Annotated in this window: 54 protein-coding genes, 1 tRNA gene and 1 pseudogene (1 of these 56 running past the window's edge); 23 read left to right on the top strand and 33 right to left on the bottom strand. The window is 72.7% G+C overall.

The genetic code is table 11. The features are described from left to right. The 3 genes from LX15_RS20125 to LX15_RS20115 all read right to left on the bottom strand — a co-directional run. On the bottom strand, positions 1–704 hold the 5' end (the start) of the coding sequence (locus LX15_RS20125) for an ethylmalonyl-CoA mutase (RefSeq protein ID WP_253671164.1). The gene continues 1,318 nt to the left of window position 1, outside the view; 704 of the gene's 2,022 nt are visible here — the first part of the coding sequence; its start codon is at positions 702–704; the stop codon falls past the left edge of the window. 212 nt (positions 705–916) lie between these two features. Next, positions 917–2,257, bottom strand: a complete 1,341-nt coding sequence (locus LX15_RS20120) for a UDP-N-acetylglucosamine 1-carboxyvinyltransferase (RefSeq protein ID WP_253671163.1) — start codon at positions 2,255–2,257, stop codon at positions 917–919. 43 nt (positions 2,258–2,300) lie between these two features. Then, a complete protein-coding gene (locus tag LX15_RS20115) occupies positions 2,301–2,507 on the bottom strand; it encodes a hypothetical protein (protein ID WP_253671162.1) in 207 nt (68 codons plus the stop codon). A gap of 83 nt (positions 2,508–2,590) precedes the next feature. On the opposite strand from LX15_RS20115, the gene LX15_RS20110 reads away from it, so the two are divergent. Further along, positions 2,591–3,163, top strand: coding sequence for a cob(I)yrinic acid a,c-diamide adenosyltransferase (locus LX15_RS20110; protein WP_253671161.1), 573 nt, complete (start codon positions 2,591–2,593; stop codon positions 3,161–3,163). Between the two features lie 150 nt (positions 3,164–3,313). On the opposite strand, the gene LX15_RS20105 is transcribed toward LX15_RS20110, so the two are convergent. Together LX15_RS20105 and LX15_RS20100 are read right to left on the bottom strand one after the other, a co-directional pair. Beyond that, positions 3,314–3,745: a DUF2550 domain-containing protein gene (locus tag LX15_RS20105; protein WP_253671160.1), complete on the bottom strand. Its 432-nt coding sequence runs from the start codon at positions 3,743–3,745 to the stop codon at positions 3,314–3,316. Positions 3,746–3,767: 22 nt separating this feature from the next. Further along, positions 3,768–4,133, bottom strand: a complete 366-nt coding sequence (locus LX15_RS20100; protein ID WP_253671159.1) for a F0F1 ATP synthase subunit epsilon — start codon at positions 4,131–4,133, stop codon at positions 3,768–3,770. 122 nt (positions 4,134–4,255) lie between these two features. On the opposite strand from LX15_RS20100, the gene LX15_RS20095 reads away from it, so the two are divergent. Together LX15_RS20095 and LX15_RS20090 are read left to right on the top strand one after the other, a co-directional pair. Next, positions 4,256–4,774, top strand: a complete 519-nt coding sequence (locus LX15_RS20095; protein ID WP_253671158.1) for a SigE family RNA polymerase sigma factor — start codon at positions 4,256–4,258, stop codon at positions 4,772–4,774. 3 nt (positions 4,775–4,777) lie between these two features. Further along, on the top strand, positions 4,778–6,115 hold the full coding sequence (locus tag LX15_RS20090) for a hypothetical protein (RefSeq protein WP_253671157.1): 1,338 nt from the start codon (positions 4,778–4,780) through the stop codon (positions 6,113–6,115). Between the two features lie 84 nt (positions 6,116–6,199). On the opposite strand, the gene atpD is transcribed toward LX15_RS20090, so the two are convergent. The 17 genes from atpD to rpmE all read right to left on the bottom strand — a co-directional run bounded on the left by atpD (position 6,200) and on the right by rpmE (position 20,005). Beyond that, positions 6,200–7,627, bottom strand: coding sequence for a F0F1 ATP synthase subunit beta (gene atpD / locus LX15_RS20085; protein ID WP_372502761.1), 1,428 nt, complete (start codon positions 7,625–7,627; stop codon positions 6,200–6,202). A gap of 1 nt (position 7,628) precedes the next feature. Beyond that, on the bottom strand, positions 7,629–8,561 hold the full coding sequence (locus LX15_RS20080; RefSeq protein ID WP_253671155.1) for a F0F1 ATP synthase subunit gamma: 933 nt from the start codon (positions 8,559–8,561) through the stop codon (positions 7,629–7,631). Between the two features lie 8 nt (positions 8,562–8,569). Further along, complete coding sequence (atpA, locus tag LX15_RS20075) at positions 8,570–10,216, bottom strand: F0F1 ATP synthase subunit alpha (RefSeq protein ID WP_253671154.1); 1,647 nt, start codon at positions 10,214–10,216, stop codon at positions 8,570–8,572. Positions 10,217–10,282: 66 nt separating this feature from the next. Further along, the gene (locus LX15_RS20070) at positions 10,283–11,110 is read right to left on the bottom strand and encodes a F0F1 ATP synthase subunit delta (RefSeq protein WP_253671153.1); all 828 of its coding nucleotides are present in this window, start codon (positions 11,108–11,110) and stop codon (positions 10,283–10,285) included. 22 nt (positions 11,111–11,132) lie between these two features. Next, a complete protein-coding gene (locus tag LX15_RS20065; RefSeq protein WP_253671152.1) occupies positions 11,133–11,675 on the bottom strand; it encodes a F0F1 ATP synthase subunit B in 543 nt (180 codons plus the stop codon). Positions 11,676–11,703: 28 nt separating this feature from the next. Then, positions 11,704–11,925, bottom strand: coding sequence for an ATP synthase F0 subunit C (locus tag LX15_RS20060; protein ID WP_073485103.1), 222 nt, complete (start codon positions 11,923–11,925; stop codon positions 11,704–11,706). Positions 11,926–12,011: 86 nt separating this feature from the next. Next, positions 12,012–12,806 (bottom strand): F0F1 ATP synthase subunit A, encoded by a 795-nt coding sequence (gene atpB / locus LX15_RS20055; protein WP_253671151.1) that lies wholly within the window; start codon positions 12,804–12,806, stop codon positions 12,012–12,014. A 46-nt stretch (positions 12,807–12,852) separates the two neighbouring features. Continuing rightward, entirely contained in the window at positions 12,853–13,062 is a 210-nt protein-coding gene (locus tag LX15_RS20050) for an AtpZ/AtpI family protein (RefSeq protein WP_073485101.1), read from the bottom strand. 62 nt (positions 13,063–13,124) lie between these two features. After that, a complete protein-coding gene (locus LX15_RS20045) occupies positions 13,125–13,583 on the bottom strand; it encodes a Cg1360 family ATP-synthase-associated protein (protein ID WP_253671150.1) in 459 nt (152 codons plus the stop codon). Between the two features lie 58 nt (positions 13,584–13,641). Then, entirely contained in the window at positions 13,642–14,808 is a 1,167-nt protein-coding gene (locus tag LX15_RS20040; protein WP_253671149.1) for a glycosyltransferase family 4 protein, read from the bottom strand. A gap of 16 nt (positions 14,809–14,824) precedes the next feature. After that, positions 14,825–16,108: a serine hydroxymethyltransferase gene (gene glyA / locus LX15_RS20035; RefSeq protein WP_253671148.1), complete on the bottom strand. Its 1,284-nt coding sequence runs from the start codon at positions 16,106–16,108 to the stop codon at positions 14,825–14,827. A gap of 110 nt (positions 16,109–16,218) precedes the next feature. Next, entirely contained in the window at positions 16,219–16,383 is a 165-nt protein-coding gene (locus LX15_RS20030; protein ID WP_253671147.1) for a hypothetical protein, read from the bottom strand. A 30-nt stretch (positions 16,384–16,413) separates the two neighbouring features. Continuing rightward, complete coding sequence (locus LX15_RS20025) at positions 16,414–16,815, bottom strand: Uma2 family endonuclease (protein WP_253671146.1); 402 nt, start codon at positions 16,813–16,815, stop codon at positions 16,414–16,416. Between the two features lie 82 nt (positions 16,816–16,897). Next, the gene (locus LX15_RS20020; protein ID WP_253671145.1) at positions 16,898–17,548 is read right to left on the bottom strand and encodes an L-threonylcarbamoyladenylate synthase; all 651 of its coding nucleotides are present in this window, start codon (positions 17,546–17,548) and stop codon (positions 16,898–16,900) included. 66 nt (positions 17,549–17,614) lie between these two features. Beyond that, positions 17,615–18,478 (bottom strand): peptide chain release factor N(5)-glutamine methyltransferase, encoded by an 864-nt coding sequence (prmC, locus tag LX15_RS20015; RefSeq protein WP_253671144.1) that lies wholly within the window; start codon positions 18,476–18,478, stop codon positions 17,615–17,617. A gap of 10 nt (positions 18,479–18,488) precedes the next feature. Next, on the bottom strand, positions 18,489–19,574 hold the full coding sequence (prfA, locus tag LX15_RS20010; RefSeq protein ID WP_253671204.1) for a peptide chain release factor 1: 1,086 nt from the start codon (positions 19,572–19,574) through the stop codon (positions 18,489–18,491). Between the two features lie 218 nt (positions 19,575–19,792). Continuing rightward, a complete protein-coding gene (gene rpmE / locus LX15_RS20005) occupies positions 19,793–20,005 on the bottom strand; it encodes a 50S ribosomal protein L31 (protein ID WP_253671143.1) in 213 nt (70 codons plus the stop codon). Positions 20,006–20,163: 158 nt separating this feature from the next. Here rpmE and LX15_RS20000 point away from each other — a divergent pair, with 158 nt between their 5' ends. Both LX15_RS20000 and LX15_RS19995 read left to right on the top strand, forming a co-directional pair. Further along, complete coding sequence (locus LX15_RS20000; protein WP_191892502.1) at positions 20,164–20,586, top strand: hypothetical protein; 423 nt, start codon at positions 20,164–20,166, stop codon at positions 20,584–20,586. Between the two features lie 117 nt (positions 20,587–20,703). Continuing rightward, on the top strand, positions 20,704–21,084 hold the full coding sequence (locus LX15_RS19995; protein WP_253671142.1) for a hypothetical protein: 381 nt from the start codon (positions 20,704–20,706) through the stop codon (positions 21,082–21,084). Positions 21,085–21,281: 197 nt separating this feature from the next. Here LX15_RS19995 and rho read toward each other — a convergent pair whose 3' ends face one another. The 6 genes from rho to argS all read right to left on the bottom strand — a co-directional run bounded on the left by rho (position 21,282) and on the right by argS (position 30,894). Further along, positions 21,282–23,246, bottom strand: coding sequence for a transcription termination factor Rho (rho, locus tag LX15_RS19990; protein WP_253671141.1), 1,965 nt, complete (start codon positions 23,244–23,246; stop codon positions 21,282–21,284). Positions 23,247–24,430: 1,184 nt separating this feature from the next. Then, positions 24,431–25,357, bottom strand: a complete 927-nt coding sequence (gene thrB / locus LX15_RS19985; RefSeq protein WP_253671140.1) for a homoserine kinase — start codon at positions 25,355–25,357, stop codon at positions 24,431–24,433. After that, positions 25,354–26,388: a threonine synthase gene (gene thrC / locus LX15_RS19980; RefSeq protein ID WP_253671203.1), complete on the bottom strand. Its 1,035-nt coding sequence runs from the start codon at positions 26,386–26,388 to the stop codon at positions 25,354–25,356. The genes thrB and thrC overlap by 4 nt, the downstream gene beginning before the upstream one ends. Before the next feature lie 89 nt (positions 26,389–26,477). Further along, the gene (locus tag LX15_RS19975) at positions 26,478–27,791 is read right to left on the bottom strand and encodes a homoserine dehydrogenase (RefSeq protein WP_253671139.1); all 1,314 of its coding nucleotides are present in this window, start codon (positions 27,789–27,791) and stop codon (positions 26,478–26,480) included. Further along, a complete protein-coding gene (gene lysA / locus LX15_RS19970; RefSeq protein ID WP_253671138.1) occupies positions 27,788–29,221 on the bottom strand; it encodes a diaminopimelate decarboxylase in 1,434 nt (477 codons plus the stop codon). Before lysA ends, LX15_RS19975 begins: the two co-directional genes overlap by 4 nt. 8 nt (positions 29,222–29,229) lie before the next feature. Continuing rightward, complete coding sequence (gene argS, locus LX15_RS19965) at positions 29,230–30,894, bottom strand: arginine--tRNA ligase (RefSeq protein ID WP_253671137.1); 1,665 nt, start codon at positions 30,892–30,894, stop codon at positions 29,230–29,232. Positions 30,895–31,314: 420 nt separating this feature from the next. Here argS and LX15_RS19960 point away from each other — a divergent pair, with 420 nt between their 5' ends. From LX15_RS19960 to LX15_RS19950, 3 genes are all read left to right on the top strand, one after another. Beyond that, complete coding sequence (locus tag LX15_RS19960) at positions 31,315–32,103, top strand: thioredoxin-like domain-containing protein (RefSeq protein ID WP_253671136.1); 789 nt, start codon at positions 31,315–31,317, stop codon at positions 32,101–32,103. Beyond that, positions 32,100–32,915: a DUF305 domain-containing protein gene (locus tag LX15_RS19955; RefSeq protein ID WP_253671135.1), complete on the top strand. Its 816-nt coding sequence runs from the start codon at positions 32,100–32,102 to the stop codon at positions 32,913–32,915. The genes LX15_RS19960 and LX15_RS19955 overlap by 4 nt, the downstream gene beginning before the upstream one ends. Positions 32,916–33,072: 157 nt before the next feature. Next, positions 33,073–35,037, top strand: a complete 1,965-nt coding sequence (locus LX15_RS19950) for an acyl-CoA dehydrogenase family protein (RefSeq protein ID WP_253671134.1) — start codon at positions 33,073–33,075, stop codon at positions 35,035–35,037. 348 nt (positions 35,038–35,385) lie between these two features. On the opposite strand, the gene LX15_RS19945 is transcribed toward LX15_RS19950, so the two are convergent. Continuing rightward, positions 35,386–36,558: an ROK family transcriptional regulator gene (locus LX15_RS19945; protein ID WP_253671202.1), complete on the bottom strand. Its 1,173-nt coding sequence runs from the start codon at positions 36,556–36,558 to the stop codon at positions 35,386–35,388. Positions 36,559–36,702: 144 nt separating this feature from the next. Between LX15_RS19945 and LX15_RS19940 the strand changes: the two genes are divergently transcribed. Further along, complete coding sequence (locus tag LX15_RS19940) at positions 36,703–38,061, top strand: APC family permease (RefSeq protein WP_308213492.1); 1,359 nt, start codon at positions 36,703–36,705, stop codon at positions 38,059–38,061. 1 nt (position 38,062) lies between these two features. Here the strand turns inward: LX15_RS19940 and LX15_RS19935 are convergent, their stop codons facing one another. Next, positions 38,063–38,986: a cation diffusion facilitator family transporter gene (locus LX15_RS19935; protein ID WP_253671200.1), complete on the bottom strand. Its 924-nt coding sequence runs from the start codon at positions 38,984–38,986 to the stop codon at positions 38,063–38,065. Between the two features lie 56 nt (positions 38,987–39,042). Further along, positions 39,043–40,854 carry an SDR family oxidoreductase gene (locus LX15_RS19930; protein WP_253671133.1) on the bottom strand — a complete coding sequence of 604 codons (1,812 nt, stop codon included), beginning with the start codon at positions 40,852–40,854 and terminating at the stop codon, positions 39,043–39,045. Between the two features lie 107 nt (positions 40,855–40,961). On the opposite strand from LX15_RS19930, the gene LX15_RS19925 reads away from it, so the two are divergent. Continuing rightward, positions 40,962–41,036, top strand: a tRNA-Arg gene (locus LX15_RS19925). A 1,467-nt stretch (positions 41,037–42,503) separates the two neighbouring features. Here the strand turns inward: LX15_RS19925 and LX15_RS19920 are convergent. Next, entirely contained in the window at positions 42,504–43,187 is a 684-nt protein-coding gene (locus tag LX15_RS19920) for a TetR/AcrR family transcriptional regulator (RefSeq protein WP_253671132.1), read from the bottom strand. Between the two features lie 114 nt (positions 43,188–43,301). Here LX15_RS19920 and LX15_RS19915 point away from each other — a divergent pair, with 114 nt between their 5' ends. The 13 genes from LX15_RS19915 to LX15_RS19855 all read left to right on the top strand — a co-directional run bounded on the left by LX15_RS19915 (position 43,302) and on the right by LX15_RS19855 (position 56,909). After that, complete coding sequence (locus LX15_RS19915; RefSeq protein ID WP_253671131.1) at positions 43,302–44,270, top strand: zinc-binding dehydrogenase; 969 nt, start codon at positions 43,302–43,304, stop codon at positions 44,268–44,270. Positions 44,271–44,299: 29 nt separating this feature from the next. Then, positions 44,300–45,211 (top strand): LLM class flavin-dependent oxidoreductase, encoded by a 912-nt coding sequence (locus tag LX15_RS19910; protein ID WP_253671130.1) that lies wholly within the window; start codon positions 44,300–44,302, stop codon positions 45,209–45,211. A gap of 210 nt (positions 45,212–45,421) precedes the next feature. Beyond that, positions 45,422–45,871 (top strand): redox-sensitive transcriptional activator SoxR, encoded by a 450-nt coding sequence (gene soxR, locus LX15_RS19905; RefSeq protein WP_253671129.1) that lies wholly within the window; start codon positions 45,422–45,424, stop codon positions 45,869–45,871. Between the two features lie 186 nt (positions 45,872–46,057). Beyond that, positions 46,058–47,020, top strand: a complete 963-nt coding sequence (locus tag LX15_RS19900; protein ID WP_253671128.1) for an aromatase/cyclase — start codon at positions 46,058–46,060, stop codon at positions 47,018–47,020. After that, positions 47,017–47,541: a nuclear transport factor 2 family protein gene (locus LX15_RS19895; RefSeq protein WP_253671127.1), complete on the top strand. Its 525-nt coding sequence runs from the start codon at positions 47,017–47,019 to the stop codon at positions 47,539–47,541. Before LX15_RS19900 ends, LX15_RS19895 begins: the two co-directional genes overlap by 4 nt. 155 nt (positions 47,542–47,696) lie before the next feature. After that, positions 47,697–48,209 (top strand): flavin reductase family protein, encoded by a 513-nt coding sequence (locus LX15_RS19890; protein WP_253671126.1) that lies wholly within the window; start codon positions 47,697–47,699, stop codon positions 48,207–48,209. A gap of 22 nt (positions 48,210–48,231) precedes the next feature. Then, positions 48,232–49,287, top strand: coding sequence for an LLM class flavin-dependent oxidoreductase (locus tag LX15_RS19885; protein WP_253671125.1), 1,056 nt, complete (start codon positions 48,232–48,234; stop codon positions 49,285–49,287). Between the two features lie 264 nt (positions 49,288–49,551). Further along, positions 49,552–51,180 (top strand): FAD-dependent monooxygenase, encoded by a 1,629-nt coding sequence (locus tag LX15_RS19880; RefSeq protein WP_253671124.1) that lies wholly within the window; start codon positions 49,552–49,554, stop codon positions 51,178–51,180. Beyond that, the gene (locus LX15_RS19875; protein WP_253671123.1) at positions 51,180–52,040 is read left to right on the top strand and encodes an NAD(P)H-binding protein; all 861 of its coding nucleotides are present in this window, start codon (positions 51,180–51,182) and stop codon (positions 52,038–52,040) included. Before LX15_RS19880 ends, LX15_RS19875 begins: the two co-directional genes overlap by 1 nt. 129 nt (positions 52,041–52,169) lie before the next feature. After that, positions 52,170–53,744 carry a carboxylesterase/lipase family protein gene (locus tag LX15_RS19870; protein ID WP_253671122.1) on the top strand — a complete coding sequence of 525 codons (1,575 nt, stop codon included), beginning with the start codon at positions 52,170–52,172 and terminating at the stop codon, positions 53,742–53,744. Between the two features lie 380 nt (positions 53,745–54,124). Beyond that, positions 54,125–55,390, top strand: coding sequence for a beta-ketoacyl-[acyl-carrier-protein] synthase family protein (locus LX15_RS19865; RefSeq protein ID WP_253671121.1), 1,266 nt, complete (start codon positions 54,125–54,127; stop codon positions 55,388–55,390). Continuing rightward, the gene (locus tag LX15_RS19860; RefSeq protein WP_253671120.1) at positions 55,387–56,604 is read left to right on the top strand and encodes a ketosynthase chain-length factor; all 1,218 of its coding nucleotides are present in this window, start codon (positions 55,387–55,389) and stop codon (positions 56,602–56,604) included. The genes LX15_RS19865 and LX15_RS19860 overlap by 4 nt, the downstream gene beginning before the upstream one ends. Positions 56,605–56,651: 47 nt before the next feature. Further along, the gene (locus LX15_RS19855; RefSeq protein WP_253671119.1) at positions 56,652–56,909 is read left to right on the top strand and encodes an acyl carrier protein; all 258 of its coding nucleotides are present in this window, start codon (positions 56,652–56,654) and stop codon (positions 56,907–56,909) included. A gap of 499 nt (positions 56,910–57,408) precedes the next feature. On the opposite strand, the pseudogene LX15_RS19850 reads toward LX15_RS19855, so the two are convergent. Then, positions 57,409–57,671: pseudogene (locus LX15_RS19850) on the bottom strand (hypothetical protein); the annotation flags it as partial.

Raw genomic sequence — 57,671 nt, 5'->3', positions numbered from 1 at the left:
AACCGCACGCCGGCGTTGACGAAGAAGGAGATGCGGGCGACCACCTCGCCCCGGCGCTCCTCGGGCACCTGGCCGGAGCCGAACACCGCGTCGAGCACGGCGATCGCGGTGCACAGGGCGTAGGCGACCTCCTGCGTCGGGGTCGCCCCGGCCTCCTGGAGGTGGTAGGAGCAGATGTTGATCGGGTTCCACCTCGGGGCGTGCCGCACCGTCCACGCCACCATGTCGGTGATCAGCCGCAGGCTCGGCCCCGGCGGGAACACGTAGGTCCCCCGGGACAGGTACTCCTTGATGATGTCGTTCTGGGTGGTGCCGGCCAGGCCGGCGAGGACCTCGTTCCGGTCCGCCCCGCGCTCGGCGGCCTGCTCCTCGGCAACGGTCACGTAGAGCGCCAGCAGCCACATGGCCGTGGCGTTGATCGTCATCGAGGTGTTGGCCTCGTGCAGCGGAATGCCCTCGAAGAGCTGGCGCATGTCGCCGAGGTGGCCGACGGGCACCCCGACCTTGCCCACCTCGCCGCGAGCCAGCTCGTGGTCGGAGTCGTAGCCGGTCTGGGTGGGCAGGTCGAAGGCCACGGAGAGGCCGGTCTGCCCCTTCGCCAGGTTCCGGCGGTACAACGCGTTGGACGCGGCCGCCGAGGAGTGGCCGGCGTAGGTCCGCATCACCCACGGGCGATCGCGCTCGCGGTCGGTCGGGTACGGCATGGCAACCTCCCGCTCACACTCCGGATGTGTGCGGCCAGCGTACTGACCAGTAACCTGGGCGGCGGATGTCGTTGCTCACACTCGACGGGCTGCCGGCCAGGGGTGTGAACAGCGGTCAGCCGGCCCACCGACGGCGGCGGACCGGCTGCTCGTCCTTCTCGTTCCGGACAGCGTCCTCCCAGGTCACCGGCACTGCGACCGGCGGAGCGGGCTCACCTGCTCGGCGCCTCCGCCACCCGCTCGACGTCCGCGCCCAACCGGCGCAGGTTCTCCACGAAGCACGGGTAGCCGCGGTCGATGTGGAAGACGTCCCAGACCTCGGTCACGCCCTCGGCGCACAGGCCGGCCAGCACCAGGCCGGCGCCCGCGCGGATGTCCGAGGCCCACACCGGCGCGCTGGACAGGCGCTCGACGCCCCTGATCACCGCGTGGTGTCCGTCGGTGCGGGCGTCCGCGCCCAGCCGGACCATCTCCTCGATGAACCGGAACCGCGCCTCGAACACGTTCTCGGTGATCATCGAGACGCCGTCGGAGACCGCGGCCAGCGCCACGGCGAACGGCTGGAGGTCGGTGGCGAAGCCCGGGTAGGGCAGCGTCACGAAGTCGACCGACCTCGGCCGGCCGTTCATCTGCACCCGGAAGCCCTGCCCCGACGTCGCGGAGAACAGCGGCGAGGTCCCGGGGGGCGCCGACGGGACGGCGTCGGCGGGCGACGGCGCGTCGAGCAGGCTGACGTCGGCGCCGGCCAGCCGCAGCTTCTCCAGCACGAGGTCCAGGTGGTGCGGGTCGACGCCGCGCACCGTGATGTCGCCCCTGGTCATGGCGGCGGCCATCGCCCAGGTCGCCCCGACGATCCGGTCGCCGATCACCCGGTGCCGGGTGGGCCGCAACGAGGTGACGCCGTGCACCGTGAGCGTCGACGTGCCAGCGCCCTCGATCTTCGCGCCCATCTGCTGGAGCATCGTGCACAGGTCGACGATCTCCGGCTCGCGCGCCGCGTTGTCGATCACCGTCGTCCCGTCGGCCAGCACCGCGGCCATCAGGATGTTCTCGGTGGCCCCCACGCTCGGGAAGTCCAGCCAGATCTGCGCGCCGTGCAGCCCCTCGGCCTCGGCCACCACGCAGCCGTGCTCGATCTCGCTGCGCGCCCCGAGCTGCCGCAGGCCGTTCTGGTGCATGTCCAGCGGGCGGGAGCCGATGGCGTCGCCGCCCGGCAGCGCGACCACCGCGCGCCGCAGGCGTCCCACCAGCGGGCCCAGCACGCACACCGAGGCCCGCAGCTTGCTCATCGACGCGAAGTCCGCGCGGTGGCTCAGCTCGGCCGGCGTCGTGATGGAGACCACGTCGTGCTCGACCGTCACCGCGCAGCCCAGGCCGCGCAGGACGTCGGCCATCAGCGGGACGTCCAGGATCTCCGGGCAGTTGGTGAGTGTGGTCGTGCCCTCGGCCAGCAACGCCGCGGCCATCAGTTTCAGCACACTGTTCTTGGCGCCGACGACCTCGACCTCACCGACGAGGCGCGCGCCGCCCTGTACCCGGAAGTGCTCGCTCACGACGAGCCATCGTATGCGCGGGGCGGAATCGGTTCCGCACCGGCTAGACCGGCGGCACGAAACCGGTCAGCCGACCGTCCCCGCCGCACTGCGGGCACTCCAACGAGCCGGTCAGGCTCACGCCCGCGTCGTCGGTCACGGACAGTTTCGCGACGGTGATCTCGTGGTTGCCCTGACAGGTGGGGCAGACGGTGTCCAGGCTGTGCACCGGGGCCGGACGTGCGGCGCCGCTGTCGGGAAGCTCGCTCATCACTCCCCAGCATGACACGGGTAGTCCAGTGCCCCGCCGCGCGCGGCGACCGCGGTCACAGCGCGCGGGACTACCCTGCGCCCATGGCCGTGCATCTGACCAAGATTTACACGCGCGTCGGCGACAACGGCACCACCGCCCTGGGCGACGGCAGCCGCGTCCGCAAGACCGATCCCCGGCTGGTCGCCTACGCCGACGTCGACGAGGCGAACTCGGCCATCGGCGTCGCCGTGGCGCTGGGCGCGCTGCCCGACGACGTCGCCGCCGTGCTCCGCCGCGTGCAGAACGACCTCTTCGACGTGGGCGCGGACCTGTGCACCCCGATCGCGCCGGACCCGAAGTACCCGCCGCTGCGCGTCACGCAGGCCTACGTCGACCGGCTGGAGGGCTGGTGCGACGAGTACAACGCCCGCCTGACCAAGCTGAACTCGTTCATCCTGCCCGGCGGCACCCCCGGCGCGGCCCTGCTGCACCAGGCGCGCACCGTGACCCGGCGCGCGGAGCGCAACACGTGGGCGCTGCTGGAGGCGGACGAGGAGCGGACGAACGTCCTCGCCGCGAAGTACCTCAACCGGTTGTCCGACCTGCTCTTCATCCTGGCCAGGACCGCCAACCCCGACGGCGACGTGCTCTGGCAGCCCGGCGCCAACGGCTGAGCCCGCCGACGGCTGAGCCCGCCAACGGCTGAGCCGCGACCGACCGGGCCAGGAACGGCTCCGACCCGCCCCGCGCACCTCGTTGTCGGGTGCCGCGCGGGCGGGTCGGCCGGGTTGGGATGAGGTCGGGATGAGCGGGAGGTCGGCCCCTCAGGAGGCCCAGGGGACCTGGCGGCCCGGCGGGGCCGACTCCAGCCACGACAGGAAGCCGGTGAGCGCGTCCGGGCCCATCGCCAGCTCCACGTCCCCGTCGGTGGCCCGACAGGTCAGCACGGTGGAGCTGAGCGGCATCGCGTAGGTCTCCGTGCCGGTGGGCTCGCGACGCGTGGAGATCTCCAGTCCGTCCCGCCGGATGATCCGGTCCGGCCCCGACCGCACGCTCAGGATCCGGTACCAGGCGAACTCGTCGCCCCGGTACCGCCCGATCCCGAGGTGCCAGCCCCTGCCGGACTCGTCGAGCCGGGACCGCAGCGCCACGTCGACGCCCCCCTGGCGGAGCAGGCGCAGTCGACGCCAGGCGAGCAGGGCGAGCGCGACCGCCACCGCGAAGAGGACCACCCCGACGATCTCGGCGATCCACACGGCCCGGCCCGCCCGCGCCGTCTCAGGCTGCGTGTCCGGCCGCCCGCAGACGTGCGATGGCTCGTGCTCGCGCCTCGTCGTCGCCCTGGCGCAGGTCCTCCCTGGCCCGCTCGACGTCGATCTCGTGGGCGAGTTCGGCGGCCTCGGCGAGCACGCTCACGCCCTCGCCGGTCACCGAGAGGAAGCCGCCGTGGACCGCGGCCGTGGTCACGTCGCCGTCGGCGGTGGTGATCCGCACGACGCCGCCCTCCACGAGCTGGCCGAGCAGCGGCTCGTGCCCGGGGAGGATGCCGATCTCGCCCTCGGTGGTCTGGGCGACCACGGCCGTCGCCCTGCCGGACCACAGGCGGCGCTCGACGGCGACAAGCTGGACGGACATCTCGGCCACGCGCATCTCCTTCGTCGGTCCTCCTCGCGCAGTCTAGACGGTGCCGTGGCAACCCCGGCGCGGCGTCCCGGTGTCCGAGGGGACGACGGGTCGCCGGCCGGTGGCCCACGACCGTGACGGGGGTGGTGGTGGCCGACACGGACGCCGACTTCGGCGACTTCGTCCGACACAGATCCCAGGCCCTGCTCCGCACCGCGTACCTGCTCTGCGGCGGCGACCAGCACGCGGCCGAGGACCTGCTCCAGGAGGTGTTGGAACGCGTCTACGCGCGCTGGCGACGCATCAGGGGCGACGCCGAGCCCTACGTCAGGGCCGCGCTGGCCAACGCGGCGGCCAACCGGTGGCGCCGCCGGGCGCGCCGGGTCCGCGAGGCGCCGCTGGAGAGCGCTCCCGACCCCGCGACGCGCGGCCACGAGGACGCGGTCGCCGACCGGGACCGCGTGGTCTCCGCGCTCTCCCAGCTCCCGCCCCGCATGCGCGCGGTGCTGGTGCTGCGGTTCTTCGACGACCTGTCGGAGGCGCAGACCGCCGCCGCGCTCGGCTGCGGTCTCGGCACCGTCAAGAGCCAGACCTCCCGCGGTCTGGCCCGGCTCCGGGACCTGCTCGGAGAACCCCAGCTCATCGCGCAAGGAAGGCACTGAACGTTGGACACCGAGCTGCTGAGCCGGTCCCTGAGGGACGCCGCGTCCACAGTGGACGTCCGATCCGGATTCCCCGAGCGCGTGCTCCTCGGCGCGCGGCGCCGCAGGGCGCGCCGACGCGCGCTCGTCGTGGGCGCCACCGCCGTGCTGACCATGGTGGTCGGCGTCGGCTCCGCCGCCCTCTGGCGGCACCCCTCGCCCGCCGCCGTCGCGACGGACCTCCGCCTCGACCAGCCCACCCGCGGCGACCTCGCCGGCGACCAGGAGTTCCTCGCCACCGCCGTCCGGGCGTGGGAGGAGGGCCTGCCCCGGTCGTGGAACCGCGCCAGGGGCGTCTTCGACGACCGCAGGGGGAAGCCCCACGTGTACTGGGCGGGGACCACCCCCGCCGGGCGCGCCGCTGTCGTCCTCCAACGGGCGTTCCTCCACCCCCACGGCGACCTGCCCCCCGCCGACACCGACAGGGAGGTCACCCTGACCGGGCTGGTCGGGGTCGACCCGGCCGACGGCGCGGTCAAGCTCCTCGGCGACGGCTTCCCGTCCCACGGCGACACCCTGACCGGCTTCCAGTTCGGACCCAACGACCGCACGGTCCTCGTCCCCGACCCCGGCACGCCCCTGTCGGTCTCGGCGAACCCCAGGTTCGAGGGCGACAGCTCGGTGCGGGACTGGCACCCGATGCGGGCGCTGGACGGCGTCCAGGTCGCCGAACTCCCCGGGGAGAGCCGAGCCGACACGATCGCCGTCGAGAGCAGCCCGGCGGGCGGCGGCAGGGACCACCGCACGCGCGTGCCCCTCGTCCGCGCCAGGCAGTACCTCGGCCTCGCCCCGTCGGGCGTGCGGCTCGACCCCGGGCTCGGCTGGCGCACGGGCGTGACCTGGGTCGGCGGTGACCCTCGGCCCCGGCCGGAGGACCTGCTGAACCACTTCCAGGAGGCGCTGTGGCGGGCACGCGCGTACGACCCGTACGCCCGTGAGCACGGGGTCCCCCGGTGGCTCGTCGCCACCAGGGTCGACGGCCGACCGGTGCTCGTCGGCGAACTCGTGTCGGACTCGCAGCCGGCCCAGGTGTACGTGGTCAGCGGTGAGGGCGCCGCCGAACGCACCACGCGCGTCGGCCCGGCGGACCCGGCCGCCGAACTCCCGGTCCAGGTCCCCCTGCCGGACGGGCAGGGCTGGATCGTGGCCAGGCCCGGCGCCCGGATCAGCTACTTCACCGAGGAGCGCCGGTGGGTCCTGCTCGGCCGGGACGCCGCCCTGGTGCCCGACGGCCGGCCCAGGGTCGACGTCGAGATCGTCCCTCCCGACGGGGGCAGCCGGATCATCCCGCTCCAGCGGTGACGACCCGCCGCCGAAACGCCGAGGGCCGGGCTCCCCGAGGGGAGCCCGGCCCTTCCGCACACGCGGACGTCCGGCGCGCTCAGCTCACTTGCCGGTGAGCTTCTTGTAGTTGGCCTCCAGGTCGTCGAGGCCACCGCACATGTAGAACGCCTGCTCGGGCATGTGGTCGAACTCGCCCTTGCACAGCTTGTCGAACGCCTCGATCGTCTCCTTGATCGGCACGTTCGAGCCCGGCTGGCCGGTGAACTGCTCGGCGGCGTACATGTTCTGCGACAGGAACCGCTCGATCCGGCGGGCCCGCTGCACCAGGACCTTGTCCTCCTCGGACAGCTCGTCCATGCCGAGGATGGCGATGATGTCCTGGAGGTCCTTGTACCGCTGGAGGATCCGGACGACCTCGCGGGCGACGCGGTAGTGCTCGTCGCCGATGATCGCCGGGTCCAGGATCCGGGACGACGACGCCAGCGGGTCCACCGCCGGGAAGATGCCCTTGGAGAACACCGCGCGGGACAGCTCGGTGGTGGCGTCCAGGTGGGCGAAGGTCGTCGCCGGGGCCGGGTCGGTGTAGTCGTCCGCCGGCACGTAGATCGCCTGCATCGAGGTGATCGAGCGGCCCCTGGTCGAGGTGATCCGCTCCTGGAGTTCACCCATCTCGTCGGCCAGCGTCGGCTGGTAGCCCACGGCCGACGGCATCCGGCCCAGCAGGGTGGACACCTCGGAGCCGGCCTGGGTGAACCGGAAGATGTTGTCGATGAACAGCAGCACGTCCTGGTTCTGGACGTCGCGGAAGTACTCCGCCATGGTCAGCGCCGACAGCGCGACCCGCATCCGGGTGCCCGGCGGCTCGTCCATCTGGCCGAAGACCAGCGCGGTGTCCTTGAGGACGTTGGCCTCGCCCAGCTCCAGGATGAGGTCGTTGCCCTCACGGGTCCGCTCGCCCACGCCGGCGAACACCGAGGTGCCGCCGAAGTTCTTGGCGATACGGTTGATCATCTCCTGGATGAGCACCGTCTTGCCGACGCCCGCACCGCCGAACAGGCCGATCTTGCCGCCGCGCACGTACGGCGTCAGCAGGTCGATGACCTTCAGACCGGTCTCCAGGACCTCGGTCCTGGGCTCCAGGTCGGCGAAGGACGGCGCCTTGCGGTGGATGCCCCAGCGCTCGGCGTCCGCGGCGTAGCCCGGCTCGTCCAGGCAGTCGCCCAGGGCGTTGAACACGTGGCCCTTGACGACGTCGCCCACCGGCACCGAGATCGGGTCGCCGGTGTCGCGCACCTCGGCGCCCCGCACCAGGCCGTCGGTCGGCTGCATGGAGATCGCGCGGACCAGGTTGTCGCCCAGGTGCTGGGCGACCTCCAGGGTCAGGGTGCGCTCGACGCCGGCGACCGACACGTTGACCTTGAGGGCGTTGAACAGCTCCGGCACCGCGTTGCGGGGGAACTCGACGTCCACGACCGGACCGATGACGCGCGCGACGCGCCCCGTGCCGGTCGCAGTGGCAGTTGCAGTCATGTCACTCATCACTTCCTGCGGCGGCCAGCGCGTCGGCGCCACCGACGATCTCGCTGATCTCCTGGGTGATCTGGGCCTGACGGGCCTGGTTGGCCTCGCGGGTGAGCGTGCGGATCAGCTCGTTGGCGTTGTCCGTCGCCGCCTTCATCGCCCGCTGCCGGTTGGCCAGCTCGGAGGCCGCCGACTCCAGCAGCGCGGCGAACAGCCGGGTCTTGACGTACTTCGGCAGCAACGCGCCGAGCAGCGTGTCCGGGTCCGGCTCGAACTCGTACCCCGGCGGGGGCGTCGCGGGCTTCTCCTCGGAGTACTCGACCTCCAGGGGAGCGACCCGCTTGGCCACCGGCGTCTGGGTGAGCATCGAGCGGAACTCGGTGTACACCACGTGCAGCTCGTCCACGCCGAGCACGCCGTCGGCTCCGGGAGCGGAGCCCTCGTCGTCCGCGCCGGCCAGGAACGCCTGGACCAGCGTGTCGCCGACCTCCGAGGCGTTCGTGTAGTGCGGGATCTCGGAGAAGCCCGTCCACGACGCGGCGATGGTCCGCCGGCGGAACCGGTAGTACGTCAGGCCCTTGCGGCCCACCACGTACAACACCGGCTCCTTGCCCTGCTCGCGGAGCAGGGCCTGGAGCTCCTCGGCGGCCCGGATGACGTTGGCGTTGTAGCCACCGCACATGCCCTTGTCACTGGTGATCACCAGGACGCCGGCCCGCTTCGGCCGCTCCCGCTCCACCAGGAACGGGTGGTCGAGGCGCGCCGACCCGGCCAGGGCGGAGAGCACCCGGACGATCTCGTCGGCGTACGGCTTCGACGCCTGCGTCCGGGCCTGCGCCTTCGCCATGCGCGAGGTGGCGATCAGCTCGTAGGCACGAGTGATCTTCTTGGTCGACTGGACGGACTTGATCCGTCCACGAAGGGCCCGAAGTTCAGCAGCCATGGCTCACGTCACTTCTTGGCCGGGGCCGGCTTGTGCACCTTCACCGACTCCTGGCCGACCTTGCCGGCCTCCATCGCCTCGGCCGCGGCCTCGTTGACCACCGAGGACCCGTCCGAGGCGGTGAACTGCCGCTTGAACGCGGTGATCGCGTCAGCCAGCCGCTGCTCGTTCTCGTCGGAGAGGTCCTTGGTCTCCCGGATCTCCTCCAGGATGCCCTTGTGGTTGCGCCGCAGGAAGTCCAGCAGCTCGGCCTCGAACCGCCGCACGTCCTCCACCGGCACCGAGTCCAGGTGGCCCTTGGTGCCCGCGTAGATCGAGGCGACCTGCTCCTGCGCCGCCAGCGGGCTGTACTGCGGCTGCTTGAGCAGCTCGACCAGCCGCGCGCCCCGTTCGAGCTGGGCCTTGGACGCCGCGTCGAGGTCCGACGCGAACGCGGCGAACGCCTCCAGCTCGCGGTACTGCGACAGGTCGAGGCGCAGCGAGCCCGCGACCTTCCGCATGGCCTTGATCTGGGCGGAGCCACCGACGCGGGAGACCGAGATACCCACGTTCACCGCGGGCCGCACGCCCTGGTTGAACAGGTCGGACTCCAGGAAGCACTGGCCGTCGGTGATGGAGATGACGTTGGTCGGGATGTAGGCCGACACGTCGTTGGCCTTGGTCTCGATGATGGGCAGACCGGTCATCGAGCCGCCGCCAAGCTCCTTGGACAGCTTCGCGCAGCGCTCCAGCAGACGGGAGTGCAGGTAGAAGACGTCACCCGGGTACGCCTCGCGGCCCGGCGGACGGCGCAGCAGCAGCGAGATGGCCCGGTAGGCCTCGGCCTGCTTGGTCAGGTCGTCGAAGATGATCAGGACGTGCTTGCCCTGGTACATCCAGTGCTGGCCGATGGCCGACCCGGTGTACGGGGCCAGCCACTTGAAGCCGGCCGGGTCGGACGCCGGGGCGGCCACGATGGTGGTGTACTCCAGCGCGCCCGCGTCCTCCAGCGTCTTGCGCACGGCCGCGATGGTGGAGCCCTTCTGGCCCACCGCCACGTAGATGCAGCGCACCTGCTGGTTCGGGTCGCCGGTCTCCCAGGCGGCCTTCTGGTTCAGGATGGTGTCCACGCAGACCGTGGTCTTGCCGGTCTTGCGGTCACCGATGATGAGCTGCCGCTGGCCCCTGCCGATCGGCGTCATCGAGTCGATGGCCTTGATGCCGGTCTGGAGCGGCTCCTTCACCGGCTGCCGCTCCATCACGGTCGCGGCCTGGAGCTCCAGCACGCGGCGGTCGTCGGCGACGATCTCGCCGAGGCCGTCGATGGGCTGGCCGAGGGGGTTGACCACGCGGCCGAGGAAGCCGTCGCCCACCGGCACGGACAGCACCTGGCCGGTGCGCTTGACCTCCTGGCCCTCCTCGATGGTCTCGTAGTTGCCGAGGATGACCGCGCCGATCTCGCGCACGTCGAGGTTCAGCGCGACGCCGAGGACGCCGCCGGGGAACTCGAGCAGCTCGTTGGTCATCGCCGAGGGCAGGCCCTCGACATAGGCGATGCCGTCACCGGAGTAGGTGACAACGCCGACCTCTTCCCGGCTGACCTCCGGGGAGTAGCTGGAGACGTAGTTCTCGATCGCACTGCGGATCTCGTCCGACGAGATCGTCAGCTCCGCCATGTCGTTCCTGCTCTCGGTTCGTACTTGGGAAAGGGGCTCGGAGTGGGCTGCGCCGGGCCGTCTCGCCTACCGGGCCAGCTCGCGGCCCAGGGCCTGCAACCTGCCGACGACGCTGCCGTCGATGACCTCGTCGCCGACACGGACCACCAGACCGCCGACCAGCGACGGGTCCAGCTCGACGTGCAGGGCGACCGGTCGGTTGTAGATCCGCCGCAGGATGGCGACCAGCCGCTCCTGCTGGGCCTCGCTCAACGGCACGGCGGACCGGACGTGGGCCACCGAACGCTCCCGACGTCGCGCCGCCATCGCGGCCAGCTCGTCGAGCCCGTCGACCACGTCGACCCCGTGCGGCCGGCTCACCAACTGCTCGACCAGGGTCATCGTGACCGGCTCGACCCGGTCGGCGAGCAGTCGCCGAACCAGGTCGACCTTGCCCTCGGCCGGCGAGACCGGGTCGGACAGCAACCTGTCCAGCTCCGGCTGCCCCGACACGATCCGGCCGAGCCGGAACAGCTCGTCCTCGACCGCGTCCAGCCGCTCGTCCCGCTCGGCCCGCGTCAGCAGGGCCGTGCGGGCCAGCGTCTCCACCCCGGCCACCAGCTCACGCGGGCTGGACCAGCGGGCGGTGACCACCGAGGTGAGCACGTCCAGGGTGGCCGCGCCGACCTTGCCCTCCAGCAGGCCCCGGACCAGCCGCTCGCGGCGGCCCGGATCGGTGGAGGCGTCGGCCACGGCGCGGCGCAGCGAGGGCTGCTGGGTGAGCAGCCCGGCGACGGCGAACAACTCGTCGCCGAGCTGGCCCAGGCCCGCGCTGTCGAGCCCCGCGCTGACGACCTCCTGCAACCGCTGCTCAGCGGCGGCGAGGGCGTCCCGGCTCGCGGCGTGCAGTGTCATCGACTGTCATCCCCCGCCCGTGTCACTTCGCCGCCGGAGCGGAGACCGCGTCCAGCTCGTCGAGGAACCGGTCCACGGTGCCGCGACGCCGAGCCTCGTCCTCCAGGGACTCGCCGACCACCCGGCCGGCGAGGTCCACCGCGACCCGACCGAGGTCGGCCCGCAGCTCGGCCACGATCTGCGCCTTCTGAGCAGCCAGTTGCGCCTGGCCCTGGGCCACGATCCGGTTGGCCTCGGCCTGGGCCTGCTCCCGCATCTCGTCGACGATGCGCTGGCCCTCGGCCCGCGCGTCGTCCCTGATCCGGGCCGCCTCGGCCCGCGCCTCCGCGAGCTGGGCCCGGTACTGCTCCAGCGTCCGCTGGGCCTCGGCCTGGGCCGCCTCGGCCTTGGCGATCCCGCCCTCGATCTTCTCGGTGCGCTCGGCCAGCACCTTCTGGAAGAGCGGGAGCACCTTCTTCCAGAAGACGAGGCCGATGATCACCAAGCAGACCGTGGACCAGACGATGTCGTAGGTCGCGGGCAGGAGCACGTTGTGCTCCGCCGCGATCACGGTCTGGCTGTTCACGGTGGTCACCGCCTAGTGTCGAGTGAGGTCAGTAGATGTAACCGGCGATGAGGCCGATCAGGGCCAGGGCCTCGGTGAACGCGATACCGAGGAACATGGTGGTGCGGAGCTGGCCGGACAGCTCGGGCTGGCGGGCCATCGACTCGGCGGTCTTGCCCACCAGGATGCCGACGCCGATGCCCGGTCCGATGGCGGCGAGGCCGTACCCGATGTTGGTGATGTTGCCGGCCAGCTCAGCGGCGATGTTCATCTGTCCTGTTTCCCTTTCCGGTAGGCCCCGCCCGGTGTGCGCCCGGGCGGGGTCATCCCAAACCTGTGAGGTCGGCGGACGCCGACTCAGTGCTCGTGCATCGCGAGGTCGATGTACACGGCGGTGAGCATGGTGAAGATGTAGGCCTGAAGGAACTGCACCAGGAGCTCGAACAGGGTGAACACGAAGCCCATGGCGAAGCTCAGGACGCCGACCGGCTTGAACAGGGCGCTCGCCTCGAACAGCAGGAAGCTGGTGGCGCTGAAGAACAGCACCAGCATGAGGTGGCCGGCCATCATGTTGGCCAGCAGACGCACCGTCAGCGTGAACGGCCGCAGGATGAACGTGGAGACCAGCTCGATCGGCATGACCAGCGGCAGCATGTAGACGGGCACGCCGGTCGGGATGAGCTGGTTCTTGAGGTAGCGGCCGAAGCCCTGCGACTTGATGCCGGCGTAGTTGAAGACCACGTAGGTCACGACCGACAGCACGAGCGGCAGGCCGACCACCGCGCTGCCCGCGATGTTGAACAGCGGGATGACACCGGCGAGGTTGCAGGCCCAGACCAGGAAGAAGAACGTGGTCAGCAGCGGCAGGAACCGGCGACCGTTGTCCCGGCCCATGACCTCCTCGGCGATGTGGATGCGCACGAAGTCCAGCGCGTACTCGCCGAGGTTCTGCACGCCCCTGGGCACCAGCTTCGGCCGCCGCATCGCGATCAGGAAGAACCCGGCGACGACCACGGTCATCACCAGCCGGATGAGCATGATCCGGTTGATCTCGAACGGCGTGCCCGCGAAGAGCAGGGCGCCCGGGAAGAACTCTTCGATGGACGGCTTGTGGAAGCCGCCCTCGCTCGCGGCCAGCACACTCGAGGCCACCCACTGCGCGTTCAGTGTGGTCTCCCTGCACTCGCGGCCGGACTGGTCAGCCCCGGCCGTGACGGACGTACACGATGTAGAACCCCAGGACGAAGCCGAACCCCAGCCCGATCGGGAGGAAGATCCGGCTGTCGTTCGCCCAGTCCACGAGGTACCCGATGCCACCCCACACGACGGGGCCGGCAACGAGGGTGCTGATGAGCCTCCAGACGTCGCCGTCACCCGTTGAGGTGGTTTTGTCCGTCTCGTCACTCATCCCAGCGCGCACCTTACCAACCAGTTGACCGAACCTCGAACGGCAGGGGTGGACTCTTTCACCTAGGGCTGTTCGGGCCGCTCCACTGAGCCACCCTGACCGCCCCCCGCTCCGGGGTCCACGTACGGCACCTTGGCCTTCAGCACCGCGCGGGTCTCGACGGCGAGCACCCCGACCAGGGCCACCGCGGCGACGATCCCGAACACCGCCTTGCTCATGAACTGCTGGTCCCGCAGCGCCATCAGCAGCACGAACAACAGGACCATCTTGAACAGCCACGACCCGAGCACCGCCGCCGCCGTGGTGCTGGGCGGCGCGTTCACCGTCGCCAGCATGACCACCGCCGTCACCAGCAGGAACCCGCCGGCGGTCGCGGCGCCCACGAGCGCGCCCCACAGGCCGGGCATGCCCTGGACCAGCCACCCGACGAGCGCCGCCACGGCCGTGCCGAGCACCAGGACGATCCCGGCCTGGCGGAGGGCGGACCGCAGCGCGTCGGAGACGTTCGTCGTCGTAGCCACGTGACCGATTGTCACCCACGTGGCCGGCAGTGCCCGATTCGGGTACAGGTCGGGCCGCTCACCCGCGTCGCGCCTCGCGCAACCGGGGGACGGCGGAGGCCAGGAGGGCGACCAGCAGACCCAGGCCGACCCCCCAGCCGACGACGAAGGCGTCGAACAGGGTCAGGGCGACCGCGCCGAAGGCGAGCACCGCGGCCCACAGGTAGATGAGCAGGACGGCGCGACGCTGCGAGTGCCCGATCTCCAGCAGCCGGTGGTGCAGGTGCATCTTGTCGGGGGCGAACGGGCTGCGCCCCGCCCTCGTGCGCCGCACGACGGCCATCAGCAGGTCGAGCAGCGGCACGAACAGCACCGCGGCGACCACCAGCAGCGGCGACAGCAGGGCGATGGCGTCCTTGGCCCCGACGCCGGCGTTGACGTAGTCCAGCCGCCCCGAGGCGGTCGTGGAGGCCGCGGCCAGCATGAGCCCGATCAGCATCGAGCCGGAGTCGCCCATGAAGATCTTGGCGGGCTGGAAGTTGTGCGGCAGGAAGCCCAGGCAGGCGCCGGCCAGCGTGGCCGCGAGCAGCGCGGGGGGGTAGGTGCCCACGTCGCCGTTGCGCTCCGTGAGCAGCCCGAGGGAGAACGCGCAGGTCGCGGCGGCGGCGATCATGCCGATGCCGGCGGCGAGCCCGTCGAGGCCGTCGACAAAGTTCATCGCGTTGACCATGGTCAGCACGAGCAGCACGGTGAGCAGCCCACCCTGGTTGCCGGACAGCAGCAGCACCGAGCCCAGGCTGGTGTCGTTGCCGCCCCACGGCAGCCAGAAGGCGAACCACTGCACGCCGAGGAGCACCAGCACGCCCGCCGAGGTGGTCTGCCCGGCCAGCTTGGTCAGCGAGTCCAGCTCGAACCGGTCGTCCAGCGCGCCGACCAGCACGATCACCGCGCCGGCGATCAGCACGGCCTGGATGTCGAAGGTGTAGTCGAAGGCCCTGCGCAGCACCGGGAGCTGGTGGGCCAGCCACAGGCCGGCCACGATGCCGCCGAACATGGCCACGCCGCCCATGCGGGGCATGGGCTTGACGTGGACGTCCCGCTTCCTCGGGTAGGCGACGGCGCCCACGCGGATGGCGAGTAGCCGCACCAGTCCGGTGAGCAGGAACGTCACCGCCGCGGTGACGAGGCAGACGAGGGCGTACTCCCGAATCGGCAGACCGGGGACATTGGTAGGCAACGGGCCCACGGGATCAGCCTAAGCCCTACGACTGCCGGGGGTATGCCGGGTGCTCGGCCACGAGTTCGGCCACCTCGGCGGCCACCGCGGCCAGCTCCCGCTCCCCCTCCTGGGTCGTCTGGTCGGCCCGCACCGCCCGCGCGACCAGGTCGGCGACCACCGCCATGTCCGGCTCGGTCATGCCCTGGGTCGTCACGCACGGCGAGCCCACCCGGATGCCCGACGCGGTCGCCGGGGTCCGCGGGTCGTACGGGACGAGGTTCTTGTTCAGGGTGATGCGAGCGAGTTCACACCGGGTCTCGGCCTGCGCGCCGGTCACGTCCAGCTCGCGCAGGTCGAGCAGCGCCAGGTGCGTGTCGGTGCCCCCGGAGACCGGGCGCAGCCCCCGCTCGGCCAGCCCGGCGGCCAGGGCGCGCGCGTTCGCCACGACCTGGCGGGCGTAGGCGGCGTACTCCGGTCGCGCCGCCTCCCGCAGCGCCACGGCCTTGGCCGCGACCGCGTGCATCAACGGCCCGCCCTGGGTGAACGGGAACACCGCCTTGTCGATCGCCCTGGCGTGCTCGGCGCGGCAGAGGATCATGCCGCCCCTGGGGCCGCGCAGGACCTTGTGCGTCGTGAACGTGACGACGTCGGCGTGCGGCACGGGCGAGGGGACGGCGCCGCCGGCGACCAGGCCGACGAAGTGCGCGGCGTCGACCATGAGGACCGCCCCGACCTCGTCGGCGATCTCCCGGAACGCGGCGAAGTCGATGAGCCGGGGGTAGGCGGTCGCCCCCGCGATGATCATCCTGGGCTCGTAGGCCAGCGCCAGGTCGCGCACCTGGTCGTAGTCGATCAGCTCGGTGTCCGCGCGCACGGTGTAGGAGACGGACTGGAACCACTTGCCGGAGAAGTTCACCCTGGACCCGTGGGTCAGGTGCCCGCCCTGCCGCAGGTCCATGGCCAGCACCCGGTCGCCCGGCTGGAGGAAGGCGGCGTAGGCCGCGAGGTTCGCCGACGCGCCGGAGTGCGGCTGCACGTTGGCGTGCTCCGCGCCGAACAGCTCCCTGGCGCGCTCCACCGCCAGCTCCTCCGCGCGGTCGACCTGCGCGCACCCGCCGTAGTAGCGGTGGCCCGGGTAGCCCTCGGCGTACTTGTTGGACAACGTCGAGCCGAGGGCGGCCAGCACGGCCGGACTGGTCAGGTTCTCGCTCGCGATGAGCTGCAACCCGCCGCGTTGCCGGTCCAGCTCGCCCAACACCACCTCGGCGATCTCGGGATCGGTGGCCTGGAGGGCGGCGAAGTCCGGCCCCCAGAACGGCGTGCTCACCACTGGTCGGCTTCCTCTCGGCTGGCGGTGATCAACACGCTACCGGCCGGGACCGGGGCCGGCACGAGCAGCCGGCGCGCGCCCGCCCGGCCAACGGCTCCGCCGCCGGGTCAGGGCTCCAGCAGGTCCGCCGGGTCGAACCGGATCGGGAACGGCGGCTCGGTCTCGAACACCTCGCCGTTGCTGGCCGACGCCAGCGGAACGTGACGACCATCCTCCAGCCGGAGCTGGGTCACGGTGACCTTCTCCTCCGCACGCTTGACCTCGACCCGCATGAAATACGGAACGCCGGCATCCGCTCAGATTCACGACCGGTCAATCCAGTCGCAATACCGACCCGCCGACGAAACGCATTCCACCGGCATCACGAACTTCTCCGCCGGCACCCCCACGACACCTGCCGCTGATTCCCTGAGCACGCTGACGTCCGGCTCGATCCAACTGTCAGGAGAGAAGAGCAGGTTGAGTGGCCCGCCGTACACCACGTGTCCGCTTTCCCGTGCAGGTGAGTACAGCAGCATGCCCAGAATGAACGCGGCGTGCACGTTGGCCGCGGACTCATGGGGACTCAACACCAGCCTCCCGTTCACGCACTCGTGCCTGGCTTCCTCCAGGCCCTCCACGGGGAGGTAGCGCTCGGCGAGGCGGGTGTTCCACGCGCCGGCGAACTCGGCGAGCGGATCGAACGGCAGGTCCTGGTCGCGCACGGCCCCCGTGATCACCCCCCTCGGCGAGGCCGAGTGTGATCACGGGGGCCGGTCGCGGCAACTCCGTGAGCGTCCCTCGCGTTCAGGCGAGCTGGTCGACGTCGATCTCCAGCGCCTCGGCCACGTCGGCGCGGCTGATCGCGCCCTCGCGGAGGATGCGGGCCTGGGAGCCGGTGAGGTCGACGATGGTCGAGGCGACCGGGTCGCCCGACGGGCCGCCGTCCAGGTAGACCGGCACCGACTCGCCGAGCTGGGCGCGGGCCTCGTCGGCCGTGGAGGCCGGCGGCTGGCCCGAGCGGTTGGCGCTGGAGACCGCCATCGGGCCGACCTCGCGCAGCAGCTCCAGCGCGACCGGGTGCAGCGGCATCCGCAGCATCACCGTGCCCCGCGTGTCCCCGAGGTCCCAGGCGAGCGAGGGCGCGTGCTGGAGCACCAGCGACAGCCCGCCAGGCCAGAACGCCTCGATGAGCCGCCTGGCCTGCGCCGGCACGGACATCACGAGGCCGTCGATGGTGGTCCAGGAGCCGACGAGCACCGGGACGGGCATGTCCCTGCCCCGGCCCTTGGCGGCGAGGAGGGAGTCGACGGCGGCGGAGTCGAAGGCGTCGCAGCCGATGCCGTAGACGGTGTCGGTCGGCAACACGACGAGCTGACCGGCCCGCACCGCGCCGGCCGCGGCGGCCAGCCCGGCCTGACGGGTCTCCGGCTGACGACAGTCGTAGACGGTGCTCACGGTCCCGATCCTGGCACGCCGGGGCGAGCGGGGGAGCACGACCCCCTCACCGCCGGCGCGGCGGGGTCAGCTCCGGCGCGCGGTGACGAAGCGCGGCCGTCCGGCGAGGTCGGGGTGGTCCACGACGTCGGTGAGCGCGCGCCGGGCGGCGAGCAGGGCCGGCGCCGACTCGCCGTGCGTGTCGTCGTGCTCGATCGCGACGGCCCCGCCCCTACGCAGCAGCCGGACCGCGCGGTCCACGACGTGCCGGATCACCTCCAGCCCCTCGTCCGGTGCGAACACCGCGTGGTGCGGGTCGTGCTCGGCCACCTCGGGCGGGACCGGAGTGCCCTCCGGCACGTAGGGCGGGTTGCAGACGACGAGGTCGACGCCGCCGTCGAGGTCGGCGAGCAGCTCGGGGTCGGCGACGTCGCCGGCGTGCAGGCGGATCGGGGTGTCGCCGCGGGCGGCCTGGTCGTCCGCGTTGCGGCGGGCCCAGGCCAGCGCGGCCGGGTCCCGTTCGACGGCGTGCACGACGGCGTCCGGCCGCTCGTGGGCGAACGCCAGCGCGAGCGCCCCCGACCCGGTGCACAGGTCGACCACGACCGGCGCGGTCACGCCGTCCAGCGCCCGCAGCCCCCATTCGAGGAGCAGCTCGGTCTCGGGGCGGGGCGTGAACACGCCGGGGCCCACGGCCAGGGTGACCCGGCCGAGGACGGCGGTGCCCAGCAGGTGCTGGAGCGGGACCCGGCGGGCGCGCTGCTCCACGAGCCGGCGCAGGGCCTCCACGACCTCGGTGTCGACCAGCGGCACCAGGGGCAGCCGGGTCCGCTCGACGCCCAGCACGTGCGCGGCCAGCAGCTCGGCGTCCACCCTGGGGCTGGCCACCCCGGCGGCGGCCAGGGCGCGCTCGGCCTCCAGCACGGCCACCCGCAACGGCTGTCGGCTCATGGGCCCCAACCTAGGCCCCGGCCCCGGCCGTGGCCGCCAGCCGCTCCGCGCGGTCGGCCGCCACGAGGGCGTCCAACACCCCGTCGAGGTCGCCGTCGAGCACCTGGTCGAGGTTGTACGCCTTGTAGTTCACCCGGTGGTCGGAGATCCGGTTCTCCGGGAAGTTGTAGGTGCGCACGCGCTCGGACCGGTCGACCGTGCGCACCTGGCTGCGCCGGTCCTCCGAGGCCCTGCGCTGCGCCTCCTCCTCGGCGGCGGCGAGCAGCCTGGCCCGCAGGACCTCCATGGCCCTGGCCTTGTTCTGGAGCTGGCTGCGCTCGTTCTGGCAGCTCACGACGATGCCGGTCGGCAGGTGGGTGATGCGCACCGCGGAGTCGGTGGTGTTCACGCTCTGGCCGCCGTGGCCCGAGGAGCGGAACACGTCGATCCGCAGGTCCTTCTCGTCGATGTCGACCTCGACGTCCTCCGGCTCGGGGTAGACCAGCACGCCGGCGGCCGAGGTGTGGATGCGGCCCTGCGACTCGGTGACCGGCACCCGCTGCACGCGGTGCACCCCGCCCTCGAACTTCAGCCGCGCCCAGACGCCCTCCGGGCCCGCGTCGCCGGGCCGGCTCTTCACCGCGACGGTGACGTCCTTGTAGCCGCCCAGCTCGGAGTCGGTGGCGTCGAGGATCTCGGTGCGCCAGCCCCGCCGCTCGGCGTAGCGCAGGTACATCCGGAGCAGGTCGCCGGCGAACAGCGCGGACTCCTCGCCGCCCTCGCCGGACTTGATCTCCACGATGACGTCGGAGCCGTCGTGCGGGTCCCTCGGCAGCAGCAGCTCGGCCAGCCGCTCCTCCAACCGGGGGATCTGGTCGGCGAGCTGGGCGGCCTCGCCGGCGAAGGCGGGGTCCTCCTCGGCCAGCTCGCGCGCGGCCTCCAGGTCGGCGCGGGCCTGCTCCAGCTCCCTGGCGGCGCGCACGACCGGGGTCAGCTCGGCGTAGCGACGGCCGAGCCGGCGGGCCGTGCCCGCCTCGGCGTGCACGGACGGGTCCGCGAGCCGCCGCTCCAGCTCGGTGTGCTCGGCGAGCAGCTCACGCAGGGCCGCCGCGTCCATCGCCACCGCCACGCTCCTCCTCTTCGGGACCCCTCCGGCCGCGGGTCGCGGCCGTACCGGGTGTCGTCACCACGCCGGCCGCACCGGCCGCGCCCCGGGTTCGCGGGACACCCGCGTCCGGCGCCGCCCTGGGCGCCCGGCCGGGTGACATCACGTGCTTCCTGACACGACGACGGCGCCCGCCCGGGAGATCCCCAGGGCGGGCGCCGTTGCCGAAGCTACTTCTTCCGCTTGCCGTAGCGGGCCTCGAAGCGGGCCACCCGGCCGCCGGTGTCCAGGATCTTCTGCTTGCCCGTGTAGAACGGGTGGCAGTTGGAGCAGACCTCGACGTGGATGGAACCGCTCTTCTTGGCGCTGCGGGTCGTGAAGGTGTTGCCGCAGCCGCAGGTCACCTCGGTGACCACGTAGTCAGGGTGGATACCCGTCTTCACCGTGTCCTGTCCTCTCCTCGTGGCCGCCGGGTCCCCGTGCTACTACCACACGTAGGGGTGAACCGGTGCCGGACTCGGCTGTCCAGTGTGCCAGACGCCCTGGCCAGAGCTACAACGCGCCCGGTGCGCCCGATGTTCCCCCGGCTACCCTCCCGACCATGTCCGACCGGATCGGCGCCCCCGGCGCGCCCCTGATCCCGCCGCTGCCGTGGGCCCTGAGCGCGTTGTTCCTGGTCGACGTGCCCCTGTTCCTGAGGGCGCTGTGCACGGCGGCGGCCGGGTGGCGGCCGGCCACCCTGGGGTCCCTGCTGTGGGTCAGCGGGTTCCTGGCGCTGGTCGCGTTGCGCGCCCCCGCCCTGCCCCGGCGGCTGCACCGGATGCTCGCGCGCTGGGGCCTGCCGGTGGCGTTGATCGTGGGCGGGTCCGCCGTCGCGACGCTCTGGCCGGTCCCCGTCGAGGGGACCGGGGTCGTCGTGGTCAGCGGGGCGCTGGCGCTGGGGCTCGGCGTGGCCGTCGTCGCGCTCCGCCGCCGGTCGCCGTGGCGACCGCCCGAGCCGATCGGTCCCGACGCCACGCGCTGAATCCCGCCACCGCGACCGCCGACCGTTCGGCGCACCGGGCGACCCACTCGCCGCGGACCCCCGACCGATCACCGCGACGGGGGTTTCGGCCGGCCGGCGAGGACCCATCCTGACGCCGTGCTGTGCGCTCTCGGCCGGCAGCTTCCCGTGCGGACGTGGTTGGCGCTGCCCCTGTTGTTCGTCGCGGCGGTCCTCGGGCTGACCGCCGTCCCGCTGCTGGTGGTCGGTCGTCCGATCGAGGTCTACGGCCCGTTGTTCGGGGCGGCGGTGGCGATCGGGTTCGCCACCGGCGGGGACGCGGCGTGGCGGGCCGGGTGGCAGCGGAACTGGTTGCGCTGGTCCTACCTCGCCGGGCTCGGCGTGGTCGGGGTGAGCCTGGACGGCGTCCTCCTGCCGGCCCTGGTCGCCGCCGCCGTCGGGCTGCCCTCGACCGCGGTGCTCGCCGTGCTCGTCCGCCGGCTCCGACGGGCCCCCTGCGTCCGCCCGTACCGGCTGTGAGCACCCCAGGTCCTGGCGCGGGGGCCGCCGTCGACGAGGACCCGGCGCGGAGCCGCGGGCGCCGGCCGCGTCCGTCCCCGCCGTGCGGCGCCGACCGGTGCCGTCCCGTGCCGCCCCACGCGAACCGGGGGTGGTTCCCGTGCTGGGAACCACCCCCGGTCGCGGTCGGCAGGCGCCGACGACAGCCCGTCGCCGGGTCAGTCGTTGTCGGCGCCCGGCGCCGTCTTGGCCACCTGCATGAGGAACTCGATGTTGGTGCGCGTCTTGCGCAGCCGGTCGAGCAGCAGGTCGATGGCCTGCTGGCTGTCCAGGGCCTGGAGCACCCTGCGCAGCTTGTGCGTGACGGCCAGCTCGTCCGGCGAGAGCAGCAGCTCCTCCTTGCGGGTGCCGGACGGGTTGACGTCCACCGCGGGGAAGACCCGCCGGTCGGCGATCTTGCGGTCCAGCTTGAGCTCGGCGTTGCCGGTGCCCTTGAACTCCTCGAAGATCACCGTGTCCATGGTGGAGCCGGTCTCGACGAGCGCGGTCGCGAAGATGGTCAGCGAGCCGCCACCCTCGATGTTGCGCGCCGCGCCCAGGAACCGCTTCGGCGGGTACAGGGCGGTCGAGTCGACACCACCGGACAGGATCCGGCCGGAGGCCGGGGCCGCCAGGTTGTAGGCCCTGCCCAGACGGGTGATCGAGTCGAGCAGCACGACGACGTCGTGGCCCATCTCGACCAGCCGCTTGGCCCGCTCGATCGACAGCTCGGCGACCGTGGTGTGGTCCGACGGCGGGCGGTCGAAGGTCGAGGCGATGACCTCGCCCTTCACCGACCGCTGCATGTCGGTGACCTCCTCGGGCCGCTCGTCGACCAGCACGACCATCAGCCAGCACTCGGGGTTGTTCTTGGTGATCGCGTTGGCGATCGCCTGCAACACCGAGGTCTTGCCGGCCTTGGGCGGCGAGACGATCAACGCGCGCTGGCCCTTGCCGATCGGCATGACCAGGTCGATCACCCGGGTGGTGAGGACGTGCGGCTCGGTCTCCAGGCGCAGCCGCTCGTTCGGGTAGAGCGGGGTCAGCTTGTGGAACTCCGGCCGGTTGCGGGCCTGGTCCGGGTCGAGGCCGTTGATCGAGTCCACGCGCACCAGCGGGTTGAACTTCTGTCGCTGCTGCTCGCCCTCGCGCGGCTGGCGCACGGCGCCGGTGATCGCGTCACCCCGGCGCAGCCCGTACTTGCGGACCAGGGACAGCGAGACGTAGACGTCGTTCGGGCCGGCCAGGTAGCCCGAGGTGCGGACGAACGCGTAGTTCTCCAGCACGTCGAGGACACCGGCCACCGGCAGCAGGACGTCGTCCTCGCGGACCTCCGGCTCGTTGCCGCCGCCCTCGCCCCGGCCCCGGTTGCGGCGGCGGTCGCGGAACCGCCGGCCGCGCCGACGGCCGCCGGCCTCGTCGTCCTCCTCGTCCCTGGCGCTGTCCCTGGCATTGTCCCTGGCACTGTCACGGGCGCTGTCGCGACCGCCGTCCCGGGCGCCGCCCCTGGCCTGCTCGCCGCGCTCGGAGCGGTCGCCCCGCTCCGCGCGGTCCGACCGCTCACCGCGCTCGGACCGGTCGCCGCGCTCCCGGCGCTCACCGCGCTCGGTCCGCTCGCGCCGCTCCTGGCGCTCGGTCTCGACCTTCTCCGCCTTCTCGACGGTCTCGGCCGGCTGCTCGACCCGCTCGGGGGCGGCCGGCTGCTCGGCCGGCTGCTCGCCGGCCTCCGGGCTGCCGGCGGGGCGGGTGGCCGCGCGGCGGCGGCGGCCACGACGGGCCGGCTCCTCCTCGGCCGGCCGCTCGGCGGCCGGCTGGGCCTTCTCACCGGCGCCCTCCACGCCGGTCAGCGGCAGTTGCGCGGCGTCACCGGTGGCGCTGGCACGCCCGCCACGGCTCGGCGACCCACCGCCCTGCCGCTCCTTGATGGCAGCGATCAGGTCGCCCTTGCGCATGCCCGTGGTGTTGGTGATGCCCAACTCCTTGGCCAGCTCGCGCAGCTCGGCGAGAACCATGCCGGACAGACCGCGGCGACGCGCCGCGGTGCCGTTCTTGGCCGGGCTCGACGAGCCCTGCTGGTCGGTCCCGCGCTCGGCGCGGGCTGTGGCGCTCGGCGCCTCGCTGCTCAACAGATTGGTGTCGCTCACGAATGTCCTTCCTGACCGGTCCGCGCCTCCTACGCGAACCAGCGGACCTGCCGCCCGGCGGGACGCGGGGCGGCAAAAGTCGTCCGGTGGGGGCGGACCTGGCGCGTAGGGCGAAGAGTGCGCTACGAGGGCAGGACCGCCGGCACGGGACTTCTCGTCGGTCACCACGTCGGTGGGTGTCCGCCGACGACAACCCCGCGCAGTGGCGCGGGATCGACTCGCAACAGGGGATGCGACCCGGGACGATCGCCCGGAGACGGCACCGGCGCCCGTGCGCGCGGTGACTGATCGCCCCCGAGGGTAGACGTCGCGCCGCACCCGTGCAACAACCGGGTACCCGACGCGCCGAACGGCTCAACAACCTCCGCCACCTCGGCATTCCCCCGACGTCGGGCGTGTCGCCGCCGCCACCCCCGCGGCCCGCCGAGGCGCCACACGCGTACCTTCCGTCCCGTTCGTCCCATCTCCTCCGGACAGTTCGGGCACGAGCCCTCGACGAGTGCGCGGAGGCAACGACGCACCCAACCCGTTCGGCGGTACGTGTCGCTCGCGCCGGAGCGCGTGGAGCCCCGCGCGTCGCGTGCCTCCGCGCCGCGCGTCGACCCGCCGTACGACGCGCCGCGCCGGCGACACAGCAAGGGAGAAGAAGCAAGGTTCAGGACAGGACCGGCGCGTTCGGTGCGGGGGACATCGCCCCTCCCCCGGCCGACGCACACCGAATCTTCGCCCGAACGTCAGCGTCCTGTGATCATTTCGCGGGCTTCGCCCGGTCAGCACCCCTCGTCCCGGTGATCCCCAGGTCCCCTCCCCGGCCCGGGACGCTCCTCCCCCACCGACCCCACGAGCCACGAGCCACGAGCCACGAGCCACGAGCCACGAGCCACGAGCCACGAGCCACGAGCCACGAGCCACGATGCTCTGTGGGGCACCACCTGTCCGAACCCCACCATCCTGTTCATGACCAGAGCATGGTTTTTGGGGGACCCCCCACTTTCACAGTCGCACGGGGGACTGACAGAACCGGCGCCGGAGAGATCGCCCACTTGAGCGGAACAGCCGGAAAACCGCCGGGCGGGTGATCACCCGCCCGGCGGAGAACCCGGTCGTGGAGGCGCCAGCGGCCCCGAGCCACCCCGAGGTTCACCGCGGGTTCACCGTGGCGGAGGCCACCGCCAGGGTGAACCTCAGCCGAGGTCCTCGACCCGCACGCCCCGGAGGTCGACCGGCAGCGCGCGCGGCGTGAAGCCGGTGGTGTCGACGGTCGGCGGCAGCGCTCCCCCTGTCGGGAACGCGAGCACCGTCGGGCCGGCGCCCGAGACCGCCGCCGGCACCCCGGCCGCGCGCAGCGCGCGCACCAGCCGGGCCGTCGCCGGCCACGCCGGCTCCCGGTAGTCCTGGTGCAGTCGGTCCGCCGTCGCCGGGAGCAGCAGGTCGGGCCGGCTGGTCAGCGCGTGCACGGCCAACGCGGCCCTGCCGGCGGCGAACGCCGCGTCGCCGTGCGGCACCTGGTCGGGCAGAAGACCCCGCGTGGTGGCCGTCGAGGACTCCTCCTCGGGCACCAACACCACCGGAGCCAACTCGGGGTGTGACTCCAGCCGCACCGCGCGGTACGCGGGCCGGTACTCCGCGCCCTCGGCCCAGGCCACCACGACCCCGCCGAGGAGGCTGGCCGCCGCGTTGTCGGCGTGCCCCTCCAGCTCGGCCGCCACCTGCAACGCCCGCTCGGCGTGCACGGGGTCGGCCAGGTCCGCGCCGGCGAGCGCGAACCCGGCGGCCACGCCGGCGACGGCCGCCGCGGCGGACGAGCCGAGGCCCCGGGAGTGCGGGATCGCGTTCTCGCAGCGCAGGGCCAGGCCGGTCGGCCGGACGCCCAGCGCCTCCCACGCCGCGTGGACCGCCCGGACGACGAGGTGGCGCGCGTCGCGCGGCACCCGGCCGGCGCCCTGCCCGACGACCTCGACGGCGACGTCCTTCCTGGTCGTCTCGACCTGGACCACGTCGTGCAGCCCCAGGGCCATGCCGAGGGCGTCGAAGCCGGAGCCGAGGTTCGCCGTGGACGCGGGCACGGTCACCCGGACGGCCCTGCCGACCGGGACGGCCGCCGCGCTCACACCAGCTCCAACGCGCCGGCCACCGCGCCGGGGTCGACCGGCAACGGCTCCACCTCGGGCATCCCCAGCAACGCGGTGTCCGGGTCCTTCAGGCCGTGGCCGGTCACGGTGCAGACCACGAGCGAGCCGGCCGGGAGCCGGCCGTCGGCCGCGGTGGCCAGCAGGCCGGCGACGCTGGCGGCCGACGCGGGCTCGACGAAGACGCCCTCCCTGCCGGCGAGCAGGCGGTACGCGGCCAGGATGTCCTCGTCGGACACGGCGTGGAACAGCCCGTCGGACTCGTCCCGCGCGGTCACCGCCCCCGCCCACGAGGCCGGGCTGCCGATGCGGATCGCGGTGGCGATCGTCTCGGGGTCCGCCACCGGCTGGCCGTGCACCAGCGGGGCGGCTCCCTCGGCCTGGAAGCCGAACATGCGCGGGGCGCCGTCGACGACGCCGTCGGCGGCGTACTCCCGGTACCCGCGCCAGTAGGCGGTGATGTTGCCGGCGTTGCCGACCGGCAGGCAGTGCACGTCCGGGGCGCGGCCGAGCACGTCGCAGATCTCGAAGGCCGCGGTCTTCTGGCCCTCGATGCGCACCGGGTTGACCGAGTTCACCAGGGTGACCGGGTGCTCGGCCGCGGTCTTGCGGGCCAGTTCGAGGCAGTCGTCGAAGTTGCCGTCCACCTGGAGGATGCGCGCGCCGTGCGCGACCGCCTGGGCGAGCTTGCCCAGCGCGATCTTGCCGCGCGGGACGAGCACCGCGCTGGTCAGCCCGGCCCTGGCCGCGTAGGCGGCGGCCGAGGCCGAGGTGTTGCCGGTGGAGGCGCAGATGACCGCCCTGCTGCCCTCGGCGACGGCGGCGGTGATGGCCGCGGTCATGCCCCGGTCCTTGAAGGAACCGGTGGGGTTGGCGCCCTCCACCTTCAGGTACACCTGGCAGCCGGTCAGGTCGGAGAGGTGGCGGGCCGGCACGAGCGGCGTGTTGCCCTCGTGCAGGGTGACCACGACGTCCCCCGGCACGGCGACGCGGTCCCGGTAGGCCAGGACCACGCCCGGCCAGCCCGTCCCCGTGCCGGTCCTCGTCGCGGTCGCCCTCGCCGCGCGGGCGCCGGCCGGGTCGGCTGTCGTCCGGTGGGGGCTCACGGTTCCTCTCCCTCGACCCGCATCACGCTGACCACCTCGCGGACGACGGGCAGCCCGGCGATCTTGTCCACAGTGGACCGCAGCGCGGCGTCCTGGGCGGAGTGGGTCACCACGACCAGGCTCGCGTCCTCGCCCCTGCCCTGCTGGCGCACCACGGCGATGCTGACGTCGTGCTCGGCGAACACGGCCGCGACCTGCGACAGCACACCGGAGCGGTCGGCGACGTCCAGGCTCACGTGGTAGCGGGTGGGCGTCTGCCCCATCGGCCGCACCGGCAGGTCGGCGTAGGCCGACTCGCGGGGACCCCTGCCGCCGACCACCCGGTTGCGGGCCACGGCGACGAGGTCGCCGAGCACCGCGCTCGCGGTCGGGGCTCCGCCGGCGCCCTGGCCGTAGAACATGAGCTGACCGGCGGCCTCCGCCTCGACGAACACCGCGTTGAAGGCGCCGTTGACGCCGGCGAGCGGGTGGCTGCGCGGGATCATCGCCGGGTGGACGCGCACCGAGACGGACTCGGAGCCGTCCTCGCCCACCACCCGCTCGCAGATGGCCAGCAGCTTCACGGCGCGGCCCAGCTCACGGGCGGCGGCCACGTCGGAGGCGGTGACCGAGGCGATGCCCTCGCGGTGGACGTCGGCGGCGGTGACGCGGGTGTGGAACGCCAGCGAGGCCAGGATCGCGGCCTTGGCCGCGGCGTCGAACCCGTCGACGTCGGCGGTGGGGTCGGCCTCGGCGTAGCCGAGCTGGGTGGCCTCCTCCAGCGTCTCGGCGTAGCTGGCTCCGGTGCCGTCCATCGCGGAGAGGATGAAGTTGGTGGTGCCGTTGACGATCCCCATCACCCGGGTGATCCGGTCGCCGGCCAGCGACTCGCGCAGCGGGCGCAGCAACGGGATCGCCCCGGCGACCGCGGCCTCGAAGTACAGGTCGGCCCCTGAGGCGTCGGCCGCCTCGAACAGCTCGGCCCCGTGCTCGGCCAGCAGCGCCTTGTTCGCCGTGACCACGGACTTGCCGGAGCGCAGCGCCGCGAGCAGGAGGGTCCTGGCCGGCTCGATGCCGCCGATCACCTCGACCACGACGTCGACGTCGGAGTCGACCAGCCCCGCGGCGTCGGTCGTCAGCAGCTCGGCGGGCACGTCCCTGTGCTTGTTGGGCCGCCGCACGGCGACGCCGGCCACCTCGACCGGTGCGCCGACCCTGGCCGTCAGGTCGTCGGCCTGCTCGTGCAGCAGTCGGACCACCTCGGTGCCGACGGTGCCGCAGCCGAGCAACGCGACGCGCACGGGCGCCGCGTCCGGTTTCCGCTCACTCACGGTTCCAGCACCTCCAGGCGCAGCAGGTCCTCGACGGTCTCGCGGCGCACCAGCAGCCGGGACTTCCCGTCCGCGACGGCCACCACCGCCGGGCGGGGCAGCAGGTTGTACCGGCTCGACATCGAGTAGCAGTAGGCCCCGGTGGCGGCGACCGCGAGCAGGTCGCCGGGGGCGATGTCGGCCGGCAGCCAGGTGTCGCGGACGACGACGTCGCCGGACTCGCAGTGCTTGCCCACCACGCGGCTGAGCGAGGGCTCCACCCCGTCGGCGACCGCCCTGGACACCAGGCGGCAGTCGTAGACGGCGTCGTAGAGGGCCGTGCGGACGTTGTCGCTCATGCCGCCGTCGACCGAGACGTACCGGCGGCGGGCGCCGCCGCCCACCGTGACCTCCTTGACGGTGCCGACCTCGTAGAGGGTCACCGTGCCGGGGCCGACGATGGCGCGGCCCGGCTCGACCGCCACCCTCGGCACGGGCAGCCCGACGCGCTCGCACTCCCTGCGCACGATCGTCCTGAGCTGCTCGGCCAGCGCGGCGGGCGGCGGCGGGTCGTCGTCGGGCGTGTAGGCGATGCCCAGGCCGCCACCGAGGTCCACAGTGGACAACTGCTCGACGGCGTCGGCCCCGTGCTCGTCCCTGATGTCGGCCAGCAGCGAGACCACGCGGCGGGCCGCCACCTCGAAGCCGTCGGCGTCGAAGATCTGCGAGCCGATGTGGCTGTGCAGGCCGACCAGGTTCAGGCCGGGCGCGCGCAGCACCCTGCGCACCGCCTCGGCGGCGTCGCCGGAGGCCAACGAGAAGCCGAACTTCTGGTCCTCGTGCGCGGTGGCGATGAACTCGTGGGTGTGCGCCTCGACGCCCACGGTCACCCGGATCAGCACCGCCTGGCGGACGTCGCGCTCACGCGCGACCTGGTCGAGGCGGGCGATCTCGAAGAACGAGTCGAGGACGATCGTGCCGACACCGGCGTCCACGGCGGCGGCCAGTTCCTCGACGGACTTGTTGTTGCCGTGGAAGGTGATCCGCTCGGGTGGGAACTCGGCGCGCAGCGCCACCGCCAGCTCGCCGCCGCTGCACACGTCCAGCGACAGGCCCTCCTCCGCGACCCACCGGGCGATCGCGGTGGAGAGGAACGCCTTGGACGCGTAGTGCACCAGCGCCGGGTCGCCGAACGCCTCGGCGTGCTCGGCGCACCGGGAGCGGAAGTCCGCCTCGTCGACGACGAACAGCGGCGTGCCGTAGCGCTCGGCGAGGTCGCGCACGTCCACGCCGGCGATCCGGGTCACCCCGTCGTCGTCGCGCCGCGCGTTCCTGGGCCACACGCGCTCGTGCAGCCGGTTCAGTTCGTCCGAAGTGGACGGACGAGGGCCCGCGGTGTTCGCGGGGGCCAGCACGTCCGCGTGGCGGGGTCCGGCAGGGTGTGCTCGCATCGGCTAGCTCACATCCGCTCTGGGGCGCTCACGCCGAGCAGGCCGAGGCCGTTGGCCAACACCTGCCGGGTCGCGGCGCACAACTGGAGTCGGGCGGCGGTCAACGGAGTGGCCGGCTCGTCGCCCTGCGGCAACACGCGGCACGTGTCGTAGAACTTGTGGTAGGCGGTGGCCAGCGTCTCCAGGTACCGAGCCACCCGGTGCGGCTCCCGCAGCTCGGCCGCGGAGGCCACGATCTTGGGGTACTCGCCCAGGGTGCGGATGAGGTCGCCCTCGCGCTCGTGCGCCAACAGGCCGAAGTCCACGTCGTCGAGGTCGACGTCGACCGGGATGCCCAGGTCCTTGGCGGCGCGCAGCACGCTGGAGATCCGGGCGTGCGCGTACTGCACGTAGAAGACCGGGTTCTCGTTGCTGCGCTTGACCAGCAGGTCCAGGTCGATGTCCACTGAGGAGTCCACAGAGGACCGGATCAGCGAGTACCGCGCCGCGTCGACGCCGACCGCCTCGACCAGGTCCTCCAGCGTGACGACGGTGCCGGCGCGCTTGCTCATCCGCACCGGCTTGCCGTCCTTGACCAGGTTCACCATCTGGCCGATGAGCACCTCGACGACGTTGGGGTCGTCGTCGAACGCCGCCGCGACGGCCTTGAGCCGGGCGACGTACCCGTGGTGGTCCGCGCCGAGCATGTAGATGCACAGGTCGAAACCGCGCTCCCGCTTGTCCCGCAGGTAGGCGATGTCGCCGGCGATGTAGGCGGGGGCTCCGTCGCTCTTGATGACGACGCGGTCCTTGTCGTCGCCGAACTCGCTGGAGCGCAGCCACCACGCGCCGTCGGCCTCATAGAGGTGGCCGTGCTTCTTCAGCTCCTCCACCGACCGCTCCACGGCGCCGGACTTGTGCAGCGAGTCCTCGTGGAAGTAGACGTCGAAGTCGGTGCCGAAGTCGTGCAGGCTCTTCTTGATCTGCTCGAACATCAGGCCGACGCCGACCCGGCGGAAGGTCTCGTCCCGCTCGGCCTCCGGCAGGTCCAGCGCGCCCGGCTCGTGCCGGAGCACCTCGGCGGCGATGTCGCCGATGTACGCGCCGCCGTAGCCGTCCTCCGGGGTCGGCTCGCCCTTGGCGGCGGCGACCAGCGAGCGCACGAAGCGGTCGATCTGCGCGCCGGCGTCGTTGAAGTAGTACTCGCGGGTCACCTCGGCGCCCTGCGCGGCCAGCACGCGGCCGAGCGCGTCGCCGACGGCGGCCCACCGGGTGCCGCCCAGGTGGATCGGGCCGGTGGGGTTGGCGGAGACGAACTCCAGGTTGACCTTCAGGCCGGCGTACCGGGCGCCCCGGCCGTAGTTCTCGCCGGCGGCGCGCACCTCGCGCACGATCTGGCCCTGCGCGTCGGCGGCCAGCCGCAGGTTGAGGAAGCCCGGCCCGGCCACCTCGGCGGCGGCGACGCCCTGCCGCGTGGCCAGCGCCTCGGCCAGCCACCCGGCCAGCTCGCGCGGGTTCACGCCCAGCCGCCTGCCGATCTGGAGGGCGAGGTTGGTCGCGTAGTCACCGTGCTCCGGGTTGCGCGGACGCTCCACCGTGACGGTCTCCGGCAGGACGGCGGTGTCCAGGCCTCGGGAGGTCAGCACGTCGACGGCGGTGGAGCGAACCAGGTCAGCGAGCGCGGCAGGAGTCACCTGACGCAGTCTAGGGGGGTGTTCCCGCTGGTCCCGACGGGGCTGACACTCTCCCGAAAACTGGGACGGGGTGGACAGCGGGGAACCGCGGTGATGAGGGGCCGCGCCCTCGCTCGGGCTGTGCGCGGCCGGCGTGCCGTCCCGCTCCCTGGCACGGCGCGACACCGCGCCACGCCCTCCGCGGTCCCGGCCGCGCGATCGCGGTGAACGGGAACGGGACATGGGAGGCCCTCCTGTGAGGGCCTGTTATCAGAGGGGCGACAGTGGTGTCGTGGGCCGTCCTGGTGCCGGAGCTGCTCCACACGGCCGGTGTGACCTGCGACGGAGCGTGACCCGACGTTTCGCGGCTTGACGGTTTCCTGATGTCGGGTCCCTACACTTGCGGCGGCAATTGACGCGGGGAGAAGAGGGCGGGCGGGCATGCCGAAGGGCCGGAACAGCAACAGAGCGGTGAGCGCCGCGAGATCGTCGATGGGGACGAGCAAGCCCAAGCCGTGGGGCGCGGTCGCCGCCGTGGTGGTCGTCCTGGTCTTCGCCGGCGGCGTCTTCGGCTACGTCTACTCGAAGCACTCCGCGAACCAGGAGCGCGAGGCCAAGCTTGCGCAGTGGACGCCGTCGGACGCCAACAAGGACCCCTCGAAGCAGATCCCGGGCGTCGAGACGCACGACTACCAGGCCCAGCGGCACGTCTCCCCCGTCCAGCGGGTGGCCTACGACAAGACCCCGCCCTTCGGCGGCCCGCACGACGGGTTCTGGGCGGCCTGCAACGGCGTCGTCTACGACAAGGCGGTGCGCACCGAGAACCTGGTGCACTCGCTGGAGCACGGCGCGGTGTGGATCGCCTACAACCCGGACCTGGTCAAGGGTGAGGCGCTCGACACACTGCGCAAGAAGGTCGAGGGCCAGCAGTTCATGGTGATGTCGCCCTACCCAGGGCTGGACAAGCCGATCTCGCTCCAGGCGTGGGGGCACCAGCTCAAGCTCGACGACGCCAACGACGAGCGCGTCGACCACTTCGTCCGGTCGCTGCGCCGCAACCAGTTCACCTACCCGGAGATCGGCGCGTCCTGCGACGCACTCGGCCCCGGCCAGTTCGACCCGGACAACCCGCCCGCGTTCGACCCCGCCCCGCCCGGCCCCGACGCCGTGCCGATGACCGGTGGCACGGACGCCGCCCAGCAGCCGGGTGGCATGGGCCAGACCGGATGACCGTGTCCCACAACAGCGCTGACAGCACCACCAGCCCCACCAGCGCTGACAGCGCTGACAGCGCTGACAACGCCGCCCTCGGCTCCGACGGTCTTCCCGAGACCGCGCGGGCCGGGGGCGAGCCCGTCGCGCGGCCGGCGGGAGTCGTCGCGCGGGTGGTGGTGATCAGCGCGGCCGTGCTGGCCGTGCTCCTGCTCGGCGCCGCCGCCGGCATGCTGGTCGGCCTGCCCAACGCCAAGGACCAGGCCGCGCCGGGCCCCGGCTCGGTCGACGTCGGCTTCGCGCAGGACATGAGCGTGCACCACCTCCAGGCGGTGCAGATGGCCGGCTGGGCCCGCGACCACACCGGCGACCCGGTCATCCGGCAGATCGCGTTCGACATCGAGAGCAGCCAGCAGGAGCAGGTCGGCCGGATGAAGGGCTGGCTGGCGCTGTGGAACCAGCCGGAGGTGCCCTACGGCGGCCACATGGCCTGGATGGCCGACGCCGACGGCGGGCACTCCGGGCACGGCGGCCCGTCGGCCCCGTCCGCCACCGCCACCGCCACGCCGACCATGCCGGGCATGGCCACTCAGCAGGAGTTGGCCCGGCTGCGCTCGCTGTCGGGCCGGGAGATGGACGTCTACTTCCTGCAACTGATGTTGCGGCACCACAAGGGCGGCGTGCCGATGCTGCGGTACGCGGTGGACCGGGCGTCGCAGTCCGTCGTGCGCAACCTCGCGAGCAGCATGCTGGGCACGCAGACCAAGGAGACCGAGACGCTGGAGGCCCTCCTCGCCGAGCGTGGTGGCCAGCCCCTGCCGGCCAACTGAGCCAACTGAGCCAGAGTGCGCTTCCTCCGACGCACTGGTCGGCGTCGTGGGGTGAGCGCGTCGAGTAGGCGCGCGTAGTCGCGCGGCCTCGGCGGGTCGCGGGACCGACCGAGCGGTCGTACCGTCGGGTAATCCGACGCGGCAGGGGGTGCCCGCCATGACCGCTGTGGATCCGACGACCCGAGGCGCGCGCCCCGGCGCGCGCGGGGTGGACGAGCGCGAGGCCCGACGGGTCGCCGAGGCGGCCAGGGAGAAGCGCTGGCGCGCGCCGAGCTTCGGCAGGGAGCTGTTCCTCGGTCGACTCCGTCTCGACCTGGTCCACCCCCAGCCCCGGGGCGACGAGGAGACGCGACGACGGGGCGAGGAGTTCCTCGACCGCCTGCGGGAGTTCTGCCTGACCCGGGTCGACGGGCAGGAGATCGAGCGCACGGCGCGGGTGCCGGACGAGGTCGTGCGGGGGCTCGCGGAGCTGGGCGCGATGGGGATGCGGATCGACCGCGAGTACGGCGGGCTCGGGTTGTCCCAGGTCTACTACAACCGCGCGTTGATGCTCGCGGGGTCCGCGCATCCGGCGATCGGCGCGTTGTTGTCCGCGCACCAGTCGATCGGCGTCCCCCGGCCGGTGGCGTTGTTCGGGACGCCGGAGCAGAAGCGGCGCTTCCTCCCCCGCTGCGCGCGCGGGGAGATCAGCGCGTTCCTGCTCACCGAGCCGGACGTGGGCAGCGACCCCGCCCGGTTGGGCGCCACCGCCGTGCCCACCGAGGACGGCTCGGGCTACGTGCTCGACGGCGTGAAGCTGTGGACCACCAACGGCGTCGTGGCGGACCTGCTCGTCGTCATGGCCAGGGTGCCGGCGTCCCCCGGCCACCCCGGCGGCATCACGGCGTTCGTCGTGGAGGCGGACTCTCCCGGTATCACCGTAGAGAACCGCAACGCGTTCATGGGGCTGCGGGGCATCGAGAACGGCGTGACCCGGCTGCACGGCGTGCTGGTCCCCGCGGAGAACCGGATCGGCGAGGAGGGCCAGGGCCTGCGGATCGCCCTGACCACGTTGAACACCGGGCGGCTGTCGCTGCCCGCGATGTGCGCCGGCGCGGCCAAGTGGTGCCTGCGGATCGCGCGGGAGTGGTCGGTGGTCCGGGTGCAGTGGGGCCGACCCGTGGGCGAGCACGAGGCGGTGGCCAGCAAGATCGCGTTCGTCGCGGCGTCGGCGTTCGCGCTGGAGGCGGTGCTGGAGCTGTGCGGCGAGCTGGCCGACGCCGGAGGGCACGACATCCGGATCGAGGCGGCGCTGGCCAAGCTGTACGGGTCGGAGCTGGCCTGGCTGGTGGCCGACGAGCTGGTGCAGATCAGGGGCGGGCGCGGGTACGAGACGGCGGCGTCGCAGGCGGCCAGGGGCGAGCGGGGCGTCCCCGCCGAGCAGCTCCTGCGGGACCTGCGGATCAACCGGATCTTCGAGGGCTCCTCGGAGATCATGCGGCTGCTGGTGGCCAGGGAGGCGGTGGACGTCCACCTCACGGTGGCGGGGGACCTCGTCGAGCGGGACGCGGACGCGGGGCGCCGGGCTCGGGCCGCGGCCAGGGCGGGCGCGTTCTACGCGCGCTGGCTGCCGACGCTGCTCGCGGGCAGGGGGCAGCTCCCCGGCGGCTACGCGGAGTTCGGGCGGCTGGCGCCGCACCTGCGGTTCGTGGAGCGGGCGAGCCGGCGTCTGGCCCGGCACACGTTCGCCGCGATGGCGCGTTGGCGGGGCGGGTTGGAGCGACGCCAGTGCGTCCTGGGGCGGATCGTCGACATCGGGGCTGAGCTGTTCGCGATGAGCGCGAGCTGCGTGCGGGCCGAGGCGCTGCGCCAGGAGCACCCGGACGCGCCCGAGCGCGGCCGGTCGGCGTACGAGCTGGCCGACGCGTTCTGCCGTCAGGCGGAGCGCCGGGTCGCGGAGTTGTTCCGCCGGCTGTGGGCGAACTCCGACGCCTCCGACCGGGCGCTGGCCAGGAGCGTGCTCGCCGGGCGGCACACCTGGCTGGAGGCCGGCGTGCTGGACCCCTCGCTCGACGGGCCGTGGATCGCCGAGTACGTCTCGGGAGCCTCCACCCGGCCGGACGTGCATCGCACGGTGCGGTGAGCACGACCCCGCGGCCGGTGATGAGGACGCTCGGGTTCTGTTTCTCAACGCGCGGTGAGCGCCGGTTGGGCAGGCTGCGGGACGGACTGGTGAAGCTGGCGCGGTGCCGTCCCGCAACTGGTCCCCATCGACGGGTGGGGCCGGACGGCGGGCGCGTCCCCTGCGCCCGTTCCCGTGGCGTGTCCACCCGACGGAAAGGACCCTCCTCCAGGGAGGACACGGAGGAGGTCCCGTAACGCTAAGCCCAAACTCTCGCCCTGTCTGCTCACTCTTTCGAGTGAAAGATGCCCACGTTAGGGAGACAGGACGCAGCGGATGGTCGCCATGACGTCGCAATGACTACGCCGATCAGGTGAGCCTCGTCCGTGCGGTCCGCAGTCCCCGCTCGAACACCACGTCCCTGGCGGCGGCCAACCCCGTGGCGACCGCCCCGACGAGCACCGCGTCCTCGGCCAACTCACCCGGCACGACGCGCGGCGCCAGCGGCGTCATCCGGCGCAACGACTCGGTCATGGGCTCCACCAACAGGTCCGCGTTCGCCCCGATCCCACCGCCCAACACCACCAGCTCGGGATCCACCACGGCGACCACCGACGCGACCACGGACGCCAGGCGCTCCGCCTCCTCGCGCACGACGCGACCCGCCCGGTCATCCCCCTGGCGGGCCAGGGCGAACACGTCCCGAGGGCTCCGGACACCGGTCAGGCCGTGCCGCTCGGCCAGGACGAGGACCGACCGCGCGGCGACCGCGTCCTCCATCTGGCCACGCTCCCCGGGAGCCGACGCCCCCTGACCCGAGGCCACGTCGGGGAAGGGCAGGTACCCGACCTCGCCCGCCGCGCCGTGCGCGCCCCGGAACAACTCGCCGCCCAACACCAACCCGAGGCCCAGCCCGGTGCCCACCGCCAGGTAGGCGAAGTCGTCCACACCGCGCGCCGCGCCGCGCTCCCGCTCCCCGACGGCCGCGAGGTTGGCGTCGTTCTCCACCACGAGCCCGGGGCCGAGCACCGCCGCCAGCTCGTCGAGCAGCCCCTTCCGGCCCCAGCCCGGCAGGTTGGGCGCGAGCTGCACCGCCCTGTTCCTCCGGTCGGCGACTCCCGGGCTGCCCACGACCGTCGCGACCACCTGGCCCGCGCCCAGGCCCGCCACCGCGACGGCCCGCTCCGCCAGCTCCCGCACCATGCGGACGAGCGCGCTCGCCGAGCGGCACCGGTTCCGCTCGTCCACCCGGGACACCACGTCACCGGCGAGGTCCGCGACGGCCACCCGGAGGCGTTCCCTCCCGATGTCGACGGCCAGCACGTGCCCGGCCGCCGGGTTGGCCTCGTAGAGGACCGCCGCGCGCCCCGGGCCCTCCGCGCGCCGGCCGACCGTCCGCACCAGACCGGCCTCCTCCAACCCCAGCAGGGCCTGGCCCACGGTCGGTTTCGACAACCCCGTGTCCCTGGCGATCCTCGGGCGGGTCGCGGGGCCCGTCGAGCGCAGCAGGTCCAGCACGAGCCGCTGGTTCCACTCCCGCATCCGGGCCGGGTTCCCGGCCACCGGCGTCCGTGCGTCCACGTCCCCGTCCCGTCCTCGCGCTCGCCTCGTCCCGCGCGGGGTTCCCACCCCGCCGGCGCTGTGTTAAGAAACTTTACTAACCCTGCTCCGCTGCCGGAGGTGCCCGTGACCGGAACGGCGACCACGAACCGGGGGTTCGAGCGGCGGATCGGCCCCTGGCAGGCCACCGCCATCAACATGACGCAGATGTGCGGCATCGGGCCGTTCGTCACCATCCCCACCATGGTCGCCGTGATGGGCGGGCCGCAGGCCGTGCTGGGCTGGCTCGTCGGGGCGCTCCTCGCGGTCGCCGACGGGCTGGTCTGGGCCGAGCTGGGCGCGGCGCTGCCAGGAGCCGGCGGCAGCTACGTCTACCTCCGCGAGGCCTTCCAGCACCGCACCGGCCGGCTCATGCCGTTCCTGTTCGCCTGGACGGCGATGCTGTTCATCCCGCTGATCATGGCGACCGGCGTGATTGGGCTCGTCTCCTACCTCGGCTACCTCGTCCCCGGGCTGCTCCCCTGGCAGGGCAGGGTGATCGGGGTCGGCGTCGTCGCGCTCGCGGTGCTGCTCCTCTACCGCCGCATCGGCGAGGTCACCCGGCTCACCACGGCGCTGTTCGCGGTCATGCTCGTCTCGGTGCTCTCGGTCGTCGTGGCCGCCTACACGCACTTCGACGCCGACCTCGCCTTCACCTTCCCCGACGGGGCGTTCGCGGCCGGCGGCCCGTTCTGGACGGGTCTCGGCGCCGGTCTCGTGATCGCCGTCTACGACTACCTCGGCTACAACACCGCGGCCTACCTGGGCGCCGAGGTGAGGGACCCCGGGCGCACCCTGCCCAGGGCGGTCCTGTTCTCCATCCTCGGCATCATGGCGCTCTACCTGCTGCTCAACCTGGGCGTGCTCGGCGTCGTGCCCTGGCAGGAGGTCGCCTCGTCGACGTCCGTGGCCTCGCTGGTGCTGGAGCGGAGCTGGGGCGGCGCGGCGGCGCGGGTGTTCACGGTGTGCATCGTCGTCACCGCCTTCGGCTCGGTGTTCGCCGGCCTGCTGGGCGGCTCGCGCGTCCCGTTCCACGCGGCCAGGGACGGCCTGTTCCTGCCCTGGTTCGGCCGGCTGCACCCGCGACTGCGCTTCCCACACGTGGCCCTGGTGGCGATGGGCGCGGTGACGGCGGTCGGCTCGTTGTTCACCCTCCAGGACGTGATCAACATGCTGACCGCCGCGTTCGTGATCGTGCAGTCGATCGCGCAGGTGGTCGCCCTGGTGGTCCTGCGGTGCCGCCGCCCCGACCTGCCCCGCCCCTACCGGCAGTGGCTGTACCCGCTGCCCTGTGTCGTGGCGCTCGTCGGCTGGGCGTTCGTCTACTACTCCGCCGGGCTGCGCCCCGTGCTGTTGTCGCTGGGCTGGCTGGTCGTCGGCACACTGGCTTTCCTGCTGTGGGCGCGTCGGCAACGCACGTGGCCGTTCGGGCCGCTCCCCGCCTGACTCACCACGACAGCTCGCGGCAGCGGGCCGCGCGCCCCACCGTCTCCACCTGCAACGTCGCGTGCTCGATGCGGTAGCGCTCCGCCAGCAGGCGCTGCGCGGCCTCCAGCACCCGGTCGTGCTCGGCGCCGGAGCTGGTGGACAGGTGCGCCGAGGCCACCTCCATGCCCGAGGTCAGCGTCCACACGTGCAGGTCGTGCACCTCGGTGACGCCCTCCAACCCGGCCAGGTCGGACTGGAGGCTCGGCACGTCGACGCCCTCCGGGGCGTGCTGGAACAGGATGCGCACGGCGCGCCGGCCCAGCCGCCAGGTCCGGGGGAGGACGAACAGCCCGATCGCGACGCCGATGACCGGGTCGGCGTAGCGCCAGCCGAAGATCAGGGTCACCGCGCCGCTGACCAGCACGCCGACCGAGCCGATCAGGTCGGCGAGCACCTCCAGGTACGCGCCGCGCACGTTCAGGCTCTCCTTGGCCCCGCCGCGCAACAGGGCGAAGGAGACCAGGTTCGCGAGCAGGCCGACGGCGGCGGTGAGCAGGACGGGGAGGCCGGGCACCTCGGGCGGGTCACTCCACCGCCCGAGGGCCTCCACGAGGACGTAACCGGCCACACCGAAGAGCAGGACCGCGTTGGCGAGGGCGGCCAGCACCTCGGCCCGGTAGAGCCCGAACGTGCGGTCAGCCGTCTTCCGCGCGTTCCTGGCCGCCAGGATCGCGGCCAGGGCGAGCCCCACGCCCAGGACGTCGGTCACCATGTGGGCCGCGTCGGAGACCAGCGCCAGCGAGCCCGTGACCAGGCCGACGACGGCCTCCAGCGCCATGAAGGCCGCGCCGATGGCCAGTGCCGCCACCAGTCGACCCACGTACCGCCCTGAGGCGCTGCCCGCCTGTGGCGGCGTGATCCCGTGCGAGTGCCCGTGCCCCATGGCACCAACATATAGCGACATGCGCATACATGCAATGGTGATCACGGGTCGGCGGGCTACGAGCGCGGCCGCACCTCCTCGGCCCGGTGACCCGGCTGGGGACGCCCCGAGGTGACGAGGTCGGGCATCGTGCGCCGGATGAACACGCGGAGCAGCCGGGAGAGCGCCGCCGGCGCGACCCGGGACATCACGTAGGCGAACTTGGCCTCGGGGTTGACCGGGACGAGGAACCTCCGGCGCTCCACCGCCCGCAGGACGGCGCGCGCGACCACGGCCGGCGGCCGTCCCTTCGCGATGAGCCGCTCGTTCGTGGTCCGCGCGCGGTCATGCCGCTCACCCGACAGACCGAACAGCGTCATGCCCTGGACGAAGTTCGTGCTGATCATCCCGGGGCACACCACCGAGACGTCGATCCCGTGCTCCGCCAGCTCCTCGCGCAGGCCCCTGCCGAGGGCCAGGACGCCGGCCTTCGCCGCCGTGTACGTCAGGTTGCCGGGCGCCGGCGCGTACGCCGCCATCGACGACGTGATCACCAGGTGCCCGCCCTGCCCCCGCTCGATGAGCGCCGGCAGGAACGCCTGAAGCGTGTGCACGACACCCAGGAGGTTGACGTCGACCACGCGTCGCCAGACGTGCTCGTCCGTCGCCGCGAAGAAGCCCATCACCCCGATGCCCGCGTTGGCCATCACCACGTCGGGCACGCCTCCCTCGGCGCGCACCTCCGCCGCCGCCGCGCGCACGGCCTCGGGGTCGGTCACGTCCACCCGGCTCGCCCACGCCCGGACGCCGCGCTCATGCGCCTGCTCGGCCGTGCGCTCCGCCGCCGCGCCGTCGATGTCCCACGCCACCACGTCGGCCCCGGCCTCCGCGGCGGCCAGCGCCGTCGCCCTGCCGATGCCGCTCCCGGCGCCCGTGATCACCACGAGCCGCCCCGCGAAGCGGCCGCGCCGACCGGCGCCCACCCTCGCCCGCACCAGCTCCCGTGCCATGTCCTCCCCCTCCAGATGATCGATCAGCTCGGTGACCGCCCGCGCGACCACCTCGGGCCGGGACCTCGGCACCCAGTGACCGGCCGGGAGGTCCCGACGCCACACCCGGTCACACCAACGAGGGACGTCGTCCAGCGCCGCCGGAGACACGAACGGGTCCCTCTCGGGGACCAGGAGCTGCACGGGGACCGACGTCCTCCGCTCCCGGGGCGCGCGCAGCCGCTCCAGGATGTTCGCCCGGTACAGCTCCACGCCGTGGAGCGCGTCCTCCGTCAGGGTCTCCGTGCCCGCCGCGCCCCGACGGCCCAGCGCCCTCGCCCACGCGGGGCCGAGCACGTGCCGCCACGCCAGCTCCGGCAGCACCGGGACGTGCATCGCGTAGACGTACCAGGAGCGCAGACCCTGCCTGAGGGCGTCCGCTCGCCCGCCGGGGCGGCGCAGCCGGTCCCGCAGCCAGTGGCCCAGATGGTCCAGGCACGGGCCGGAGATCGACGTGTACGACGCGAACAGGTGCTGGTGCTCCGGCTCGGTCACCGCCTCCCACGCCTGGATGGACCCCCAGTCATGCCCGACCAGGTGAACCGGCCGGTCCGGGCTCACCGCCCGCGTGACGGAAACCACATCCGCCGCCAACCGGTCCAGACGGTACGCCTCGCGCCCCTCCGGGCGGTCCGAACGGCCCGTCCCGCGCACGTCGTACCGCACCACGTGGAACCGGTCCCTGAGGCGCTCGGCGACCCCGTCCCACAGGCTGGAGTTGTCAGGAAAACCGTGGACTAGCAGCACTGTTGGGGCTGAGGGGTCCCCCTCTTCTCGGACGGCCAGCCGCACCCCGCCCGACTCGACGACGCGCTCGCGCCGTCCACTCACCGAGTTCATGTCAGCACGCTAGGAGCGTGATCATCCGCGTACCAGGGGGGTGTGCGAAGCATCCCGGAACATGCGCTAAGCTTCTTCACGTCGCCGCGAGAGATCGCAGAGACGGGGCCCCCGTAGCTCAGGGGATAGAGCACCGCCCTCCGGAGGCGGGTGCGCAGGTTCGAATCCTGCCGGGGGCACCACCACAGAAGGGCCCGCTGACCACATGGTCAGCGGGCCCTTCTGCTGTGCCAGCCGTGTCCGGCTGACACCGGCGAAACCCGGCCGTCTGCGGGTGTCTGGGCCGGCTGAGCGCGAAGTGTTATCGGTCTGTGTACCCGATTCTGCCTGCACAAGAGGAGGCGACACTCGCCCAGCTCTCCAGCAGGACGCTCACGACTCGACTCACGAGCAACAGGCCCGGAGACATCACGACGAGCACTGTAAGCATCACACCGACTTCCTTCAGTGACCATCCCTCCTTGTGAAGCACAAGGACCAGCAGCAACCAGGGGATGCTGCGCAGAAAGTCTCCCGGACCAGGCAGTGTGAACTCACCCGGAAGGGGTAAGCGCGCGCAGGGTACGGATGACGACCCCTGGGGACCACGCTGGCTACGTCGACCCATGACGAACTCCCTGTTGATCCAGCCCCGCCATCTATGCCCGCAGGAGTTGCCTGCCTCGACGCAATGGGGCCCTCACTTGAAGCCGCCGAGGGCTTCACATGTACAAGATCGTTATACCCGAGACCCCACAAAAGAGGACGGTTGAGAACGATGAGCGGTGCCCGTCCGGAGACGAGCGGTTGGTAGGCGTTCGCTCAGGCTGATCACCCCCGCAGATCAAGGCAGTGAAGCTCCCGCACAACCTGCGCAGCTGCCAGCGCACAAGGCAACCCGGCTGGACTGACACTCTGAGCTGATGAAGCTCATCTCGGGGCCATAGGCCGAGGGGCAGGTTGCTCCCAACAGTCACTTTGGGAGCATTCAAGCGAGTCCCCGCGCACGCGGGGGTGAGCCCGAGGAAGGTTGGCCCGCAGACTCGGACTACTTGTTGGCCCCGCGCACGCGGGGATAACGCCCACGGAAGCGCGGGCGTCAGGACAGCCGGGCACTGGCGGGAGCTGGTGTCCGGCTTCTGGCTACTCGCGGTTGGGATTGCGACGGGTTTGGAGGTGGTCAGTTAAGTGAGTGACTAGAAGGGACATCCGCGTAGTCGCGCCGAGCACGAGGAGCGGAGCCGGCTACTGCCCGGATGGCTATGGTGGCCAGTCTGGCGACGCGCCCCCGCCGCTGCCGTGACGTGTTACGAGGCCGCTCACGGCCGGTCCTGACGGGGAAAGGGCGCGCTACAACGCATTCCTGCGAACACGCTCGGCCCCACGTCAGCCGGACGGGGAGTGAGCAAGCCATCTTTCTCGATACAGAGCCAAAAGCCAGGCGAATACTGGTGCCATCAGGAGCGTGCGGGTCAGCGCGACGTCAGGTCGCTCGGCGAGTCCTCCTCGCTCCATGGCAGGAACGAGCACCACCGTAACCAGGCCGGCGCGGCGGCGTCCGGCGGCGGAGACCGCGCCCGCCCCAACCCGATGAACGGTCCATTGTGGAACGTCGCGCTCGCCGTCACCGGACGGCGCGGCGTCCCGCGACCGGTCAGGGAAACACGGTCCTACGACCGGTCTCCGGCGAAGGTCCAACGGCCCTCGTAGTCGGCGAGAGACGGCATCGGCCCGGGTAGGGGATCGCCGTCCGTGACGCGCAGGCCGGCGAGCGCGAGGGCGAGGAGCCGGCGAGCCACCAGGTCATCGGTGCGCCCCCCGCAACCCGACCCGAAAGAGCGGCTGAACAGCTCGATGAGCCGCGAGATGTCGACGGTGTTCACGTCGGGGCGCAGGGAGCCGTCGGCCTGGGTCCGCGCGACGAGCTGGCTGAGCAGGCGCTCACTACGCCGGTAGGTGCGGTCCATCGCGTCGGAGACGGGGATTCTGCCCGCGACCGGCGCAAACGCGCCACAGCGGTTCCGCACGCAGCGCCGCACGAACTCGGTGAACGCGGTCCACGGGTCCTCGTCGGACGCCAGCGCCTCCTCCGCGGCGGCGACGGACTGCTCCATGGACAGCTCGCAGAGGCGTTGCAGCAGCTCCTCCTTGCTGCCGTAACGCCGGTACAGGCTCCCCATCCCCACACCGGCCCGCCGCGCGACGGCCGCCACGGGCGCGTCCGCGCCCTCACAGGCGAAGACGTCGCGCGCGGCCTCCAGCACCCGCTGGTCATTCAGCTCGGCCTCGGCCTGGCGGCCCCGTCGGGGACAGCTCCCGCTCGCCTCGGCACAGGGTTCCGCGTCGTCGGTCACATCGCCCAGTCTACGTCGACCGGAGCGTTTCGCTCCGCTACCGTGAAACGGAGCGAAACGCTCCGATAGACGGTCGAGGGGACGCGTCCGGGGCGGTCCTGGAGGGAGCAGTCGGTGCGAGCGGTGTGGCTGAACGAGTTCGGGGGACCCGAGGCGCTGGTGCCCGGCGAGGCCCCGGACCCCGTCCCCGGGGCGGGACAGGCGGTGGTGCGGGTCGAGGCCGTCAACGTCACCTTCGTCGAGACCCAGGTCAGGGCCGGCAGGTCGCCCTTCGGCAACCCCCGGCTCCCCGTCGTGCCCGGCAACGGCGTCGGCGGCGTCGTGGTCTCCGTCGGCGACGGCGTCGACCAGGGCCTGGTCGGCGCGAGGGTGGTCAGCACGACGGGCGGGTCCGGCGGCTACGCGGAGCTGGTCGCCGTCTCCGCCGGCGACGTCGTGCCCGTGCCCGACGGGCTCGACGTGCGGGTGGCCACGGCCGTGCTGGCCGACGGGCGCACGGCGATCGGCCTGACCAGGCTCGCCGGTGTCGCGAGCGGCGAGTGGGTGCTGGTCGAGGCCGCGGCGGGCGGCGTCGGCAGCCTCCTGGTCCAGCTCGCGCTGGCCGAGGGGGCGAAGGTGGTCGCCGCGGCGCGCGGCGCGCGCAAGCTGGATCTCGCACGGGAACTGGGCGCCCACGTCGTCGTGGACTACACCAGTCCGAAGTGGACGGACGAGGTCCTCGCGGCGACGGGCGGCGCCGGGGTGGACGTCGTCTTCGACGGCGTGGGCGGCGAGATCGGCACCGCCGCGCTGCGCCTGACGGCCCGCGGCGGACGGTTCGTCCAATCAGGACTGGCCAGTGGCGAGTGGACCGACACGTCCGGCCCCGAGGTGGCCGAGCGCGGCGTGCGGCTGCTGGGCCTGGCCCAGGTCGCGCCGACACCGGCCGAGTTCCGCCGGCTCATCGTGGACGCGCTCGACGCGGCGGCGTCCGGCCGGCTGCGCCCGGTGATCGGCCAGACCTTCCCCCTGGAGCGGGCCGCCGACGCGCACGCGGCCATCGAGGCCCGCGCCGCCCTCGGCAAGACCCTGCTCATTCCCTGAGAACACGCGCGCACGCGGAGGAGACGTCCATGTCCGTCCCCAGGATCGGGGTTCACCTGCCCGTCTTCGGCAAGGAGCGCGGCGGCGCGTACGGGCAGATCGCCGAGGCGGCGCGGCACGCCGAGGCCGTCGGCCTCGACGCGGTGTGGTCCGGCGACCAGCTCATCACCGGTTTCGGCGGCCCCGCGCTGCACAGCGGCATCGCGCTGGCCACCGCCGCGGCGGTGACCGAGCGGGTCGGGATCGGCTTCGGTGTGCTGATCCTGCCGCTGCGCCCGGTCGCGTGGGTGGCCAAGCAGGTCGCCACGCTCCAGTACCTGTCGGGCGACCGCCTGTCGCTCGGCGTGGGCTCCGGCGGGACGCCGCACGGCGCGGCCTCCTGGCAGGCCGTCGGGGTGCCGCAGGAGGAGCGCGGCCCCAGGACCGACGCCGCGCTCGCCGTCCTCCCCGGGCTCATCGCGGGCGAGCCGACCCGGCTCCCCCAGGAGCCGGGCGAGCCCGTGGTCACGCTCGCGCCGGGCGCGACGGTGCCGCCGATCCTCATCGGCGGCAACTCGGGGGTCGCGCAGCGCCGCGTCCTGGAGCACGGCGACGGCTGGTTCCCGTCCTCGTTGCCGCCCGAGACCCTCGGCGCGGAGGTGGCCCGGCTGCGGGAGCGCGCCGCCGAGCGGGGACGCCCCGCGCCCCGGGTCGTCCTCGGCGTCATGGCCGCGCTCGGGGAGGCGGACGCGGACAGGGCGGTCGCCTCGCTCGCGAACGTCTACCGGATCTCCCACGAGCAGGCCGCGTCGATCCTGCTCACCGGTGACGCGCGGGCGGTCGCCGACCGGTTCGCCGCCTACGCGGAGGCGGGCGCCGACGAGATCGTCGTCAGCTTCCACGCCGGCGCGTGGCACCCGCAGTACGACGTCCTCGGCGAGGCGCGCTCCCTCCTGCGCTGAGGGACCCGGCGGCCCACCCGCGCCCCACGACACGGGTGGGCCGCCGTCGATCCGTCGAACCGTCGAACCAGCGACCCCATGCGAGCACCGATGCCCGACAGCGTCCGAGAACGGCCCCCGGCGACGGCTCCCGCCACCAGGGCGGTGGCGACCAGCAAGCACGCTGGTCAGAAGACCTCGGCGCCCCCTGGTCCCCGTTATGATCCGGACGTGGATCAGGGCAGGAAGGAGCTGAGCGTCGGCCAGTTGGCGGCGCGCAGCGGTGTCGCCGTGTCGGCACTGCACTTCTACGAGGCCCAGGGCCTGATCCGCTCCCGGCGGACGTCGGGGAACCAACGCCGGTTCCGGCAGGACACGTTGCGCAGGGTGGCGTTCATCCGGGCCGCCCAACGGGTGGGGATCTCCCTGGCCGCGGTGCGGGAGGCCCTGTCCCGGCTGCCCGCCGACCGCACCCCGACCCCCGCGGACTGGGCCAGGCTGTCCACCGAGTGGCGTGCCGACCTCGACGACCGCATCGAGCAGCTCGTGCGGCTGCGCGACAACCTGACGAGCTGCATCGGCTGCGGTTGCCTGTCGATGCGGGACTGCGCGCTGGCGAACCCGGAAGACGTGATGTCGTCGGAGGGACCCGGCGCGCGCCGGCTGCTCACCAACCCCTGACCCGTCCCCACCCGCGGGCGACGTCCACCTCCCCTGACTCCGGCTCTCATCCGGGCACTAGCGGACCTCCAAGCGCCTTCGAGAACGCGTTGTCAGGCTCGTTCCGACGCCGATCCGGCATTCCGGCGAGGGATGCGACGCGTCGACCACGGAATCCGCCAGCCCAGGCGAGGAGGTCGGACGGACTTGCCCGCACAGCAGACGTACGAGAGCGAGCATTCGGTCAGGGTGCTGGCTCCGGCCAGGACGTTGTTCGACATCGTCACGGACGTGGTCAACTGGCCCCGCGTCCTCCCGCCGATGGTGCACGTCGAGCCGCTGACCGACGACGGCTCCGACCCGGCGTTCCAGGTCTGGGCCACCGCCAAGGACGAGATCAGGTCGTGGGTCAGCGGGCACGAGGCGGACCGGGACCGCCTCGTGGTCGCGTTCCGGCAGCGGATCTCGCCGCCGCCGTTGGCGTCCATGAACAGCGTCTGGTCGGTGGACCGGGTCTCCGACGAGGAGAGCGTGGTGCGCATCCACCACGAGTTCCGGCTCCTCACCGACGACCCGGCCGCGACCCGGTGGATACGGCAGGCGATCCACCACAACAGCGAGCACGAGCTGCACGCGCTGAAGGAGGGTGTGGAGCGCGCCGGACGCCAGCCCGACCTGGCCTTCTCGTTCGAGGACGGCATCGAGGTCAGCGGCGCGCTGGAGGACGTCTACGACTTCGTGCGCGACGCCGGCGAGTGGCCGACGCGGCTGCCGCACGTGGCCAGGGTGGACCTGCGCGAGACCACCCGCGACGTCCAGGTCCTGGAGATGGACACCCGCGCGGTCGACGGCTCCACCCACACCACGCGGTCGGTCCGGGTGTGCTTCCCGCACGAGAAGATCGTGTACAAGCAGCAGGTCCTGCCGTGGCTGCTGACCGTCCATACAGGACAGTGGTTGTTCACCAGGACCGCGGCGGGCGTCTCCGCCACCTCCCGGCACACCGTGGTGATCAACCCCGACGCCGTCACCCCGGTGCTCGGCCAGGACGCCACCCTCGCCGACGCCAGGGCGTTCGTCCGCAGGGCCGTGGGCGCCAACAGCGCCGCCACGCTCCAGCACGCCAAGGAGTACGCGGAGCGCCGCGCCGGCCTGAGGGTGGCGCGATGACCAGCGCCAGCACGGCGGCGTCGGGCGAGACGGTGCCGGCAGAGACGGTGCCGCCAGAGACGGTGTCGGCCGAGGTCTACCAGGAGCTGTTGCGGTTCTACTCCCGCCAGATGCAGCTCATGGACGACGGGGCCGCCGACGACTGGGCGGCGACGTTCACCGAGGACGGCGTGTTCGAGCAGAACGTGGTGCCCGAACCCTGGCGGGGCCGGCGGGAGATCGCCACCCGCATGCGCGCGGCGGCGGCCAGGGTGGCGGCGAGCCAGCTCACCCGGCGCCACTGGATCGGCATGGTCAGCGCCCAGCCCCGAGGGGGCCACGGCGCCGACGAGGTCGCGACCCGCTACTACGCCGTCGTCTTCGACACCCCGAGGGGCGGCACGGCCACCGTCCACCTGAGCACGCTCGCCGAGGACGTCCTGGTGCGCGCCCACGGGTCCTGGCTCGTGGCGCACCGCAGGGTGCTGCACGACGGCACCGCGTGGCCACCGCGCTTCGAGCCGGCCGCCGACCCGCGCTGACCGCACGGGCCACGACCACCCGCCCCGTTCCCGACCGCCCGCCGTTCCCGACCGCACGCGCCGCGACCACCCGCCGTTCCCGACCACCCGCCCGCCGTTCCCCCACCGCGCGCGGGGACCGGCCGTTCGCACCCACTCCCAGGGACGGATGACTCATGCCCATCGACGCCGACGGATTCCGCCAGATCTTCGCGTCCCTCCCGACGACGGTCGCCGTGGTCACCACGATCGACGGCGCCGGCACCCCGCGTGGGCTCACCACGAACACGGTGACGGCGGTGTCGAAGGAGCCGCCGCTGTTGCTGGTGTGCCTGGACGAGGGCTCGCAGACGCTCAGGGCCGTCCGCGAGTCCGGCGTGTTCGTGGTGAACTTCCTGGCCGACTCCGAGCGCGAGCTGTCGCAGGTCTTCGCGGGCAAGGGCCAGGACAAGTTCGGTCGCGTCCGGCACGTCCCCTCCGCCGCGGCCGGCGGCGCGCCCGTCCTGGCCGCACACGCGATCGCGCACGCGGAGTGCGTGGTGCAGCGGGAGATCGGGGTCGGGGACCACACGATCCTCATCGGACGCCTGGAGGCCGGCGCGGTCCACGACCGCGTCCCCCTCATGTACCACCGCCGCGCGTACTCGTCGTGGCCCACGGTCGACCGGCTCTCGGTCCCCACCGCCTAGCACGACTCTCCTGAGGAGCATCATGAGGTTCGGCATCAACCTGCCCCCGAACGTCTCGCCCGCCGAGAAGGACGGCGCGCAGGTCTTCGAGGAGTTCCTCCAGCTCTCCGAGCTGGCAGAGGAGCTGGGCTACCACCACGTGAAGACGGTGGAGCACTACTTCACCCACTACGGCGGGTACAGCCCGGACCCGGTGACGTTCCTGGCGGCGGTGGCCGCCCGCACCAGCCGGATCCGCCTGGTGACCGGCGCCGTGCTCCCGGTGTTCTCGCACCCGCTCAAGCTCGCCGGCAAGCTCGCCATGCTGGACAACATCTCCCGGGGCCGGCTCGACGTCGGCTTCGGCAGGGCGTTCCTGCCCGACGAGTTCGAGGCGTTCCAGATCCCGATGGACGAGAGCCGGGAGCGGTTCGACGAGGGCGTCGAGGCCTGCCGGCGGCTGTGGGCCGAGGAGGACGTGGTCTGGGCGGGCCGGTTCCACCAGTTCGGCCCGGTCACGATGCTGCCGAGGCCGTACCAGCGGCCGCACCCGCCGACGCTGGTGGCGACCGCGCGCACCCCGGAGTCGTGCGAGGCCGCGGGGCGGGCCGGGCACGGGCTGATGATGGTGCCGTCCATCAACAAGGTCGAGAACGTGCGGGACATGCTCGCCCTGTACCGGAAGACCTACGCCGACGCCGGGCACCCGCCGCTCGAGGACCAGGTGCAGATGACCTACCACACCTACCTGCACGAGGACGCCGACGAGGCGTACCGCCTCGGCAAGGCCCACGCGGAGAACACGCACGAGAAGCTGGTCGGCGCGATCGCGAAGTGGGCGCAGACCCGCAGCGAGGCGTACAGGGGCTACGAGCAGATCGCCCAGAAGGCCAAGGAGCACGATTTCGACCAGCAGCTCAAGGAGAACAAGGTCCTCGTCGGGACGCCGGGGCAGGTCATCGAGCAGCTCGAACAGATCCGCGAGTGGTTCGGGGAGATCACGATCGGTCTGACCGTGGTCGCCGGCAGCATGCCCGTCGCCGAGTCCGCGCGGTCGCTGCGCCTGTTCGCCGAGAAGGTCCTGCCGCACTTCGAGTGAGGCGCGTCGGGTGTCGGGCGTGGTCAGCGCCCGACGCCCGACGCCCGTTAAGAAGTTGACGACAACCTTTAACGATCTTCCTTGAAGAAGAACGTTAACGAAGATCGCTTAACCGTAGTGTCGCCCGCGCTGCCGGCGTCGTCCGCCGCGCGGAGTCCCGCGTCCTGCGCCCAGCGCCCGTTTCCGGGCGCCCGCCCACCACTGTCCACAGTGGATGGAGTAGGCGTTCTCCCTCCGTTCGCCAACGACCCGCGGAGACCGGCCGTGATCGATGAGCGTGTACCCGTCCTGATCGTGGGTGGCGGCCTCGCCGGCCTGACCACCGCGTTGTTCCTCGGCCTGCACGGCGTCCGGCCGCTGCTGGTCGAGAAGCACGCCAGCACCACCAGAGTGATGAAGGCGCGGGGCCAGTACCCGCACGCGATGGAGGCGATGCGCGTCGCCGGCGTCGCCGACCAGCTCCGCGCGGCGGGTCCCGGCGGCACCACCGACTTCTACATGGTGGTCGCGCAGTCGCTGGCCGGCCCCGTGCTCACCAGCATCATGACCTCGGGCGAGATGAGCATGCGGCACGTCAGCCCCGAGGACTGGTCCATGGCCAGCCAGGAGCGCACCGAGCCGATCCTGGCCGAGCGGGCCAGGGAGCTGGGCGCGCGCCTGTGCTTCTCCACGGCGCTGCGGTCGTTCGAGCAGGACGACGAGGGCGTCACCGCCGTCGTCGAGAACGTCGGGACCGGTGGGCGGCGGGTGATCCGCGCGGACTACCTGGTCGGGGCGGACGGCCGGCGCAGCCCCGTCCGGGAGGGGCTGGGCGTGGGCACGCACGGCAGGGGCGTGCTCGGCCACCTGCTGCGGGTGTTCTTCGACGCCGACATGACCGAGCCCCTCGCGCAGCTCCCCGGGGTCGCGCAGGGGCGGAAGTTCGCGCTGTTCCACCTGCTCAACGAGGAGACGCCCGGCATCTTCTACACCACCGACGTCCCCGGCAGGTACGGGTACATCCGGGGTCTGTCCCGGGAGTCGACGGACCACCGCTCGCTGCCGGAGGAGTGGTTCGTCGACCTGGTCCGCAGGGGGCTGGACCTGCCGGACCTGGAGCTGAAGATCGTGGAGACCGGCGAGACGCCGCTGGTCGAGAGCGTGGCCGACAGCTTCGGCGTCGGCAGGGCGTTCCTCGTCGGCGACGCGGCCAAGGTCGTGCCGGCCCCTGGAGGGCTCGGCGGCAGCACGGCCATCATGGACGGCTTCTACCTGGCGTGGAAGCTGGCGGCGGTGGTGCGCGGTCAGGCGGGTCCCGGCCTGTTGGTCAGCCACGACGCCGAGCGCCGCCCGGTGGCCGACATGATCGCGGAGCAGCAGTTCGCCAACACGCTGGAGCGGCTGGCCCCCGAGCTGGACGACGGCACGGCGGCCGAGATCATCAGCCCGGTGCTCCAGGTCTTCGGGTACCGCTGCGCGCACGGCGCGGTGGTCAGGGAGCCGGGGGACGCCGGCGAGCTGATCGAGGACCCGACCCGGCCCACCGGCCGGCCAGGCTCCCGCGCGCCCTACGTCCCGTTGCGGGACAACGGGCGGCCCACCTGCACGACCTGGTTGTTCGGGCAGGGGTTCGTGTTGCTGGTCGGCGCGGACGCGCCGGCGTGGGAGCGGGACGCCGCCGAGGTGGCCGCCCGGCTGGGCATCCGCCTGGACGTCCGCCGCGTTCTCGGCCCCGACCACGCCGGTCCGGGCCTCGTCGATCCCGAGGGCGCGTGGACCAGGGCGTACGGGATCAGCGAGCGCGGCGCGGCGCTGGTGCGGCCGGACCGGTTCGTCGCGTGGCGGTCGGTGGGCGAGTGCACCGCGACCGAACTGGAACGGGCGTTGCGGATCGTGCTGGACAGGAGTGCGTGATGATTCTCGTGACAGGCGCCACCGGAACGGTGGGCAGCAGGGTTCTGCGCCGGCTCGTCGACGCCGGCGCCAAGGTCCGCGCCCTCACCAGGAACCCGGCCCGGGCCGCGCTGCCCGCCGGCGTGGACGTGGTCTCTGGTGACATGGCCGTGCCCGACACCCTCGTGCCGGCCCTCGACGGCGTGGAACGGGTGTTCCTGATGTCCGCGGGACACCACAAGGCGGAGTACGACGCCAACCTGGTGAGCGTGGCACGGACCACCGCCGTGCGGCACGTCGTGCAACTGTCCTCGATGGGCGGCGAGGAGTTCGCCCAGGACGGGGTGGACAACGAGCTGGCGCGCTGGCACCGCGAGGCCGAGGAGGCGTTGCGGGAGTCCGGGATGGCGTGGACGATCCTGCGGCCCGGCGAGTTCATGTCCAACGCGTTGGGCTGGGCGCACTCGATCCGGGCCGAGGGGGTGGTCCGCTCCCCCGCGCCCGACCTGGTGCAGGCCCCGATCGATCCCGACGACATCGCCGCGGTCGCGGTCGCGGCGTTGACCACTCCGGGCCACGACGGCCGAATCCACACGTTGACCGGCCCCGAAGCGCTCAGCGCGAGGGACCAGGTGGCGGTGCTCGCGTCGGCGCTGGGCAGGGACATCCGGGTGGAGCGGATCTCCCTCGACGAGCAGCGGGCGGCCATGGCGCGCCACCACCCGCCGGAGACCGTCGCGGGCGTCCTCCAGGCGCTCGGCCAGGCCATCGCCCTCGATCGGCCCCGCGCACGTCCCCTGCCGACCGTCGCGGAGGTCCTCGGGCGGCCCGCGCGGACGTTCCGGGAGTGGGTCGAGGCCCACGTGGACGCCTTCGCCTGACCACCCGCTCCCGTCGAGATCCGGAACTGGGGAGACGCTGTGCCACAACCACAACCACAACCACAACCACCATCGACGCCATCACAGCCACATTGGCGCCGTCCACGGTCGCGCCGCCGCCTGGCTCGGATGTTCGGGGCCGTCCTGACGAGTTGTCTGCTGGTCGCCGTGTGGCCGGGCTCCGGCCCGTCCGCCCTCGCCCAGAGCACGGGTGATCCCTCCCTGGTGCGGACCGACACCGGCCTGGTGCGCGGCACCGTGGCGACGGATCACCGCTCGTTCCTGGGTGTGCCCTATGCCGCCGCGCCGACCGGGAACCTGCGATGGCGGTCGCCACAGCCGCGCGCGCCCTGGCCGTCGACGTGGGACGGGACTCGAACCCCCAACGCCTGCCCGCAGCCGAGCGGGTCAGGCATGGTGCCGAGCGTGGACGAGGACTGCCTCAAGCTCAGCGTCCACACGCCGCTCCGACTGGACCGCCCGTTGCCGGTGATGGTCTGGCTGCACGGCGGCGGGTTCCGGCACGGCGCGGCGAGCCAGTACGACCCGACCCGGATGGTCGTGCGCGGCGACGTCATCATCGTCACGGTCAACTATCGGTTGAACGTGTTCGGGTTCCTCACCAGCGACGCGTTGGACACCGCCACGGAGAGGTCGGGCGACTTCGGCCTCCAGGACCAGCAGGCCGCCCTGCGGTGGGTGAAGCGCAACGCCGCCGCCTTCGGCGGTGACCCCGGCAACGTCACGCTGTTCGGCGAGTCGGCCGGCGCGTTGTCCGTCTGCGCCCACCTCGCCTCGCCGTCCGCCGCCGGGCTGTTCCACCGCGCGATCATCCAAAGTGGACCGTGCTCCATGCCGTTCCGCACCAGGGCGGAGGCCGCCGCCGACGGGGCCGCGTTCGCCCAGTCGGTCGGCTGTTCGGGAGGCGACGTCGCGGCCTGCCTCCGCGCCAAACCGGTGCGGGACCTGCTCGCCGTCGTGGCGACCCGACCGCCGCTGGCGCCGCCCGTGGGTGCCTCGGTGCTGCCGGTCCAGCCGAGGACGGCGTTGGCCGACGGCACGTTCCAGAAGGTCCCGCTGCTCGTCGGTGGCAACCGCGACGAGGCGCGGTTCTTCGTCGGCCAGCAGTACGACGAGGCAGGCAAGCCGGTGACGGCCGAGCAGTACCCGATCCTGCTGGAGCGGATCTACGGGGCGAACGCCGCCCGCGTGCGGGCCGAGTACCCGCTGGCCCAGTACCCCACGCCCAGCCTCGCGCTGGCCACCGCGCAGAGCGACCACAACGGGGTGGGCGCGGCCGTCGCCCTGTGCGCCGGCCTCTGGACCGACCGGCTCGCCGCGCGGCACGTCCCGGTCAGGGCCTACGAGTTCGCCGACGGCACCGCGCCCGAACGCGTCGTCACCCCCGGTTTCCCGCACGGTGCCGAACACACCGCCGAACTCCAGTACCTGTTCCGCTACGCCAACGCCGGTGGTGAGCTGGACAGCGCGCAACGCCAGCTCGGAGACCAGATGATCGCCTACTGGACGAGCTTCGCGGCGACCGGAACCCCCACGGCCCCCGGCGGCCCGACCTGGCCCGCCTTCCGGTCCGACACCGACGTGCTGGCGTTCGCGCCAGGACCGGGTGGCACGCACACGGTGGACTTCGGAACCCAGCACCACTGCGGGTTCTGGGAATCACTGGGCGTTCCGGGCACCTGACCCACTGCCACAGAGGCACACGACCCCCTCGGCCGCATCCGGCGGTCGAGGGGGTCTTCCTTTGTGACACAAGGAATTCCCTCGCCAGAACGCCAGTTCTTCCTTAGGTGCCGTCAAGTGGTTCTGTAGATCGCGCTGCGAGCCTGGTACCCGCGACGGCCGCGACGGCCAGGGACCACCGGCGCTCCCCGATCTCCCGCCGCGGCCGCCGTCTCCGGCGGGGCGTCGCCTCCGGCGGCCCCGCGGTTCCGTTGCTGCCCGGTCGGAAAGGGTGCGGTTGGCATGGTTGGTCAGCTTGAGCGGACAGGGACTCCCTGGCCGGACGGCGCCCCGCGGCGTCTCACGCCGGGCGCCCCCGGCCGGCCCGGTGGGAGCGCGCGATGAGGCGGCGCGCGGTGATCACCGGCATCGGCGTCGTCGCCCCGGGAGGGATCGGGGCCAAGGCGTTCTGGGACCTCATCTCCTCCGGCCGCACGGCCACCAGGAAGATCACGCTCTGCGACCCGGAGCCGTTCCGGTCGCGGGTGGCGGGCGAGGCCGACTTCGACCCCGCCGGCGAGGGGCTCGGCCCGCAGCGGATCCGCCGCATGGACAGGGCCGCGCAGTTCGCGGTGGTGTCCACCAGGGAGGCGGTGGTGGACAGCGGGCTTGAACTGTCCACCGTGGACCCGACGCGGCTGGCCGTCGCGGTCGGCAGCGCGGTCGGCTGCACGATGAAACTGGAGGAGGAGTACGTCGTCATCAGCGACGGCGGACGGCTCTGGCTGACCGACCACACCTACGGCGTCCCCCACTTCTACGACTACTTCGTGCCCAGCTCGATCGCGGCCGAGATCGCGTGGGAGGTCGGGGCCGAGGGTCCTGCGGCGGTCATCTCCGCCGGCTGCACCTCGGGACTGGACTCGGTGGGCTACGCGGTCGACCTGGTGCGCGAGGGCAGCGCCGACGTGATGGTCACCGGCGCGACCGACGCGCCGATCTCCCCCATCACCCTGGCCTGCTTCGACGCGATCAAGGCGACCACCCCGCGCAACGACGACCCGGCCACGGCGTCGCGCCCGTTCGACAACACCCGCAACGGGTTCGTGCTGGGCGAGGGCGCGGCGATGTTCGTGGTCGAGGAGTACGAGCACGCCCGGCGGCGCGGCGCCCACGTCTACGCCGAGATCACCGGGTACGCCTCCCGGTGCAACGCCTACCACATGACCGGGCTGCGCGCGGACGGCAGGGAGATGGCCGAGGCGATCACGTCCGCGCTCGACGAGTCGAGGCTGGACCCGACCGCGATCGACTACGTCAACGCGCACGGGTCGGGCACCAAGCAGAACGACCGGCACGAGACCGCCGCCTTCAAGCGCAGCCTCGGCGAGCACGCCTACCGCACGCCGGTCAGCTCCATCAAGTCGATGGTCGGCCACTCCCTCGGCGCCATCGGCTCCATCGAGATCGCGGCCTGCGCCCTGGCCATCGAGCACGGGGTGGTGCCCCCGACCGCCAACCTGCGCGAGCCCGACCCCGAGTGCGACCTGGACTACACGCCCCTGGTGGCCAGGGAGCGGCGGCTCGACGCGGTCCTCACGGTGGGCAGCGGGTTCGGCGGGTTCCAGAGCGCGATGGTGCTGACGCGACCGGGGAGGGCGGCATGACGGGCAACCCGGTGGTGACCGGGATCGGGATCACCGCCCCGACCGGACTGGGCGTCGAGGAGTACTGGCGGGCGACGCTGCGGGGCGTCAACGGCATCGGCCGGATCACCCGTTTCGACCCCGGGCAGTACCCGTCCCGGCTGTTCGGCGAGATCCGCGACTTCGCGGTACGGGAGCATCTGCCCAGCCGCCTGATCCCGCAGACCGACCGGATGACCCAGCTCGCCCTGGTCGCCGCGGACCGGGCGCTGGCCGACGCCGGCGTGGACCCGAGGGACATGCCCGAGTTCGGCATGGGCGTGGTCACCGCCAGCGCCTCCGGCGGCTTCGAGTTCGCCCAGCGGGAGCTGGACAAGCTGTGGAGCAAGGGCAAGGAGTACGTCAGCGCCTACCAGTCCTTCGCCTGGTTCTACGCGGTCAACACCGGGCAGATCTCGATCCGCAACGGAATGCGCGGGCCCAGCGGCGTCGTCGTCACCGAGCAGGCCGGCGGGCTCGACGCGCTCGGCCAGGCCCGGCGCAGGCTGCGCCGTGGGACCCGGCTCGTGGTGACCGGCGGCGTCGACGGCTCGCTGTGCCCGTGGGGCTGGGTCGCCCAGCTCACCACGGGGTCGCTGTCCCGCCGCGACGACCCGGACCGCGCCTACGTGCCGTTCAGCCCGGGCGCCGACGGGTTCGTGCCCGGCGAGGGTGGCGCGATCCTGGTGACCGAGACGGCGGAGTCGGCCAGGGAGCGCGGGGCGCGGTGCTACGGCGAGATCGCCGGCTACGCCGCCACCTTCGACCCGAGGCCGGGCAGCGGACGGGAGCCCGGGCTGCGGCGGGCGGTCGAGCTGGCCCTCGCCGACGCCGGCGCCCTCCCCGAGGACGTGGACGTCGTGTTCGCGGACGCCGCCGGCATCGCCGAGCTGGACCGGGTGGAGGCCGCCGCGCTCACCGCCGTGTTCGGTCCGGGCGGGGTTCCGGTCACCGCGCCCAAGACCATGACCGGCCGGCTCTACTCCGGCGGCGCGGCGCTGGACCTGGCGACCGCGCTGCTGTCCCTGCGTGACCAGGTCATCCCGCCCACGATCAACGTCGAGACGGTGGCCGAGGAGTACGCCATCGACCTCGTCCGCGACGAGCCCCGCCCCGCGGCCCTGCGCACCGCGTTGGTGGTCGCCAGGGGACGCGGCGGCTTCAACGCGGCGGCGGTGGTCCGCGCCGCGCCCTGACCTGCCCTGACCCTGCCTTCACGAACCCATCCCACGGGAGGAACACCATGACCGAGTTCACCTTCGACGAGCTGAAGCGACTGATGCGGGAGTCGGCGGGCGAGGCGGAGCACGCCGACCTCGACGGGGGCGCGCCGGACGCGACCTTCGAGGAGCTGGGCTACGACTCCCTCGCCCTGCTGGAGGTCTCCGCCAGGATCCAGCGCGAGCTGGGCGTCGTCCTGTCCGACGAGGCCGTCACCACCGTGGAGTCCCCCCGCGAGCTGGTCGCCCTGGTCAACGAGCAGCTCGCCGCGCGGACCTGAGCCCACGGAACGGAAGAGCCCGTCATTGGACGTCCACTGTGGACGTTCCTCCCCCAATTCCACTGTGGACGAGGAAACGACCAGTGCTGATGCGAGTGATCCGAGTCGATGCGAGGTGAGCGTCATGACGGAGACGGCGGAGTGTGTGGGCTGAACACTGACTCTGATTCCGCAGGTCAGGGCGGGCGGGGTGCCTTCCACGGTGCCCCACCCGCTGTCTCATGACACCCCGCGCCACCCAGACCACGGGCGCGGACCCCGCTCGCCCCGGAAGCAGGCGACACAACGCCGATCGGCCGGCCCCGCGGAATCTGGCCGTACCGATGTCGCGACTCGGCCAGGCGCTCACGCATCCACGCCCGATCGACCGGAGACAGGAAGTGTGCTCCCTCGATTCGCTCCGCCAGGCGCACGAACGGAGAAAGCTGCGGAAGCTCGAACGCGTCCGGCGGCGGCAGTGAGTGGAAGCGGCGGAGGACCCGTGTTTCAGGAACGGGTTCTAGTCCCGATGTGCACCAGGTGGCCAGACGACAGTCACAGGCAACCCCCGTTCCTGTGCCGCTTGAACGACGTCGGCTGTGCCGCCGTACCCTCGTGCGGGAAGCCCATCCCACACCGCGATCAGGTGATCGGCGATGTCCAACATGCGCAGACTCGCCTTCATGTGCGCTTCGGCGGTCGAGTCCACGTGTTCCAGCCGCACAACCTTCGAAGCCCGAGCCAACAAGTCGTCGTAGGTGGCGTGGTGGGACTCGGGCAGAT

The organism is Streptoalloteichus tenebrarius, from assembly GCF_024171885.1.
Classification (GTDB): Bacteria; Actinomycetota; Actinomycetes; order Mycobacteriales; family Pseudonocardiaceae; genus Streptoalloteichus; species Streptoalloteichus tenebrarius.
The sequence above is the reverse complement of the archived record's forward strand: the minus strand, read 5'-3'. Positions and strand labels throughout refer to the sequence as shown.

Bases quoted from the DNA above. Each gene is read 5' to 3' on its own strand.
- LX15_RS20115 (WP_253671162.1), bottom strand. From the start codon at position 2,507: ATGAGCGAGCTTCCCGACAGCGGCGCCGCACGTCCGGCCCCGGTGCAC.
- LX15_RS19860 (WP_253671120.1), top strand. From the start codon at position 55,387: ATGACGGGCAACCCGGTGGTGACCGGGATCGGGATCACCGCCCCGACC.
- LX15_RS19885 (WP_253671125.1), top strand. From the start codon at position 48,232: ATGAGGTTCGGCATCAACCTGCCCCCGAACGTCTCGCCCGCCGAGAAG.
- LX15_RS20070 (WP_253671153.1), bottom strand. From the start codon at position 11,110: ATGACACTGCACGCCGCGAGCCGGGACGCCCTCGCCGCCGCTGAGCAG.
- atpA (WP_253671154.1), bottom strand. From the start codon at position 10,216: ATGGCGGAGCTGACGATCTCGTCGGACGAGATCCGCAGTGCGATCGAG.
- LX15_RS19945 (WP_253671202.1), bottom strand. From the start codon at position 36,558: ATGCGGGAGTGGAACCAGCGGCTCGTGCTGGACCTGCTGCGCTCGACG.
- prfA (WP_253671204.1), bottom strand. From the start codon at position 19,574: ATGGACGCGGCGGCCCTGCGTGAGCTGCTCGCCGAGCACACCGAGCTG.
- LX15_RS19955 (WP_253671135.1), top strand. From the start codon at position 32,100: ATGACCGTGTCCCACAACAGCGCTGACAGCACCACCAGCCCCACCAGC.
- LX15_RS19870 (WP_253671122.1), top strand. From the start codon at position 52,170: ATGTTCGGGGCCGTCCTGACGAGTTGTCTGCTGGTCGCCGTGTGGCCG.
- LX15_RS19935 (WP_253671200.1), bottom strand. From the start codon at position 38,986: ATGGGGCACGGGCACTCGCACGGGATCACGCCGCCACAGGCGGGCAGC.
- LX15_RS20060 (WP_073485103.1), bottom strand. From the start codon at position 11,925: ATGAACATCGCCGCTGAGCTGGCCGGCAACATCACCAACATCGGGTAC.
- LX15_RS19865 (WP_253671121.1), top strand. From the start codon at position 54,125: ATGAGGCGGCGCGCGGTGATCACCGGCATCGGCGTCGTCGCCCCGGGA.
- atpD (WP_372502761.1), bottom strand. From the start codon at position 7,627: ATGACTGCAACTGCCACTGCGACCGGCACGGGGCGCGTCGCGCGCGTC.
- prmC (WP_253671144.1), bottom strand. From the start codon at position 18,478: ATGAGCCGACAGCCGTTGCGGGTGGCCGTGCTGGAGGCCGAGCGCGCC.
- LX15_RS20080 (WP_253671155.1), bottom strand. From the start codon at position 8,561: ATGGCTGCTGAACTTCGGGCCCTTCGTGGACGGATCAAGTCCGTCCAG.
- LX15_RS19895 (WP_253671127.1), top strand. From the start codon at position 47,017: ATGACCAGCGCCAGCACGGCGGCGTCGGGCGAGACGGTGCCGGCAGAG.
- LX15_RS19890 (WP_253671126.1), top strand. From the start codon at position 47,697: ATGCCCATCGACGCCGACGGATTCCGCCAGATCTTCGCGTCCCTCCCG.
- LX15_RS19855 (WP_253671119.1), top strand. From the start codon at position 56,652: ATGACCGAGTTCACCTTCGACGAGCTGAAGCGACTGATGCGGGAGTCG.
- LX15_RS19910 (WP_253671130.1), top strand. From the start codon at position 44,300: ATGTCCGTCCCCAGGATCGGGGTTCACCTGCCCGTCTTCGGCAAGGAG.
- LX15_RS20050 (WP_073485101.1), bottom strand. From the start codon at position 13,062: ATGAGTGACGAGACGGACAAAACCACCTCAACGGGTGACGGCGACGTC.
- LX15_RS19950 (WP_253671134.1), top strand. From the start codon at position 33,073: ATGACCGCTGTGGATCCGACGACCCGAGGCGCGCGCCCCGGCGCGCGC.
- LX15_RS19875 (WP_253671123.1), top strand. From the start codon at position 51,180: ATGATTCTCGTGACAGGCGCCACCGGAACGGTGGGCAGCAGGGTTCTG.
- LX15_RS19930 (WP_253671133.1), bottom strand. From the start codon at position 40,854: ATGAACTCGGTGAGTGGACGGCGCGAGCGCGTCGTCGAGTCGGGCGGG.
- LX15_RS19960 (WP_253671136.1), top strand. From the start codon at position 31,315: ATGCCGAAGGGCCGGAACAGCAACAGAGCGGTGAGCGCCGCGAGATCG.
- LX15_RS20110 (WP_253671161.1), top strand. From the start codon at position 2,591: ATGGCCGTGCATCTGACCAAGATTTACACGCGCGTCGGCGACAACGGC.
- lysA (WP_253671138.1), bottom strand. From the start codon at position 29,221: ATGCGAGCACACCCTGCCGGACCCCGCCACGCGGACGTGCTGGCCCCC.
- LX15_RS20030 (WP_253671147.1), bottom strand. From the start codon at position 16,383: ATGCGGGTCGAGGTCAAGCGTGCGGAGGAGAAGGTCACCGTGACCCAG.
- LX15_RS20000 (WP_191892502.1), top strand. From the start codon at position 20,164: ATGTCCGACCGGATCGGCGCCCCCGGCGCGCCCCTGATCCCGCCGCTG.